Genomic DNA, 57671 nt, shown 5'->3' on the forward strand with positions numbered 1-57671 from the left:
GATTAGTATGAATCATAAGGGTTACCTTTTTACGATTTAGATTTCAGTGATTTCACCCTCTATCTAAATCGGTAACCCTTCCCTTTTTTGAAGAGGGAATTGTCAGATCAGATCTGAACTAATGCAGATAAAGCCTCACAGGTATGTGCAGTACAATGCATCCTGCCCTACGGTACGGGCCACCCTATTAACTTTCAACTATCCGGAGGGGACAAGCTCCATGTACAAGGCACCAATGGCTCCGGGAAATCCACTTTATTCAAAGCACTCCTTAATGAGGTTCAGCCTTTATCCGGTGAGTTAAGGATAAATAGACCTCTGTACTATCTGGATCAGCATTTCGGGGTAATGAATTCCGAGCTTTCCCTTCTTGATAATCTGCTGCAACAAAGCAATGGCTTATCAGAAACCGACGCACGCATCCTGCTGGCAGAGGTGGGCTTCAGAAAAGACAGAGTCTATTTAAAGGCAGGTCTAATCAGTGGAGGGGAACGCATGAAGTTGACCATGCTGATTGTCAGCCACCAACAGGAGCAGCCTCTGCTGTTACTGGATGAACCGGATAACCACCTGGACCTGGATTCCAAACTTAACCTGGCAGCAGCGCTTCGTAGCTATAAAGGAAGCTTTATGCTGGTGAGCCATGATATGGATTTTGTCGAACAATGCGGAGTTAATGACATACTGGCTTTATAACCCAAAACACCTCCCTTTTCCGCCCAGTGTGCAGTGCTGCTGGGCAGTTTGATGCTGATTACTTCAGCTCCGAAGGTGATTGTTGGGTAAAAACCCACGAAATATGATTGGATAATATCATCTTTTATATTCAATCAGTTTCCGGGCGATAGTGAAGCCTGGTGGCAGCTCCGGCAATGCGTCCCGGTGGAACCAGCCACCAAAACAAAGCTCTTTCTCTTCCAGCACAAGGTCGCCACTGAGGTACTCAGCGTGATAACCCAGCATCAGGGAATGAGGGAAAGGCCAGCTCTGGCTGAAACAATAATGCACAGCACCAAGACTCAGGCCTGTTTCTTCCTGAACTTCACGGTGTACCGCCGCTTCGGCACTTTCTCCAGGCTCCACAAACCCTGCCACCAGCGTGTGCATCCTGGAGTGTTGCCCATGTCGATGATGCCGGACCAGCAGCACCTCTTCGCCCCGGGTCACCATGACAATTACACAGGGAGATATTCTGGGATAAGTCGAATGACCACAACTTTGGCACACCATTGCCCACTCCCCCATTTTCGGGGTTTTGGGACTGCCACAACGGCCACAGAAACCATGATCCTTTCTGGAAGCAAGAATCTGCAGACTGTGGCTGATATGGGGGAACACCGATGATTCTGCTTCAAACAGCAGTTGCCTGACAGACACCGTCTCCAGGCCGGCAGGCAACTGATCAATCTCCACTACCCCAACAGCACGGGACCTTCCCTGAACCTGCAAATAGCCCGTTACCATTGAGGTCGCTGGCCCAAAAGCAGACAAAGGCTCAATATCCGCCCAGAGATAGGTGTGTTCACTGCCTGGAACCACCTGTCCCTGATGCACCACCAACCAGAGATCGGCGTTCAGAGCTGGATTCAAACCGGTACAGGGGGAATATTCGGTAATGACAGCCACCGACGACGCTTGCTCATTTCCAGGTTCAACAGGCAAAGCCCACTCCTTTGAATCTCAATAAAAAGCCCGACATAAAGAGGATATTACTCAGAACCCAGCCACAGGCACTGCCCTGAACGCCCCTGGATTTGTTCCAGCTTCTCCTGATGCTGCTGCAACTCATCCTCCGTAGGGTGAATCACCTTCAGTGGTGGCCGGTTCCCGGGAAGCCTGCGGATCAGACTGCCACCGGCAGCCCCTTCCCCCTCCTGACCATCACTGTCAGCCCCCAGGGACAGTGCGGTCTGACCACCGGTCATGGCCAGATAGACTTCGGCCAGGATTTCCGAGTCAAGCAAAGCGCCGTGCAGGGTACGGGATGAGTTATCGATAAAGTAGCGCTTACACAGAGCGTCCAGGTTATTCTTCTGCCCTGGGTGCTTCTTCCTGGCCATGACCAGGGTGTCAATCACGGAACAGTGATCTTCAACCCGGCCATGCCCGGCCCTGAGTAACGCAAACTCATGATCAATAAAACCCACATCAAACGGGGCGTTATGAATGATCAGCTCCGCTCCCTTGATAAAGTCGAGAAACTCATCGGCAATGGCCCGGAAAACCGGCTTGTCTTCCAGAAACTCATTGGTGATGCCATGGACTTCAATGGCTTCCTGTTCCACTACCCGGCAAGGATTGATGTACACATGGTAATGATTGCCCGTCAACTTACGCTCAATCATCTCAACGCACCCGATCTCAATGATCCGGTGCCCCTGCCTGGGGTCGATACCGGTGGTTTCGGTATCCAGAATAATCTGTCTCATAATCTCGTTCCGGCTCTATTCAGGCAGCAGCCAATACCACTGCCAGTGCCCAGCAAGAAAGTATCCAGTATAAAGAAAGTCAGCCTTTCATCTGCTCTTCGGCACCTTTACAGGCCAGCTGATCAGCCAGCTCATTTTCCCGGTGCCCGGCGTGCCCCTTGATCCAGCGCCAGTCAACGTCATGACGTTGATTCTGTTCATCCAGCAACTGCCACAGATCCTGGTTTTTCACCGGCTGACCGGCCGCCGTTTTCCAGTTTTTCCGTTTCCACCCCGGCAACCATTTGGTAATACCATCCCGAACATAGGTGGAATCGGTCGTCAGAACCACGCGACAGGGCCGCTTCAACGCTTTCAAGCCTTCAATGGCCGCCAGCAGTTCCATGCGGTTATTGGTGGTTTCCGGCTCACCACCGTACAACGGCTTCTCCACATCACCATAACGCAACAGAGCCCCCCAGCCTCCCGGCCCGGGATTGCCTTTGCAGGCACCATCAGTAAACAGCTCAACGGGCTTAGTCAAAAAATCTTCTCCAAAAAACAATCTCGATCCGGGCTGCAAACCGCGGTTACTGCCTGCCCCGGCCATAACGCCCGGCACTGGGCCGCGACAGGGGTTGCCCGACAAAGCGCCGGCGAACATCGGACCACACTCTTCTCACCGGGGTCAGCCCCGGGGTCTGACGAGTCGCAAGCATCATATAAAAGCCACCAAACGGCCATTGAAACTGCTCCAGCCGATGCTCCAGAATATCGCCCCTCAACCCTCTCATACACTGCCTGACCGGATGCAGATACCCCCCATAAACCACTCTCTCAACACTGAAATTCAACAGGGTCAGCCAGTCCCGGAGCCTGGAGGGGGCAATAAAATGAGCCCCGGAAAAGGCCCGTCTCTGGCCCGGTACCAGCCAGCGGGAACAACTGCCAATACTGTATGGGTTGAAGCCGATGATGATCAGTTTACCATCCGGAATGATGGTATTGGCCGCTTCGCTGAGCAGCCGGTGAGGTGAGTCCACAATCTCCAGCGTATGGTGCAATAGCACAAGATCCAGGTTTCCCGGCGCTACTGGCCAGCCAAGGGGGTCTGCCAGCAAAACCGGTTGGGGACTGTTATTCAGTACCACCGGACTGAGCATAAACTGGTTACGTACCGGGCTGGTCGCCAGAAGGTCTGCCTGACAGGACACCGAAAACTGCCCGGCGTGATAGCCAAATATGGTACTCAGTTCCGTTTCAAGCAGGGTCCTTTCATTACAGAGCAAAGCCTGGCCTGCGTCTGTGGAAAACCAGCGTTCCAGATGTCCCAGGCGCTCCCCAAGTGTCGTTCTGGCCTTTTTACTGAAGCATCGTATCATGCGAACCTGTTAAATCTTGCAGCCACTGAACCGGAGCCTCCAGAAGCCTGTCAGACTTATGCCTTCGAGCATAACATTCGACTCATTCTCTCTGAGAGACAGGCCGAAACTGTCCGAACCCGACAGCCCCCCTTTTTTTGCCCGGACAATTAGTAACACCATATTATCCTATCGCTTCAGGCTACCGCTACTGCTTTCCTTTCCCTTCACAGAAGCCTCAGCCGGTGAAACAACCGAAGATGTTCAAATAGCCCTGATTACCGAATTCATTTATCATCAGCGGAAAGCGTGAACGCCCATTGCCTTTAGCGCACAGAGAAACAGCGCTATTAATTGCAGCGCCCAGCAACAGGTACCCTGCCCCCATGGTCACCATTACTCCCATTCCTGCATTTAATGACAATTATATCTGGATGATAAGCCGGTCCGACTCAGGGCGGGCCTGGGTGGTTGACCCTGGCGATGCCAACGCCGTCCTGAAAACGCTGGATAACCAGCCGCTGAAGCTGGCAGGCATATTGATCACCCACCATCACTATGATCACACGGGAGGTATTGAGAAGCTGTGTGCCCGCTACCCGGTTCCGGTTTACGGACCCGATAACCCGGCCATCCAGGGCATTACCCACCCATTAAGGGATAAGGACAGCTTTGACCTTGAAGGAATCCCCTTCTCCGTCATCGCCACTCCGGGTCATACTCTGGATCATATTGCCTATTACACCAGAGAGACAGAGACCAGCCCTCCGGCTCTGTTCTGTGGCGACACCCTTTTTGCTGGCGGCTGTGGTCGTCTGTTTGAAGGAACTCCCGAACAGATGCATGCCTCGCTTTCAAAGTTGAGTCAGCTACCTGGGGATACCCGGGTATTCTGTGCCCATGAGTACACTCAGGCTAATCTGGAGTTTGCCATGGCCGTTGATCCTGACAACATTTTTTTACAACAACGCCTGAACGAAACCGCTATCCTGCGTAAACGACAGTCTCCAACCGTTCCCTCGACCCTTGACACCGAGCTGCAAACCAATCCCTTCCTCCGCTGCCATACACCGGCCATTATTCATGCTGCCGAGGAAAGAGGAGCTTCAAAATCAGACAGTTGCGCCGACATTCTAAGGGTAATCCGAGAATGGAAGGATAATTTTTGATAATGGTACAATTCGTCAACTGACCACTTTCAGACCCGGATCTATGACAAAAGCTCACAAAAAAAGCGGCCATCGTTGCATAAAGCAGGGTTCAACAGGCTCCAGCCGTCTGTTTGCCACGATTGCCCTTTCAGCGATTCTGACCGGTTGCCAGACCCTGGAAGCCCCCTCAGACGCGCCAGCAAAGGACACAGCGGCTGCGGAATCCGGCTCGAAAGCGGCCGCCAGTAATAAAGCGGCAATAGCAAAAACCAGCAACACATCCACCTCGACGCCGGCTAAAAAAGCCTTGCCACCGAGCCCGCCGAACGACCTCTGGGTCAGAATCCGGACTGGGCTGGCCATGGATCTGGACCAGGATCACCCCCGAATCAAGGCGGAACTCAACTGGTATAAGCGAAACAAATCCTACTTCAACCGGGTATCAGAGCGGGCAGAACCCTATCTCTACTTCATTGTCAAAGAGGCCGAAGCACGAAAAGTGCCCCTTGAACTGGCCCTGATGCCGATCGTAGAAAGCGCCTTTGATCCCTTCGCCTATTCCCATGCCGGCGCTTCAGGCTTATGGCAGTTCATGCCGGCCACCGGGCGCCACTATGGGCTGCAGCAAAACTGGTGGTACGACGGGCGTCGTGATGTTGTGGCTTCCACCCGCGCCGCCCTGGATTATATGAAAAGTCTCCACGCCATGTTTAATGACTGGGAACTGGCTCTGGCCGCCTTCAATTCAGGCCCGGGCCGGGTTCAGAACGCCGTTAATAAAAACCGGCGGGCAGGCAAGTCCACCCGTTTCTGGGCATTGGACCTGCCCAGTGAAACCACCGCCTACGTGCCAAAGCTGATCGCCCTGGGTAAAATCATTCGTAACCCGAAAAAGTACGGCGTCGAATTTGAGCCCATTCCCAATAAACCCCATTTCGCCAAAGTGAAAACCGGCGGCCAGCTGGATATGGCCAAGGCCGCAAAACTCTCCGGGGTTCCCCTGGATCAGCTTTACCGGCTGAATCCGGGCCTGAACCGCTGGTCAACCCCCCCGGAAGGCCCTCACCAGCTGATCGTCCCCGTTGCCAAGGCGGAAGCATTTAATAAAGAGCTGGCGGCACTGCCTGCGGAAAAACGGGTGAAATGGAACCGCTATGTGGTTCGTTCCGGCGACAGCCTCAATAAAATCGCCAAAAAATACCGGACCAGTGTCGACCTGATCACCGACATCAACAAACTGGACAGCTCGATTATCCGGGTTGGCCAGGCACTGATGATTCCCATGGCGGCCAAAGATGCCGATGCTTACACTCTGACGGCCAGCCAGCGTCTGGCGGCCAAGCAGAACCGTTCCATCAGTGGCCGCTACAAAGTGGAATACCGGGTAAAGCGCGGTGACAGTTTCTGGACCATTGCCCGAAAATACCAGGTCAGTGTCAACGAGCTGGCTCGCTGGAACAACCTGTCACCCAGGGAACCCCTGAAAATTGGCCAGAAACTGGCGGTCTGGAAAAAGTCCAGCAGTCAGAACAAAAACGCCATTGTCCGCAAGGTCAACTACAAGGTCAGATCCGGCGACTCCCTGGCCAAAATTGCCGATAAATTCAACGTCAAAGTCAATCAGATCCGGGACTGGAACAACGACCTGAGTGGAAAGTACATCCATCCAGGGCAGAAGGTCACCCTGTTTGTCAATGTAACCCGGGGCTACTGATCCCTTCCACCAGCTGCTATTCTGGGAGTCTGTCCGGGAATAGCGGCCGGTGGAGACTCTGATTGTTGATCACAAAACTGCCACTTTTTCTTGTTATCACCGGGGTGCTGCTATGGTTTCCCGGAGTGAAAGCGGAGCCCGAGGCATCCTGGCAACACGCCTTGAGTCTTTTCGACTCCCCAAAATACCCTGCCGACTTTCAAAGCCTGAACTACGTCAACCCGGATGCCCCAAAACAGGGTCACGTCCGCTTTGCCATCCATGGCACCTTTAACAATCTGAACCCCTATGCCCTGAAGGGAACCACACCTTCCCAGGCTCCCGGCGTTCTGTTCTATGGTGTCAGTGAGCTCAATGAACCCCTGATGGTGGGAACCGGTATTTATGCCCCCTCCATGGATGAGCTGTACACAGCTTACGGCCTGATTGCCAAGTCCGTCCGCCTGAGTTCGGATAGAACCCTGCTGGAATTCCGACTGCGTCCCGAAGCCTATTTTCACGATGGCCACCCGGTCACCAGCGCCGATGTCGTCTTTTCTTTCAACACCCTCGCGGCACTGCCCCATGGTCGCTTTTCCGGTTTAATGGATCAGGTTGAAAGGGTAGAAGCCCCCTCACCCCACCATGTGGTGTTTCATTTAAAAAAAACCGCCTCATTCACCCTGCCTCTGCATCTGTCGGAGTTACCCGTGCTGCCAGAACATTACTGGCGAGGAAAGCCTTTCAATAAAACCAGCCTTGACCCACCGTTGCTCAGCGGCCCCTACCGGATTACAAAAGTGGCTCAGGGGCATCAGCTGGAATTTGAAAGAGTGGATCATTACTGGGGAAAAGCACTGCCCATCAACCGGGGAAAATACAATTTTGACAAAGTGACCCTGGACTTTTACCGCGATCGGCATATGGCATTCCAGGCCTTCAAGGCAGGAAGAGCCGATGCTTTTCTGGAGGGGCAGGCCAAAAACTGGGCCGATGGCTACGACTTTGATGCTGTCTCCAGCGGCGATGTGATTCGCCAGGAAATCAGTCACAAAATGCCCTACGGCCGCCGCTTTTTTGTCTACAACATGAGACGCCCGGTACTTCAAAACCGCAACGTCCGGCAGGCCATTGCCCTGATGTTTGACTGGAACTGGACCCGTCGGGTGATTTTCCAGAACGCCTACCAGCGCACCAGAAGCTACTTCCCGGGGGATCCGGTTGCCAGCCAGCAACCTCCTTCAGAACAGGAAAAGGAGTGGTTAAAGCCTTTTGCCCGTCAACTCCCGCCGGAGCTGTTCACAACCCCCTTTCAGCTTCCGGAAACCCTGGGGGACGGCCATATCCAGCCCCAGAGACAGCAGGCGCTTTCTTTACTTCAGAAGGCCGGGTGGCACCTGAAAGAGAAAAAACTGGTTCATAAAGACACTGGGCGGCCAATGCAACTTCAGTTCATCCACTACTCGGGCACCCTGGACCGGGTGATTCTCCCCTTTGCCAGAAACCTCAAATCCATCGGTATTGAGCTTGAGTTCAAACGGCTCGATTTGAGCCAGTATTACCGGCGCCTTCAACAGCACGACTTTGACCTTACCCAGTATGTTTACCCACTGCACTATCTGCCCGGCGGGGAGCTGAAGGATTTTTATCACTCCAGCAAGGCCAGCTCCCAGGACAGCAGGAGCCTTATGGGCCTCAGGGACCCGGCGGTTGACGCCCTGGTGGAAAGCATCAGCAGCGCCACCAGCCCCCAGGGACTGGAAACCCTTACCCGGGCCCTGGATAGAGTCCTGCTCTGGCAACACTATGGCATTCCCAACTGGCATGGCCAGACGCACCGCCTGGCCTGGTGGCGGAAGCTGGCCAATACCGGACATTATCCTCCCTATGGGCTTCGTCTCAGTACCTGGTGGGTCGAAAAACCGGGCAACCCCGGCCGATAAGGGCTATACAATAAAAGCTTCATTATCTGGGCAACGGCTGGTTTATGGTCATACATGAGGATATTTTCTGAATGAAACTTCCCCAAACAATAAGAGAACTGCCGGGTATTGTTGACCTTGAAAAACATTTTGCTTCCTCATTTACGGGTGAGAGAGGGGCAAAATCTTTTTCTTTCGCTATAGGCATTTGCTTACTCTGCCTGTTTCAGGTGCCCTTGTTGTCAAACGCCTCCCAGAGTCATCCTCCCTCTGAAGAAAGAGCGCCCCTCCGCCACGCCATCAGCCTGTATGGCCAGCCCAAGTATCCAGCCGGTTTCCGGCACTTTGGCTATGCCAACCCCGATGCCCCCAAAGGGGGGGAGCTCCGTCAGGGAGTGATCGGCCATTTTGACAGCCTTACCCCCTACATTGACCGGGGAACCTCCGCCGCAGGCAGCCATCTGATGTACGACACTCTGCTGGCCCGCTCCTGGGATGAACCTCTGACCAAGTACGGCCTGATTGCCGAGAAAATTGAGCTGGGTCCCGACAACCACTGGGTGGCGTTTCATATTAATCCAGCCGCCCGTTTCCACGATGGCCACCCGGTCACCGCCGAAGATGTTAAATACAGCTTCGACCTGCTCAGGGAAAAAGGGTCCGCCTTCTACAAACACTTTTACCGGGATATCGAACGGGTCGATGTCACCAGCCGCCACCGGGCGCTGTTTCTGTTCAACAATAACCAGAACCGGGAGCTGCCACTGATTCTGGGTCAGATGCCAGTGCTGCCAAAGCACTACTGGGAAACAAGGGACTTTTCCTCTCCCGGCCTGGAAATCCCGGTAACCAGTGGCCCCTATAAGCCGGTAAAAATCGACCCAGGCCGATCCATCACCTTTGCCAGGGTAGAGAACTACTGGGGAAAAGGCCTTGCCGTTAACCGGGGACGCCATAACTTCGATCGCATGCAATACGAATACTACCGGAACAGCAATGTCATGGTTGAGGCGCTCCAGAAGGGGGAGTACGACTTCAAACTGGTTACCGACCCAAGGGTCTGGCACGACCAGATCAGCGATGATTCCCTGAAAGCCCACCAGCTGGTCCGGGAACAATTGCCCGACCATAACCCCCAGACCCTGACCATCACTTACAACACCCGTAAACCTCTGCTGCAGGATATCCGGGTCCGGAAAGCGCTGGGTTACGGGGTCGACTTTGACTGGATCAATCAGCACCAGTTCCATGGCATGTACAGCAGGGCTGCCAGTTTTTTTGCGGGCACCGAACTGGCTTCTTCCGGAATCCCCACCCAGATTGAAAGGGACCTGCTGGCTCCCTGGAAAAAAGAGCTGCCTCCTGAACTGTTCAAGCAGCCCTGGCAACCACCGGGAGGGGAACCCGGACTCACACGCCGTGAACGTAAAAGCAAAGCCCTGACATTACTGAAAGAAGCGGGATGGCGCATCCGCAACAACAAACAGGTCAATGCCCAGGGCAAACCCCTGGAACTGGAGGTCCTGCTCTCCAACCCGGAACAGGAGCGCATTCTGATCCCGGTACAGAAATCCCTGGAAACCATGGGCATCACACTCCACCTGAGAACCGTCGATGTCGCCCAGTACATCGAGCGGGTACGTAGCCAGGATTTCGACATCGTTCTGCACACCTTTCCCCATACCCCCTCCCCCGGGACGGAGCAGGCCAGCCTATGGGGTTCAGCCACCGTGGACCAGCACGGTACCCGCAACGTAGCCGGAGCCAGACTGCCCGTTATTGATCATCTGACCAGAGTGATCCCCGAAGCCCGTTCCCGTGAAGAGCTGATCGCCATGGTCAGGGCCATGGACCGGGTACTGCTCTGGCATCATTTCAGCCTGCCGCTGTGGTTTCAGCCCAGATGGTCGATGATTCATAAACAACAACTCACCCACCCGAAGCATCACGCCCCTTACGCCCTGGATTTAAGTACCTGGTGGTACCAACCCGGCCGGTAAGTACGCTGTTCAGAAGGTCAGGGATGGCCGGTGCAATTGCACAGAGCGTCAATAAGGAAGAAATTATGCAAAAACGGGCAGCCATATTCTCCTGGGGAGCCATGCTGGTACTGGTGGCCTGCAGCCTGAACGCGGAAAATAGAACCATCAGCCATGGGCTCAGCTTTCATGACACCCCGGCCTACCCCGAAGGCTTTTCACACTTCAATTATGCCAATCCCAACGCTCCCAAAGGCGGCACCCTGCGCAAGGGCGCCATAGGCACCTTTGATACCTTTAATACCTTTGCCCCCAAAGGGAACTGGGCTGAAGACAGCTACTTTCTTTATGACCCCTTGATGGTCAAGGCCGGGGATGAACCCTATACCGTTTATGGCCTTGTGGCGGAAAAGATTGAGTACCCGGATAATTTCCAGTGGGTGGCCTACCGGATTCATCCTGAAGCCCGCTTTCATGATGGGACACCAATAACGGCAGACGATGTGGTATACACCTTCGAGACCCTGAGAAAAAAAGGCCCACCCCATTACCGCCATCTCTACGCAGACATTACATCGGTTACAGCTACCAGCAGGAAAAGGGTTGTTTTTCAATTCAACCGGCCGCCAAGCAGGAGCCTTGTGCTTCGACTGTCCCAGCTACGGGTACTGCCGAGCCATTTCTGGCAACGGGAGGAAAATGACCTTGCCAGTGCCTCCCTCAGGCCTCCCCTGGCCAGCGGCCCTTACAAGATCAAAGACTTCTCAGCAGGTCATCATGTGACTTATCAGCGGGTCAGGGACTACTGGGCTGCCGAGCTGCCCGTCAATAAAGGGCGACATAACTTTGATGAAGTGCGCATTGATTATTTCCGGGATGACAGTGTGGCCATGGAGGCCTTTAAAAAGGGTGCTTTTGACCTGCGCATGGATGCCAATCCGAGAAACTGGTCCCAGGGCTATCAGCACTTGTCGCCCGGACAGGCTTCGCTCATTCAGGAAAAAATCCCCAACAAAACCCTGGGAATGCGGGCGTTTGTCTTTAACCTCAGAAAACCGGTTTTTCAAAGTCGAAAGGTCCGCCAGGCCATCTCTCTGGGCCTGGACTTCCAGTGGTTTAACCGTCAGCTGTTTTATGGCATGTATCATCAGGCCTACAGCCTGTTTTCCAATTCGGAGCTGGCCGCCACCGCACCTCCCTCAGCCCGGGAACAGGCCCTGCTCAAACCCTGGAGAGATGAACTGCCACCAGAGCTCTTCAGAGAAACCTGGAAACCCACACAAACCGATGGTAGCGGCAACTGGAGAAACAACAAAGTGGCGGCTCACCAGCTCCTGCTTGAGGCCGGCTGGCAACTGAAAGGCAACCGTCTGGTTCATGGCGCTACAGGAAGCCCAATGAGCTTTGAAATTCTGCTGTCACAACCGGAATTCGAACGCTTTGTGGTGCCTTTTGCCCGTAACCTGGCAGAGCTGGGCATCAAAGTGAACGTCAGCACGATCGACACTTCCCAGTACATTAACCGCCTCAGAAAGTTTGACTTCGATATGGTCATCCATGGCTTTTATCCCAGCATTACACCGGGCACGGAGTTGAAAAACTTCTGGGGCAGCGCCAGTGCCGACAGTGAGGCCGGACAGAACATCAGTGGCATCAAGCTCCCAGCCCTGGACAAGCTTATTGAAAAAGCCATCCATGCTTCCACCCGTTCAGAACTGACCCAAATCACCCGGGCCATTGACCGGGTCGTTCTCTAGCACTATGCGGTCATCCCCCAGTGGTACCTGCCCTACTGGCCAATGATCTACCGGCCAGGCCTGAAACATCCGGACATCGCCCCGCTCTATGAAAACGGACTGAGCACCTGGTGGTGGGACAGTGAAAGCCAAAAAAAACGGAGAAGAAGTCAGCAATGACTTCTTCTCAGGGCGTTTTTATCAATGACAGGAGTGGGAAGGACTTAGCCGATATTTGCAATATATTGACGAACCACCTTGATCACAAACGCCTGGCAGTCCTCTGCAGTGGTTGGATCGTACTGGCCGCCATTGGTGATATTGTTGGATAGAACCCGGATGCCCAGCATGGGAATCTTATAGGCTTCAGCCATCATTGCAGCGGATGCTCCCTCCATCTCTTCAACACTGGAACCAAGGTTACGGTTCAACCAGTTTATCCGGTCCACTTCACTGTTCCAGAAATTGGCAGAGGCAATGGTGCCCTCCACCACTTTGCCTCGCTGGTACTGACCCTTGACCTCATTCGCCGCTTTCAGCAATTCAGGGCTCCCTTCGTAATAACGAATTTTTTCAGCATCGGCATTTTCACCGGCGCTGCCTTCTGAAGCCATAATATCCATGGGGATCCAGCTCATGGGATCACTGCCTTGCCCTTTCTTCCTGACGGGGGTTTTAAGGTTGCCATGGTTGACTGTACGTTTACCCAGAACAATATCCCCAACATTCAGGGATGGGTCGTGACCACCTGATGTGCCCTGATTGATGATCGCCCTGGGCTTATATCGCTCAATAGCAATGGCGGTGGCGGCAGCAGTGTTTTCCAAGCCCTTGCCCGTTTTGGAAACAATCACCGGATAACCATCAAGCGTGCCAATGTAAAAGGTAAAATTACCGGTACTTTCTACCCGGACGTTGGAGAGTTTCCCAGCAAAATATTCCGCCTCAATAGGCATCGGGCCCTGAATTAGCACAGGCTGGTGCGGTGCCGAATGCCCGGAGACGGAAACACTTTTCATCGGGCTTGACCCGGCTGCCACTGCAGCCGAAAAAAGAAGCGAACACAGGGTCAGTACTATTTTCCTGGATAAAGAGATCATGAAACTTCAAGCAGCCAATAGAGTTGAGTTTAGTGAATTTGGACGAACGGCCGTTCATTTTTTCCGAATGCAAAACTACCACTCTTGTCCTACAAAGGTCATCCGTAACTTTACGACTATCCATCTTTGTCTCTGTGAAAAAACAAAAACGCCGACAGTTGACATGAACGACAAAGGACAAGTAAGTAAGGTTTACCCAGTTGATAACTCTGCTATGTAAACAAGATGAAAAGATACGACGACCGCTGGCGGCCGAGTTGCGGTTAGTACTTAACAGCAGGTACCCGTTGCGTCTATATTAGAGCTATTGTCTATAACCAGGATTCAGACAAGACTGTCTTGTACTAGCGGCCCCCTATGATGCGATCAGCCCACGGCACCCTGAAAACCTCCCTGCTTACCCTTGCTCTCAGCCTGTCCCTGAGCAGCCTCGCCAGGGCCAGTACCCCGCCTGATTCCGGGGAAAGCAGAATGGAAAGTGCCCTCTTGACCAGCATGACCCTGCATGGAACAGCTAAATATGGAACCCCTGGAAAGCCCTTCAGGCATTTTAATTACGTCAATCCGGATGCACCAAAGGGAGGCTTGCTAAGAATGGCGGGCAACGGAACCTTTGATACTCTGAACCCCTATACCAATAAAGGAACCCCTGTTGCCGGCATTGGACTTTTGTACGACACACTGATGACAAAAAGCCATGACGAGCCCTTTTCCATGTACCCCTTGGTAGCAAAGGCGGCACAAAGAGCACAAGACAACAGCAACATCACCTTCATCCTTAACGACCAGGCCCGATTCCATGACGGTATTCCCATCACCGCAGACGATGTGAAATACACCTTCCAATTACTGACCGAAAAAGGCCACCCTTTTTACCGGAGTTACTACTCCGATGTAGAGACCGTAGAGGTTCTCTCCCCGAAAAAAGTCCGGTTCAATTTCAAGCACACCGGCAACCCGGAGCTGCCCTTCATTCTTGCGGAACTTCCCGTGCTGCCAAAACACTTCTGGGAAAAACCGGAAAATGACTTTTCTTCTTCCAGCCTGGCCCCTCCCCTTGGAAGTGGCCCGTACCAGATTGAAAGTGTCGATAATGGCAAAAGCATTACCTATAGCCGGGTAACGAATTACTGGGCAAAAGATCTTCCGGTCAATGTCGGGCGCAATAACTTTGACTCCATTCGATATGACTATTACCGGGATGCCAATATTGCCCTGCAGGCATTGAAAGCGGGAGAGTATGATTTCCGGATGGAGTACATCGCAAAAAACTGGGCTACGGCCTATGATGTCCCCGCTGTGAAAGACGGCCGGCTCATTCTTGACACCATTCCCACCCGAAACCCGGCACCTATTCAGGGGTTTGCCTTTAATCTTCGCCGACCTGTTTTTCAGGACATCAACACCCGAAAAGCCCTTTCTTATGCCATGGACTTTGAGTGGTTGAACCGGAACCTGTTTTACAGCAGCTACATTCGATCCAAAAGCTATTTTGGCAATTCCGAAATGGAGGCCTCCGGCACTCCCCAGGGGGATGAACTGAAGCTGCTTGAACCCTGGCGTGAACAGCTGCCCCCCCAGCTTTTTAAAGAGCCTTATTCCATTCCAGAAACGGACGGTTCGGGCAGTTTCCGCTCCCAGATTCGCCAGGCTCTTCCTTTACTTAAGAAAGCGGGCTGGTCAATGGACCAGGGAAAGCTGGTCGACCAGAAAGGTCAACCTTTCAAGATCGAGTTATTACTGACTCAACCCTCTCTGGAGCGGGTCGCTCTGCCCTTCAAGAAAAACCTGGAACAACTGGGCATTGACCTGGATATCCGCACCGTTGACATGTCCCAGTACATCAACCGGATCCGCAGTTTTGATTACGACATGATTGTGGTGGGATATGGCCAGTCCGCCTCTCCCGGCAATGAGCAGCGGGGATTCTGGGGCAGCCAGGCGGCGGACACTCACGGGAGCCGCAATTACATGGGAATAAAAAACCCCGTGGTGGACGCAATGATCGACAATGTGGTTGATGCCGGAAGCCGCGAAGAACTGATCACGGCCGTCAAAGCCCTAGACCGGGTACTGCTCTGGGGAGAGTACCTGATTCCCCAGTGGTACTATCCCTATGAGCGCATTGTCCACTCCAGCAAACTGGTCAAGCCTCAAACAGAAGCGCTCTACGGTTCAGACCTGTACAGCTGGTGGATTGAAGATAAACCGGCTAAAGCGATAGCGTCTGATACGGATGAATCATCGGATAACCAGAAAGCCGTCAACCCATGGGTTTATCCAGCCCTGGCTCTGTTCCTGGTAGCACTGTTCTGGTGGATACGGCGGAAAAAGCAGCCTTGATTCACCCTTCATTTCATCCACCCGGGGGAAACACAATGAAACACAGGAAGCGTTCATGACCAGCTATATCCTGCGCCGACTGGCGCTGATGATTCCGACCCTGTTTGGCATCATGCTGGTCAACTTTCTGATTATCCAGGCTGCACCCGGCGGCCCCGTGGAACAGATGATTGCCAAGCTGGAGGGGTTTGAAGTCAACGCCATCAGCCGGATCGGGGGCTCCAGCAATGCCGAGGTGCAGCAGATGAGCCTGGACGAAACCGGTGAATACCGGGGACGCCGGGGCCTGGACCCGGAGCTGATCAAAGACATCGAAAAGCTGTACGGCTTCGATAAGCCAGCCCATGAACGCTTCTTTCAGATGATCGGCAATTATCTGACCTTCGATTTCGGGGACTCCTTTTTCCGGGATGCCAAAGTGGTGGACCTGATCAAGGAAAAACTGCCCGTCTCCATCTCCCTGGGGTTGTGGAGTACCCTGCTGATTTACCTGATCTCCATTCCCCTGGGCATCCGCAAAGCCATCGCCCATGGCAGCCGCCTGGATATCTGGTCCAGCGCCATCATCACCACCGGTTATGCCATTCCCAGCTTCCTGCTGGCGATCCTGCTGATTGTCTTGTTTGCCGGGGGCAGCTATTGGAATATTTTCCCTCTGCGGGGCCTGGTATCCGATAACTTTGATGAGCTTTCCACCCTGGGCAAATTGATGGATTATGCCTGGCACATGGTGCTGCCCATTATCTGCATGGTGATCAGCGGCTTTGCCACCCTCACCATGCTGACCAAGAATTCGTTTCTGGATGAAATTCACAAGCAATATGTCCAGACCGCCAGGGCCAAGGGGCTGGATGATAAGGGGGTGCTGTACGGACATGTTTTCCGCAACGCCATGCTGCTGGTTATATCCGGCTTCCCGGCGGCCCTGATCGGCATTCTGTTTACCAGCTCCCTGCTGATTGAGATCATATTCTCTCTCGATGGGCTGGGGCTGCTAGGATACGAAGCTGCCATCAACCGGGACTATCCGGTGGTGTTTGGCTCCCTTTATATTTTTACGCTGCTGGGCATGGGCATCAAGCTGATTGGTGACCTGACCTACGTAGCGGTGGACCCCCGTATTGATTTTGAGGCCAGGGACTGACGCTGAATGATCACCCTTAAGCTGAACCCTCTGAACCAGCGCCGCTGGCAAAACTTTAAGAGCAACCGGCGCGGGTATGTGTCGTTATGGATCTTTTCCATCCTGTTTACCATTACCCTGCTGGCGGAAGTGGTGGCCAATGACAAACCCCTGCTGGTTTACTACGACGGCGGCCTGTATTTTCCAGCCCTGGTGACCTACCCGGAAACCACCTTCGGCGGGGATTTTGAACTGGAGATGGATTACCGTCAGGACTTTGCAAAGGATCTGATTAATGCCAGAGGATGGATGCTCTGGCCTCCTATCCGTTACAGCTATGACACCATCAATTATGCCCGGATAGCCCCGGCGGCCCCCACCACTGAGAACCTTCTGGGCACCGATGACCAGGGCCGGGATGTGCTGGCACGGGTCATCTATGGGTTCCGGATTTCGGTGCTGTTCGGACTGGCCCTGACCTTTTTCAGCACCCTGATCGGTGTGGCAGTCGGGGCATTACAGGGTTTTTACGGTGGCAGAATCGATCTGTTCGGGCAACGGTTTATTGAAATCTGGTCCGGTATGCCCAGTCTCTACCTGCTGATCATCCTCTCCAGTTTTGTGGAACCGGGCTTCTGGTGGCTGCTGGGCATCATGCTGCTATTTCAGTGGATGACCCTGGTGGATGTGGTTAGGGCTGAATTTCTCCGGGGTCGGAATCTCGAATACGTCCGGGCCGCCAGAGCGCTGGGCATGGGCAATGGCCGGTTAATGTTTGTCCATATACTCCCCAATGCCATGGTGGCCACTATTACCTTTATGCCATTTATTCTCACCGGAGCCATCACCACCCTGACCTCCCTTGATTTTCTGGGCTTTGGGTTACCGGCGGGTTCCCCTTCACTGGGAGAACTCATCGCCCAGGGTAAAAACAACCTGCAGGCACCCTGGCTTGGAATCACTGCATTTATGGTGATGTCCATTATGCTGACCCTGCTGGTGTTTATCGGCGAAGCCTGCCGGGATGCCTTCGACCCCAGAAAATACTATTCCAGTTAGAGAGCCCTATTCATGGACAGATCCTTTTTGGAAAAGTCGTCGGAAACCTTTTCGGAAAAACTGCTGGACATCCGCCATCTGAACATCTGCTTTCAGCAGGGCGAGGAGCAGCAAGAGGCCGTGCGCGATGTCAGCTTTTCCCTGAACCGGGGGGAAACCCTGGGACTGGTGGGGGAATCCGGCTCCGGAAAATCCATCACCGCCCTGAGCATACTCCAGCTGCTGCCTGAAAATGCCCGGTGCACCGGGAGCATCCAGCTGGAAGATCAAGAACTTCTGGGGTTCTCCAAAGACCGGATGCGCACTATTCGTGGTCACAAAGTCAGCATGGTGTTTCAGGAACCCATGACCGCCCTCAACCCATTGCACACCATCGAAAAGCAAATCTGTGAAGTGCTGGGGATTCATAGGGGCATGCAGAATTCCGCCGCTTCAGCGCGCGCCCTTGAGCTGCTGGAACTGGTGGGTATCCGGGATGCCCGAAACCGGCTCAAGTCCTACCCCCATGAACTGTCAGGGGGGCAGCGGCAGCGGGCCATGATCGCCATGGCCCTGGCCTGTGAGCCGGATCTTCTGATCGCCGATGAGCCCACCACCGCACTGGATGTGACGGTTCAGAGACAGATTCTTGGGCTGCTGGGGGAACTTCAACAGAAACTGGGCATGGCCATTCTCTTTATCAGCCATGACCTTAACCTGATCCGCCATGTCTCTGACCGGATCTGCGTCATGAAAGACGGAACCCTGGTTGAGCAGGGGGTCACCGAAACCGTATTTGCCAACCCTCAGCACCCTTACACCATCGACCTTTTAAATGCCGAACCTGGCGGAGAGCCTCAGTCACTGCCTGATCAGGCTCCCTGTCTTCTGGAGGGTAAGGACATCCGGGTCTGGTTTCCGATCAAAAAAGGTTTTTTTAAAAAAACCGTGGGCCATATCAAGGCCGTCACCGACCTTTCCCTGACCATCCGCCAGGGGGAAACCCTCGGGATTGTGGGTGAATCCGGTTCCGGCAAAACCACTCTGGGCCTGGCCCTGCTGAAACTGCAGACCTGTAAAGGGTCTGTTCACTTTGACGGCCAGGCTGTAGATGGATTAAACCAACAGGAATTCAGACCTTACCGCCGGGAAATGCAGATTGTCTTCCAGGACCCTTATGGCAGCCTGAGCCCCAGAATGACGGTAGCGGAAATCATTGGCGAAGGGCTCGACATTCATAAGCTGGCCAGCAACCATGACCGGGAACAGCAAATACTCGAAGCGCTCAGGGACGTAGGGCTGGATCCGGACTCCCGACACCGGTATCCCCATGAATTCTCCGGCGGACAGCGACAGCGTATTTCCATCGCCCGGGCACTGGTCCTCAAACCCAGACTGATGATTCTCGATGAGCCCACTTCCGCCCTGGACAGAACCGTCCAGTCACAAATTATTGAGCTGCTCAGAACCCTCCAGAAGAAATACAACCTGAGCTATGTCTTTATCAGCCACGACCTGGCCGTGGTAAAAGCCATGAGTCACCGCATCCTGGTCATGCGCTCCGGGGAAATTGTCGAACAGGGGTCAACCGGGCAGATATTCCACCAGCCCAGAGAACCCTACACCCGGGAGCTACTGGAAGCGGCTTTTGAAGCATAAGCCGCTACTGCCTGGTTTTTTTTGCCCCAGGTCAGAAAAAACACGTTCAATAAAAAATAACTGTCGTCTATTGGTGCAAGTCAATATTTGCCCACCCTCCCTGTTGTAACGTCAACATCGCTGCAGCAAGCCCGCTGATCATCACCACTGATTTCGCTCTGCCAGAAGACGTCATTGTTGTTTTCACACCAATCTCTCCGACAGTTCAACAGCCAGCTATTCAGGGGCCGCAGCCAAATCGATCAGAATCGCCAAGGAGTTTTGCCGTGCAGGCCTCAAGCCCTCGTTTCCCTCTGACTGCCAGGGTACTTATCTTTCGTCAGTTACTTTGGGGAGCCGCTTATTATGGAACGTATGTTCTTCTCACCAAATATTTTCTTATTGAGCTTAATTACAGTGAAGCGGATACGATTATGATGCTGGGCGCCTTTGGCGCCGTAGGTCCGGTATTTTCGGCGGTGGGAGGCTTTGTTGCTGACCGCTATATTGGCTCCTTCCGGGCGGTTTATATCGGCTACTCCGTTTATACCCTTGGCTTTTTCCTGCTGGGTATCGGGGCATCCACCCTTAATATTCCCGTCAGTATTTTTTCCATAGCCCTGATTGGCTATGCCAGGGGACTTTCGGCCACCAGCCCCACCGTATTGCTGGGACAGTCTTTTCCTGATGACCAGCGCGGCGTGTTTCAACAGGCATTAACCATTAATTACTCCATCAATAACCTGGGTTCTTTTTCCGCCCGCTACCTCTTCCCCTTTATTGTTGTCTATGCGGGTTACCAGGGGAATTTCTTTATTTCCGGAACATTAATGGCCATTAATATGGTGCTTTTCTTTATTTTCAGAAAACAATTGGCCATTGTCGGTAACTCAATTGACCAGCGGCCTGTGAGCATCACCGTCTGGAGCCTGTTTCTTGTCGGATCGATCATGATGCTGGCTTTGGTTTACTGGGTCTTTGCCAATCTGGATGAAGGCAAATATCTGTTATACAGCCTGGGAGCTCTGGCCATCGGTTATTTCATCTTTGAAATCACCCGGGCCAGCGCTGCTTATAAATTCAAGATGTGCGGAGTGCTGATTGCCATCTTTATTCTGATTACTTTTTACTTTTACTATGGCCAGATGAATACTTCCATGAACATCTATGCCATCAACCTGATGAATGACCATATCTTTGGAGTCATTCCCTTCAAGCCGGAATCCAATTCCGCCTTTAACCCCCTCTGGTGTTTCCTGTTGGGTGGCCCGGTGATCTATGTCTATAGCTGGCTGGAAAAGCGGGGGATTTCCCCCTCCATCCCGACCAAGTTTGCCATTGCCTTTGTGTTTTCAGCCATTGCTTTTGCCCTTCTCGGAATGTCTACCTTGCATGTGGGGGAAAATGGCAAGATAGCTGCAGAATGGATTATCTCTGTCCACTTCTTCCAGGCCATTGCCGAGTTGATTGTAGGCGCCCTGGGAGCCGGCTTTATTTTTGAAATGGTGCCCAAACACCTTTCTGCCTTTGCCATGGGACTTCGTTCAGTGGCCCTGTCCCTGAGTGGTATTCTGGCAGCCGTGATCTCCACCCGGATAGCCCTGCCGAAAGATCAGGTACTGACCACTGAAATTATTGAAGGCGTCTACACCGGCTATTTCTTTAACCTGGCCATACTGGCCGTGGTGATGGCCGTCATCACACTGGCGCTGTCCAGGGTCATTGCCCGCCTGGTGGCCCGGGGAGAAGCACTGGAAAACAGTGAAGCAGGACGCAGCCCGGCTCCCGCCCTGTAACATGAGAGCCAGATAAGCGAAGCAAGCCCCTGCCTGATACTCACTGCCGTTGGATGGCGGTAGTGGGAATTCAGGACGGGTTCAATCGGATAACAGAAACCGGTTTGCGGACAAAAGCGTCACTACCGACGATTCAATAGTTACGCTTTTGTCGGGGCCGGGAATCCGACTGCTTTTCCCGAGCCTCGTTGACCCGGATCGGCCGTCCGGCCACTTCTTTTCCGTCCATCACCTTGGCCGCTTCCGACTCGGATTCTTTTTCAAAGGTAATAAAGGCAAAACCTCTTGAGCGTCCGGTTTCCCGGTCCCTCATCAGTTTTATATCCTCGATTTCACCAAAGGCCTCAAACGCCTGTTCAAGATCTTCTTCAACAGCGGTATAGGCAAGATTGCCTATGTACAAAGTCCTTTTTTGCATGGAAAGCTCTGACTGTTTTTCTGGTTTAGCGCGACTCCCTGCGCATGAAACGTGAATGTGCCAATACAGACAACAGGCACATACTATGACAGACTCTCATATCACTGAATTCTTGTCCATAGCGTTATCGGCAGCCCTCTGGCTTTTGAAAGCATTTTTCCCAACAGGGAAAAAAGAGCCAACTATTGATAAAAAACAATAAGGATCAAGCCAATTAACAGGAAAGAATTATTTAATATAAGCTTCCATTCACAAAGCTATTGACCAAACTGGCTTTCATGACCATAAGAAAATAATGAATGCAATAACAAGGAAGGCTTGGGAATTCATCAGGGCATTATGAGCATCAGGTATATTTCAATTTACTCAACTGGGGCAGCGACTTCCAACCGCTGCCCCCTGCTTATGTTATTGCACCGTTTCCTGCTCGGAAAACACACCTTCAAACAGTGCCGTTGACAGATAGCGCTCGCCGGAATCCGGAAGAATCGTAACAATGTTCTTATCTTGATTACCGGGCTGGGCAGCCACCCTGAGCGCTGCAGCCACGGCTGCACCACCGGAAATACCCGCCAGAATACCCTCTTCCTTCATCAGACGATGAGCCATTTCCATGGCCTCTTCATTACTCACCTGCTCCACCTGGTCCACCAGGCTCATATCCAGGTTAACCGGAATAAAACCGGCACCAATGCCCTGAATTTTGTGGGGGGCGGGTTTCACCTCTTGTCCGGCCAGGGTCTGGCTGATCACGGGCGAGGCACTGGGCTCAACCGCAACAGAACGGATTTTCCGACCCTGGATCTCTTTGATGTACCGGGAAACACCGGAGATAGTGCCGCCGGTTCCAACCCCCGCCACAAACACATCCACCGCCCCTTCCAGGGCATTCCAGATTTCCGGCCCAGTGGTTTCTTCATGAATACGGGGGTTGGCAGGATTTTCGAATTGCTGCAGCAGCACATATTTATCGGGATTTTCTTCTGCCAGTTCCTTTGCCCTGGCGATGGCGCCGGGCATGCCTTTGGCGGGTTCAGTCAATATCAGGCTGGCTCCCAGAGCTTTCATCACCTTGCGTCGTTCCAGGCTCATGGAAGCTGGCATGGTCAGAGTCAGGGGAATACCCCGAGAAGCCGCCACAAAGGCCAGGGCAATACCGGTATTGCCACTGGTGGGCTCAATCAACTCCATGCCAGACTTCAGTTTTCCTGAACGCTCCGCATCCCAGACCATACTGGCACCGATACGACACTTGACGCTGTTGGCCGGGTTCCGTGACTCCATTTTCACATAGACATGACGGCCATTTGCCAGCCGGTTCAGCTTGATCAGCGGGGTATTCCCTATGGATTGAGAGTTATCCTGAAAAACCTGTGACGTATGTGACATATCCAAGATCGTCGCCTCGACTTTATTGCTCATAATACGGACTATATATCAGACTGATATTCGGTAAAGTAATTTAAAATTATATTTATCTTTAAAAATGACATATAGCTGTCCAGGCCCCCTCAGGGCTTGTCTGCGGAACCGTCTACTGATAAAAAGAACGCCATACCTCCGATAACAATAAGATTCAATGATTCATGCTTATGCAATTTGACAGTACTGACCAGTACATCGCCACCGATGACCTTAAAATGGCCGTGAATGCCGCCATCGCACTGGAGCGCCCCCTGCTGATCAAAGGTGAACCCGGTACCGGAAAAACCATGCTGGCCGAGCAGGTGGCCCGATCCCTGGGAAAACCCCTGCTGCAGTGGCACATCAAATCCACCACCAGGGCTCAGCAGGGATTGTACGAATACGATGCGGTTTCCCGGTTAAGAGACTCCCAGCTGGGGGATGAGCGAGTACACGACATTGGCAACTACATCGTCAAAGGTCGGCTCTGGGAAGCGTTTGACGCCCAGGAGCAGGTGGTGCTTCTCATTGATGAAATCGATAAGGCCGATATTGAGTTCCCCAATGACCTGCTCCAGGAACTGGATAAAATGGAATTCCACGTTTACGAGACCCATCAGCAGGTCAGGGCCAGGCAGCGCCCCATTGTCATCATTACCAGCAACAATGAGAAAGAGCTGCCCGATGCCTTTCTGCGCCGCTGCTTTTTCCACTATATCCGCTTCCCTGACGCCGACACCCTTCGGAAGATCGTTCAGGTCCACTTTCCCGACCTCCAGAAAAAACTTGTTGATGAAGCGCTCCAGGTCTTTTTTGAGCTTCGGGAGATCCCCGGGCTTCGAAAGAAACCCTCAACCTCTGAATTAATTGACTGGCTCAAGCTGCTGAATTCCGATGATATTCCCGTGGACATTCTCCAGAACCGGAATACCCGCAATGCCATCCCGCCCCTGCACGGAGCCCTGGTCAAAAATGAGCAGGACGTGCAACTGCTGGAGCGGCTTGCCTTTATGAACCGTCGGAGCTGAGGGCGGATCATGCTGACCCGTTTTTTTGATACTGTTCGCGCTTTCGGCGTACCTGCCAGCACCCGGGAGTATCTGGACCTGCTGGCCGCCATGGATGCCCGTCTGGTGTACGCCGACCAGGAGGCGTTCTATCAACTGGCCCGGGCCATCCTGGTCAAGGATGAGCGGCATTATGACAAATTCGATAAAGCCTGCCAGGTCTTCTTTAACGGCATCGATTCCATGGAAGAGGCCCTGGAAGGACTGATTCCCGAAGAATGGCTGCGAAAAGCGTTGACCCGGGAACTTTCAGAGGAAGATAAAGCCCGTGTGAAGGCCATGGAAAACCTCCAGGAACTGATGGACACCTTCCGCAAACGGATGGAAGAGCAGAAAAGCCGGCACCAGGGGGGCAGCAAATGGATTGGTACCGGTGGCACCTCCCCTTTTGGCGCCTATGGCTACAACCCGTCCGGAGTCCGTATTGGCCAGGAGACCTCAAGGCATCGCCATGCCGCCAAAGTCTGGGATAAACGGGAATTCAAAAACCTGGACGACAATGAGCAACTGGGCACCCGGAACATGAAAATGGCCCTTCGCCGGCTCAGACGTTTCGCCCGGGAGGGAGCCACCGAAGAGCTGGACCTGGATAACACCATTCGCTCCACCGCCAGCCGGGGAATCCTGGATATAAAAATGGTCCCTGAACGCCACAATGCCGTCAAAGTGCTTTTATTCATGGATATTGGCGGCTCCATGGACGATCACGTTCTGCGATGCGAAGAACTGTTTGCCTGCTGTAAAACCGAATTCCGGCACCTGGCCTTTTTCTATTTTCATAACTATCTCTATGAAAACGTCTGGCAAGACAACCGACGCCGACATCAGGAGTCCACCCCCGTCTGGGACATCATTCACCGTTATGGCAGTGATTACCGGGTGATTTTCGTGGGTGATGCCGCCATGTCTCCCTTCGAGATCAGCTCCCCCGGGGGAAGTGTCGAACATTTTAATGAAGAGCCCGGGAGCACCTGGATGTCACGTCTGAAGCAGCACTTCACTAAGGTGGTCTGGCTGAACCCGACCCCGCACCATGCCTGGCAATACACTCAGTCAACCCGGATGATCCAGGAACAGATGGAGGAACAGATGTACCCCTTGACAATCAACGGGCTGGAGCAGGCCATGGGTTATCTGGTCAGCTAACCCCCAACTGGTTTGAAAATTTCGCAGTTGTGCGAAACAACCGCGGGGCACCATTGCCCGCTTTTTGATCCACATTGATGGCGATGTCTTGGGCAGAGGTACCCACCTGGGTCAAAACTGCGGACCATCTCGAGTAGTATCTAATGGATAATGGCGAACGCCCCGTAGCAGGGGCGGTAAACTGGTCGACGCAGGGTGTTGTTATGCTTGATGTGTTTTTCTAGAATTCAGGCTTTTACCACCCGTTTTCTTTGTGCTTCCTGAATCCCACCATTTGGGCTTTTCATCAGGTTGTAATTTTGTCACGTCTTTAATGATCGAGACCAAATCATGAGATACTAAGCCATCAATATGTTCATTCAGGCTCATGTCAATATTGTTTCTTAGAGGGTCAAGAATAAAATCAATCCCATGTTTTCTTGCCATTTTAGCAGCCGGAACAAAGTCACTATCCCCAGCTATCAGAATGATTTTATCGACCAGTTTTTCATAGGAGAGTGAAGCAATATCAATCCCAAGTTTGATATCAACTCCTTTCTGCCTGACTTCAAAGTTAAAGTCTCTGTTGGTCATCTCAGAAAATTGTTTCTCCCCCTTAATAAGGGCTTTAGTGGCAAACGAAGTTAATCGCCACCCATTGGACTTGTCATGTTTTGTACTGCCCAGTCTCAGCGCCAGCTTCCTCTGCTGTTTCAATTGTTCGAGAATTTCACCTCTCAATAGGCTGGAAGGCTCATTTTTATAGTTTTTTACCCGTGGGTTTGTTTCTCCCGCTTCACATAGCGGATAGTGAATTTTCATATCCAGGGGAGGGGCATCATAATAATAAATTCGATAGAGATGGTGGGGGGTGTCTGGCTTGATATTTTCATAAGCATTTTTTGACTGCCTCTTAGAGCCCTTTGTGTTTCCCCCTGCCCCATAAACAAGGTGCTTGATAACCGATTTACTCAGTATCTCAACTATCTGCTTTGCAGTGAGGTCAGGTGCAGATTTAAAGTACCTTCTCTTGTATGTATCAATCCTTTTTATAAAGAATGAACCATCGACAAGCACTGCAGTCTTGATATCCATTGACGACCCATTGATTTTTAGACATAAAAAAACCCGAGGGTCTGGCATAGTCACTAAAGGTTAAACTATGCGTCGCCACGGGTGCTTGGAATCAATGCTAGTAAAGCAGTTTTGGCATGTCAATTAAAATATACCCTCAAGATCAAAGACTAAACCACGCTAAAACCCAGTTCGATAATCATGTTGATTCCGACTTGGCGCAGTTTAGCGCTTTAACAGCGGCATACCCGATAAAGCCCGCCGGAAACCAGAAGCACCAGAACCGGCACAGGCCATGACTCTGGCATGGCCAGCCCCATAAGGGCCGCTACCAACACCACCCACCAGGCGGAAAGGTTCCAGCCATAACGGTACCAGTAAGGGTTTCGCTCCCCCTGCAGAGAGGCTCCGGCATAAAGCCCCGGCACCCGTATACGCCAGCCTCGACCGGTATAGTCCACCAGAAGAATTCCGACAATGGCCGCAAATACAATGCCCGCCATTTCCGCGGCCTCAAGATAACGATCAATGACTCCCGGAAAACAGGACAGGGCTATACCGAGAATACTGACCAATAATGTGCACCTGAACCGGCTGAATGATTCCAGGGTATGACAAAGGGAGATGCCCCCGCTGTACAGATTGATCACATTGATGGTCCAGTTATCCAGTACCATAAGCACCAGCAGCAGAGTGGCGGTCAGATTCCCCGGCAATCGATTCAACAGATCCAGGAACAACCGGTCAACGGAACCACCGGTCACTGCCATGGCAAATGCCCCCAATGCCGCAGCACTGAGCAACCCCAGTACACTCCCGCAAAGGGCTCCTCCCCAGAGCGCCCGGCGACCACCGATATACCGGGTGAAATCAGCGGCATCGGTCACCAGGGTCAACATTCCTCCAAAAACCGCGTTAAACCACAGCATCACCTGCAACCACTCTTTCTGAATCACCGGCAGTCGCGCCCACCCAGACAACGGCTCATCCATGGAAGCCCCCAGCAGCCAGCCCAGGGCAACCAGGCTGACCATTTTCAAAAGAAAGGCCCAGCGGAACAACCACTGCAATGAACGATACCCAACCAGAGAAACCAGAACCTGTAAGCCCGCCAGAACCAGGGCTATACGCCACAAAGACCACTCAATGCCAAAGCATTGCTGGAGAACAGCGGAAATCGCCAGACTGCCCGCCTGGGTCTGAAAGGCAAACCAGTAAACGGAACAGAGAACCCGCAGAGGCGATGTCACAAACCGACCTCCCTGCACTCCAAAAGCAGCTCGACAGGCCATCTGCCCGGTTAGCCCGTAATCCACCCCGATTCGCGCCATGACCAGAAACACCACCATGGCCAGTAGCACTCCCAGGAGCTGCACCATAAGGACCGTCAGAACAGAGAGGCCGGAAGCCACTCCCATGGCGGCTGTCAGAACCGTGGCCGGATTGACATAGAAGTTCACCATGGTCAGGAAAGGGGCAGCAAAGCCATCCATTCTTTCCTGCCTGGGAACCGCATCAATACCATAGGTTTCTATGGAGTTTGCCATCCGGAAGTCTTGTTCAGTTTTTCTCTGAGCGGACTAATATAGACAATGACATTTTTAGTGAATGACATTCAAAGACCTGACAGACCCTGGAACTATGAAAAAATACCGCCTTATTTTTCAGGTACTCTGGCTGCCAATGCTGGCGCTCTCCCCTGCCATCCATGCTTATGAGTTGATTCACCCCGTCTGTATGGAGCGTCTGCTGGGCAGCCTGGAAGAACCTTCAAACGCCTCAGACCCGGTCAGTATCGACTTGAAGGAATGCCAGAAAAAATATCAATCGTACCCGTTTAAAAAGCTCAACTCCTTCAGTGCCGAGTTTCGCCGCCCATTGCAGGATAACAACAACAGCATTCCCGCTTTTGTCCGTTATGCCATTGTGGGTGAACTGGCAAATCAGCAGCTTCTGGTGAGCATAACCACCAGTTATGGTGGCTCCATGACCCAGAGCAGTGGACTGGTGGTCAAAGGCCTGCAAACGCCATCATCGGGCAAAAACAGACACCTGCTCACCCGAACCTATGAAATTCTGGGGGGAGACCGGTGCTTTGGCGCTGTAAAAAGCCTGTCGATTCTGGCCCCTGACCAGATTGAAATACACCGAAAAATAACCACTGCAGACCTGTTAAGCCTTAACAAGGCCGACAGCAAACCCACTGAAGGCACTGCCAGCTGCGCAGTCTGCTGTATTGGTGAAATAACCGAACATCTGACCATCGGCCAGCCTGCCAGCCTCCGCTATGTGGAAATCAACCAGCTTCTGTCTGCTAATGATTACGCTTATCGTCAGGGGTGCTTCAACAAACTGACCGGCAATGTATCGTCCCAGCGTCCTCTGCGGATGAACAAAAAACAGCTGGGGGAATTTCAGAAAGCGTTTGTCAGCCGGTGTATTCAACCAGAGATGAAAAGAAACGCTCAACCACCTCAGTAGCCGGCCCGTAATGCTGTTCGTCATAGAGGGAAGCATTGGCCCCCGGTTCCAGATTCAACTCCACGGTTCGAGCCCCAGAGGAGCGTGCCTCCTCTGAAAAACCCGCCGCGGGATAGACATTGCCGGAAGTTCCAATGGCTACAAACAGATCACACCGGGCCAGGGCATCGTAGATCACATCCATGGCCAGAGGCATTTCACCAAACCAGACGATATGAGGCCGGAAGTTCCCGGAAATACCGCAACAGGAACATTCAGTTTCAACGGTAACGTCCTGATTCCAGGGAAATATCCTGCCACTGTCCTGACAGCGCACCTTCAGCAGCTCCCCGTGCATATGAATCAGGTTCCGGCTCCCGGAACGCTCATGGAGGTCATCCACGTTCTGGGTAATCAGCAGGAAGTCACCGGTAAAATCCTGTTCAAATTCCGACAAAACACGATGGGCCCGGTTGGGCTTCACCTCTGCCAGCTGCCGACGACGGGCGTTATAGAAATTCTGAACCAGGGAGGGGTTCCGGGCATAACCTTCCGGCGTCGCCACTGCTTCCACGGGATGGTTTTCCCAGAGTCCGTCAGAAGCCCTGAAGGTTCTGATGCCTGATTCCGCAGAGACCCCAGCCCCGGTTAATACGACAATTGAAGAGTACATGATCCGTTACCCTGGAAAACCATTATTGTCAGATACAACAACTCTATCAACGGCTGTACACCGCGCTGTACCCAATCTTCCTGTGGCTCCCCGCAGGGACCGTCACCCTGATGACCCCGGGGGCTTCCTTCTCGGCATTGACCAGATTGGAAATCTTCAGAAGGTTCCGGTCACGGTCGGCCAGCAACAGAGTCACGGGCTCTTTCTGGTCGTTATGGACCGTTGCCTGCCACTGAACCAGAAGTTCATTGTCCGGCTTCTGCTGAGTATCCACCCGAGAGCGGTCAACCCTTACCGCAAGGGCCTCTCCCATATTCAACCGGGCCATATCGCCCGCTGTAGTTTTCGGAAGCCAGCCATGGCCGCTGATGACCGCAACACCATCAGGCCCTTCTTCGTACAGATTCACCGACCCACCGGGCAAATCCACCTCGGTCTTGAATCGATACGTCAGTTTTGGGCGCTCCATATTGGCGCCACGGGAGCCTGTGGAACGCCCATAGACCGTGAGAACATAGCGCTTTTCCAATGCCAGGTTTTCCCGGTGATGGAGGGACACAGAATGGCTGCTCTGAGGGGTCAGCAACAATGGGTCAGGGAGGTTGGTTACCAGCACTTCCCCTACCCGACGCCCCACAGAATTCTGCGATTTCGGTGCTGCGGCTTCCATCATGGCGGTATTACGCAACACGCCAGGTGAACCGGCTGCGTTTCCCGATACCAGTCGCACTTTGGCGTTGCTGTAGTCTGCATCGGTATGGTTGCTGATAATCGCCCGAAGTTCCAGCCGGGCGCGCTGGTCAGGCTCAATGGTTAAGCGGTAATCGCTGGAAAAGCGAATAGAGTGGGTGAGGTATGAGAGCTTAAGAGTGCCCTTGACCTCCTGCTGACCAAAGTCAGCCATTAAAAAAGGGAGGTAATCCTGGCGACTCAGGGATGAATCCCTGGAGACCATCCTGAACCCCTGGGGGTCCTGAAAATCCACCAGATATTGTCGGCCATTACTGCCCTGGACCAGCCCCATTCCCCGGTCATACGTCATCAACACTCCCTGAACCGCCACATTCAGGCCCCCACCGATCACTTCCACAGTTTTGCCAACCAGCCGCCGGTAGAGCAGGTCCCGGTCCAGACCTGCCTTTGGCCACCAGACCCTTTCCGGTACCTGGCGACGGTCGCCATCCCGGTAGTCCAACTCCAGACTGCCTTCTTGCCAATCATCAGGCATCCCTTCCACTTCCAGCAGGCCATTGGCACCGGGAAGCGTCTTGAACGCCTGGTTGATAAGGGCCTTGTCTTGATAAACCGTCAATACTGTGGAATCCGCACTGGGGATATTGACCCGGCCCTCCTTTGTTTCTCCAAAGGCCAGCCCTGAAGACAGCACTCCAGATGCAACTAATCCTGAAAGCATGACCGCCAGTAACGATGGTTTATACATATCAACCCCCTGCTTGAAATATGTCAGGCTGCTAGTCAAGCACTTCCTGAACCCACAGCATGGCTGCTCATGGGCCTGTAATCAAGCACCCTCAAAAATCCCAGAACGGATTTTCCAGGTCCAGGCTGACGGCCTGCCCATAACCGGGAACCTTTATCTGGTGAGCATCAAACTCCAGGTCATCGCCATCCAGGACATTCTGGCCAAAGTGATAGACAGGAAGAGATTCCCCGGCCAGGGATTTCTTCTCATAAGCTTCCTGGCTTTCCAGTACCGACTCCTGCTGCTGCTGCCAAGCCATCATCGCCTTCTCGCCATGACGCGCTTTCAACATCCGCCCGGTCAGTTCAGGGCTGAGCAACACAGCCGTGGCATTATTACCACCAAACCCCTTGGCATTCACCAGGGCCATATCCATGGATTCGGCCCCCACCGGCAGGTGATCGGTCAGTACTTTCAGGTGGCTGCTGTGAACATCTTCTGCCAAACCGGAAATGGTCTTGATGCCAGGGATCACACCATGCTTCCAGACCCCCAGAGTGGCCATAATCTGGTCTCCTCCGGCCGCACCAATGGAATGACCCACATAACTTTTCACTGCCGCCACGGGCCAGTCAGAAATACCAAAGGTTCTGGCGGTGTCATTGAGTATCAGGGATTCCGTTACCCGGTTCTGGGGAGTACCGGTGCCATGTGCCTGAACAAAGCTGCGATGACGCAATGCCTCTTCCCCGCCAATAGCCCTTGCCAGGGCTGCAGCCCTGGCAACGGTCAAATGATTACCGGCGCCCGGTGCAGAGATAGACTTCTTGTACCCATCGGCATTGATAAAGACATCAGCGACTGCCCCCAGAATATCGGCACCGCATTCAAGGGCCAGCTCATCGTCCATCAGAATCAGGTACTGGCTGGATTCCGCAATGGTGAAGCCGGCGTTATCCCCGAACGGACGGCAGGCACGGCGCCAGTCCGGAGCCTCAGAAACATCGAGGCCATCCAGGTTTCTCAAGGCAGCATCGGTGGTGAGCGCCCCCATGGTGGAGTAACCTTCCATGACTTCGGGAGTGACAGGGGCTTCGCTGTTGCCAACCACCACCAGTCTCCGGCGGCCACTGCGGATTTCAGCCGCTGCCTGTTCCAGGTTGTAGAGCATGGTGGCACAGGCGCCCATACCGGTTCCGGTACCGCCAAGAGACCCAAGAACATAGGCATTGATAAAATCCGCCGACATTTCAGCAAAGCCCAGAGGGCACTGTTTCGAAGTAACCCGCTTGCCCAGCAGCCTCGCCTGGAGCATCCCCCCGTTACCGTTGTAATCCAGCTGGCTCATGGCACTGCCGGAATACACCGCCATCTGCTCCGGACTCAAGTGCTGCTTGATCCGGCTCCAGTCCATACCGGAAGAAAACAGGGCGTCGGAAGCGCCGAAAACCGTCATGGCCAATGACCGGGGATGGTGCCGTGACTGGTACAGCTTTTCCGGTGCAAACCCCGTTGGCAACTGGCCAGCGGCATTCACTGGAGAGGTTCTGGTGGCGGGCACCATCAATTTCTGCCCTGAACCCACCCTGACTTTAACCCGACCATCCTCCAGCTTTTCCAGCTGCCAGTTGGCAGGCAGGGGTGCCGGTAACCGGCGGCCGCTGAGGATCATTTCAGAACCCTCTTGCGCCTCTACCGGGTGGTGATAGTAAATGGACTGACTGTCAAACAGGCTGGTTTCCAGACGACGGATCAGGGTACCGGAAAGAATGTCCGCCTCTGGAGTGTCCCCGGGCAGGTTTCGAAGAGCACAGAGTGAAGCCAGCGTCTGCTTCTGATACTGCTGCTCAAGTGCATCCAGCACCAGTCGGCGGTAGCCATGAAAACCAGAGGTTCTTCCCGCCGGGCTGACCCCCCCCTGAGCAACAATAACGGGTAATCTGGACAATGCCTTACTCCTGTGAACGTAGTTTGCCCGTTAAGGGGTGATCTGATCACCTCAAAGCATCCGTTAACGGGCATTCAGCCAACTGTGTGTTTTAGGGCAAAAAAGCGGCTATCGGCATTCAGCTTTCGGAATAAGCCGGACTGTCCGCTCATGGTTGCCGGCTCCGTTCATGACGGTTTGAACCCCTGCCAGAAACGGTGAAAAGCCAAAAGAAAGTGAACATAGTTTAATAACTTCAGGGCAAACACTTCTGGACAAATGAGTCATAAAACCAGATATTAAGGTCACATCCACCGGTTTTGTAAAAGATATGTCAGTACGATCGTACCACTTAACCATCGGCCGGGTTCTGGTGCCCATGGTGAACCACATGATTGCCACCAGCATCACGCTTCCCCTGGAAATGCTCGAAGCAGGACAGACCTATCAACGCCTTGCCTCCGGCACCGCCTCCATAGACATCCGTCTCTGCGCCCGCGATAACTCACCGCTGATCACCACTGGCGGGCTGAAACTGACTCCTGAGTATACCTTTGATCAATCTGGCACCGGTGACCTGGTTCTGGTACCCGCCCTCTGGCGCAACCCATTGCCGGTGATCCGGAAGAATCCGGACATCATTCAGTGGCTCCAGAAGCAGTATGAAAGCGGAGCGATCTTTGTTGTGGCCGGTACCGGGGTCGCTTTTATGGCCCAGGCGGGTTTGCTGGACCAGAAGCCTGCTGCAACCCACTGGTTTTATGTGGAGAAACTGCAACGGTATTTTCCCCGGGTGGATTTCAAACCCAACCACCTGATTACCCGCTCCGGACGGATCTATTGTGCCGGTAGTGTCAACTCGGTAGCGGATCTCATGGTGCACCTGCTTTCAATGTCCCTGGGGGAATCCGTTGCTCTCAAGGTGGAACAGCAGTTTTCCCATGAAATCCGGCGCCCTTTCAAGGACACCCATTTTTCCGATGACCACACCACCACCCATCAGGATGAGGTGATCGTCCACCTGCAGGCCTGGATTCATGAACATTACGCCACTGACATCCAGCTTGAACTGCTCTGCCAGAAGACGGGGTTGAACAGCCGGACACTGAACCGTCGCTTCCGTCAGGCCACCGGTTCCCCGCCCATGACGTATCTGAAGCAAATCAGGCTTGATCAGGCCAGGGATCTGTTAAAAAATACCAACCTTGGTGTCGCTGAGATTGCCCTTCAGGTGGGTTATTCAGATCCGGATTACTTTTCCAGGCTGTTCAGGCGTCAATATCAACTCAGTCCATCGGATTTCAGGCGAAGTGTCAGGGGCAAGCTCTTCTATCTGAATGAGTGAAAGCCCGGTGCTAAACCGGCCCCCTGTCGTTGAACTGGCTGGGCAAAACACAATTTATAACGTCCACTTCAGGGGTATTGGAACCACTGAAGAACGGGAGAAAACCTTCATGCGTTCACACTTTTTCAAGGCCTCACTTGGCCTTGTTGCTGCACTTCTTTCCACTGCAGCACTTGCCGCCACCCCGGTGGGCACCTGGAAAACCATTGATGACAGCAGCGGTAAGGCCAAGAGCCATGTCACCATCTACCAGCAGGATGGCAAGCTATCCGGCAAGGTCACCAAAATCCTGGATCCGGCCAAACAGAACAGCACCTGCAAAAAGTGCAAGGGTGAGTTGAAAGACCAAAAAATCGAGGGAATGACCATTCTCTGGGGCATGGAAAAAGACGGCAATAAATACGACAACGGGAAAATCGTCGACCCGGAATCCGGAAAAATCTACAGCGCCAATATGAAACTGCTGGATGACGGCCAGAAACTGGAAGTCCGTGGATATATCGGCTTTTCCCTGCTGGGTCGCTCCCAGACCTGGGAACGACTCCAGTAAAGGCCTTTTCCCTGTTGATTATTGAGCCTTGTTAATCACTGGCGGCTGTATGCCCGGTAGACAAAACGCCGGGTTACAACTGCCCTGGGTCATCTTCGTGTTTATCCCCGGGATGATTTCTGCCTTGATGACCTTTTTTCCACTTATCTTTCTTACCCTTCTCTTTTTTCCTCAGGGATCCCTCTCTGCTACTGAGTTTGGAAGGCTCCAGGGGTATCACCTGAGAGGGCACCCTTACTCCAGAATCCATCAACGCAGGCTGGCCACTCATGGCCGGGGTTAATTGGGGTGTAGAAGCACTGGAGGCCTGCTGCGGGGCGAGTTTGTCCCCAGAAGCAGAGCTGAAAGGCTGGCCGCTGTCACTTCTCAAGGGCAACCCGGACTTTCCTGCCTGTGGCTGGGAGCCACCGTGATCACCAGAAACAGGTGAAGCACTTGTAGTCAGCTGCAGCATGCTCTTACAGAGGGCAATGCCCCTGTTCACCAGACTGGCCAGCTCGTTGGAAGTGGGCAGTTGTCTTGATAATGCATTACTCAGTTGTTCAGAAGGTCCCTGCTTGCTGTCCGAAGACGAGGTTCCCGGTTGCCGGGCCTGCTGATCGCCCTCCACAATCTCACCAATACGACCTTCTATGGAACAATCGGTGGTGCCGGTTTGACGAGCATCCTCTTTCCCAATAGAAGGGTCCGATCCTTTATCATGTAACCTTTCTGAACGCTCAGCGCCCTCATCACTACAGAAATTCTCTTCTATCCAGTGCGGGTCATCTGACAACTCTAATGAGCAGTCCCCGCTCCCCTTCTCCCCGGAATTCCCGGGAGACTCCGGACCGTCAGGCGCTACCGGGTTAGAGGAAGAATCAGGGCGTTTCTCTTTTCCATCAGGGCCTTCAAGGGAGGCTGGTATCCTTTCATCCAGACGAAGCAAAGGCTGAGCAATATGAACCGTCACCACCCGAAAGGTGATCAGCACTGCCTGATAGTCCCTTCCAGTGGAAACAGGCAAATGAAACTGCAGAACGGTTGTGGTCACTGCCCCGGTTTTCATACCAGCGAACTGCCCGAAAGCCTGCGCATTCTGACCTGCATCTGCGTTTCTGGCCGACAGAACGGCGGATGATTGAGTCGATAACCCCGCTTCATTCATGACTATATATCCCACCTGCTTCTGAATAGAGAGTGTTTTCTTAATCAGGCCCTTGAAAAACGACCATTATCCCATCCCGGTCAGTCAACACCATTAGACCTTAGGGGCAGCCAAAGTTTCCCAGCAAAACAATCATTTTTCAGTCCCGCCTGATAAAAAGAAAATATGAATCAAATCAACATCTTTCCACCATATATATGAGAGAATACCTGAACTAAAATGAATGCACGGACCTGTCAGTGAACAACTTCTCCTTCCACAACCCCACCCGCATCCACTTTGGCCGGGGGCAGATTGCCCGCCTCACCCAGGAAATCCCCCGGGACGCCAGAGTACTGATCACCTATGGCGGTGGCAGCATAAAAAACAATGGTGTTCTTGACCAGGTGCATGCCGCACTGACAGATCACAGGGTGCTGGAGTTTGGTGGTATAGAACCCAACCCTTCCTATGAAACCCTGATGGAAGCGGTCAAGCTGGCAAAGGCTGAAAACGTCGATTTTCTTCTGGCCGTGGGTGGCGGATCCGTGGTGGATGGCACCAAATTTATCGCTGCAGCCATGGGTTTTGAGGGGGATCCCTGGGCCATTCTCAGTGAAAAGGCTTCTATTGACACCGCCACTCCTTTCGGGTGTGTCCTCACCCTGCCCGCCACCGGGTCCGAAAGCAACCCGAACGCCGTGATTTCCAGAAAGTCCACCCAGGACAAATTGTCCTTCGGCCACCCACTGGTTTACCCGGTGTTTGCCATCATGGACCCTGAAACCACCTTCACTCTGCCACCAAGGCAAACCGCCAACGGCATTGTCGATGCCTGGATTCATATCACCGAACAGTATTTAACCTGCCGCGACAGTTCCAGAATTCAGGACCGGTACGCTGAAGGACTGCTCATCACCCTGGTGGAAAGCGGGACCGAAGTGATGGAACAGCCCGATAACTACGACGCCCGCGCTACGGTTATGTGGGCTGCCAACCAGGCCCTCTATGGTCTGGTGGGCGTCGGCATTCCCCATGACTGGACCAGCCATGCCATCGGCCATGAAATCACGGCATTGTATGGTCTTGATCATGCCCAGACACTGGCGGTGGTGCACCCGGCCCTGCTTCATGTCATGGCTGACCAGAAAGGGCCTAAATTGCTGCAGTATGCGGAACGCGTCTGGGGAATTCGTGAAGGGAGTGACAGTGAACGCATTGCCCAGGCCATTGAGAAAACCCGCGGGTTCTTCGAGTCACTGGGCGTTCAATCGAGATTATCGGATTACGGCATTGATGAAGAGGCTATCACCACGGTCACTGACCAGCTCAAGCGTCATGGGCGACTGACCCTGGGTGAGCAGGGCAATATAACTCCGGAGGTGGTGGCCACTATTCTCCGGCAGGCACTGTAAGACCAATAGACCAGCAGCGGCCAGCAATAAGCCGCTGCTGAGCGACAAGTACTAACTCAACCGGACCACCTGCCCAGTTTTCAGGGATTGATAGCAAGCATCGGCCAACGTCAGCGCCCTGACACCATCATCAATGGTCACGGAAGGCTCTACCCCGTCCACCAGGGCGTCCACAAATTCCTGCAACTCACTTCGGTAAGCCGGCATATAGCGCTCCAGGAAAAACAGCAGGGGCTTCTCAGTGATTTCCCCCTCTTCCCCCACATAGCGCACTTCATTTTCCCGATGGTTTCCGGCCTGGAGCATGCCTTTTTCCCCCAGCGCTTCAATACGCTGATCGTAACCATAGGCAGCACGCCGGCTGTTATTGATGTGACAGAGTTTGCCACTGGCGGTTTTCAGGGTAACCAGTGCGGAATCAATATCCCCGGCCTCGGCGATCTCACTGTCCACCAGGCAGCTGCCGGTAGCAAACACCTCCACGGGCTCTTCACCCAGTATCCAGCGGGCAATGTCCAGATCGTGAATCATCATATCCCGGAACAGCCCTCCGGACACTTTGATGTAATTGACCGGCGGTGGGGCAGGATCACGGCTCGTGATCACCAGCTGTTCGAGCTTTCCGATACGGCCCTGACGCATTTGCCCGTGTAATGCCCTGAAGGTTGGATCAAACCGCCGGTTAAAGCCCAGAAAGCAGGTGACCCCGGTCTCCCGGACAATCTCAGCCACATCCCTCGCTCTGGCGATATCCAGATCAATGGGTTTTTCACAGAAAATGGCTTTGCCCGAACGGGCGGCTTTTTCAATCAGATCCGCGTGGGTGTCCGTTGAACTGCAGATCAGTACCGCATTGATCGACGGGTCCCCAAACACCGCCTCAGCTTCAGCCACTTGAGCATCAAACTGACGGGCAACTTCTTCAGCCGCGGCCTGGACCGGGTCCACAATGTATTTCAGCGAGACTCCGGGGTGCTCTGTCAGGGTCTGCCCATGAACTCTGGCAATACGACCGGCGCCGAACATGGCAAATGTGATCATGTTTTGTTCGTTCCCTGGTGAGGTTGTACAGGATTGCTATCGGTTGCAATCATGCAGCAAATCCCTCTGACAAAACCTGATCGAAATCAAACAGTAGTGCACATTTGCATCTTTGGAGTATTGTGAGTCAAGCGCTGGTACGAGCCACCAGCTTTCCTTTCAGAACCTCTGCGCTTTTTCGGGTTCGGTCTCGCTGCCAGAACTGTATCATCTCAACTGCCGTATCAATCATAGGGTCCAGGGGTTGCTCGAAAGTAGTGATGTCGTAGGCGTGACTTTGGGAGAGCGGAATATTATCAAACCCCACAACGGCTATCTCATCAGGCACCGGGATATTCATTTTGTACCTGAGGCGATCCATAACCCCCACCGCAAGAATATCGTTTTCACAAAACAGGGCGTCCGGCCTTTCCCCCTCTGCCCTCTCTGACAGATAACCTTCAATAAGCTGACCCGCCAGCTCATGATCGTAGGAGGGGCATTTCAACTCAGGAACGCTTTTTCCCAGCAGTACCTGCATCCGTGCATTAAAACCCTGATAACGGTTCAGAATGGTGTACTGACAACCAGGGCCAGACAGATAGAGTGGACGACGGCAACCCCTCTCATAGAGACGATCGGCAATCTCCCGGCCTGCCGCTCCGTTATCGCAGGAAATCCCCAGCACCCTGGGGTCCCTGCTCTCCCTCCCCAGAAGCACCAGCAGCGTTTCCGGGTTCACCTCCTGGAGTAATTGTTCATCAAAGAGAGAGCCGATCAGAATAATGGCATCCGCCTGATACTGTTTGGCCGTGTCCAGCAGCGGACGGTAATTATCACTGGCGATGTTCACCAGAATGCACTGCATACCAATAGCCTGCAAAGCCGCCGTGGTTCTCTGCAGCATCACTAATGCATGGGGATTGGCAAACTCATCGAGCACCAGCACCGCCAGAGTGGAGCGTTTCTTCGACAGAGCACGGGCCAGCAGACTTGGCTGGTAACCCAGTTGCCGGGCAACCTCCAGCACTCTCTGGCGCTTGTGTTCGGCCACAGAAGCGCCGGGAGTAAAACTTCGGGAGGCAATCCATTTGGAAACCCCGGCCCGCAGAGCCACATCATCAAGGGTGACTCTCTTGGTGGAAACATCGGAAGGTCTGGCCACGGAGCTGATAACTTCTTATGCTGTTGAAGGTAAATCCGGGCTCAGGATAACAGTTGAATGGCAGGGACAACAGTTGCAGCCTATGTTCTATTACTGGTGATGGCTCTGGCTGCCGGCTCGATCCTGTTCTGGAGCATCCGTCTGGGGATTGGGCCTACGCCCACTTCCCGAAGAGTGAGCCGGGCCCTCAAGAAGGCACTGCCCGGGCAAATCAGTGGAGATATTGTGGAGCTGGGCTGTGGCTGGGGAACCCTGCTTCCCATTCTGAAACAGCAATACCCCCGGAACCGGATCATAGCCTTTGAGCGGTCGCCCATTCCGGCGCTCTGGGCCACCCTCACCACCAGGATCCCCATCACCAGAAACGATTTTTTCACCGCAGACCTGGGCAATTCCGGCCTGATTGTCTGTTACCTGTTTCCCGGAGCCATGAAGCGGCTGGAAAAGGAAGTGATCCCGGGGCTACCGGAAGGTTGCTGGATTCTCACCCATACCTTCCGGCTGCCAGGGTGGCTGCCGGTCAAAACGCTGTATGGGGATGATTTATATAAAACGCCGGTTTATCTCTACCAGGTGCCCATACAGGCACCTATAGAAAAGTAGATGGATCAATGAACCGTACACAACGGAATCTGCTGTTCACTCCCCTGCCAGCGGTATATCTCAAGCTGCTCCGGCTCACAGGATACACATCCTTTATTACAGGATGTGGCACACCCGGGGCGTTCACAAACTACCCGCCCCTTTCTCTGCCAGTGGGACAACATTCCCCGCATGGCTTCCGGAGACGTCCTGAACTTTGTACTCAACTCTGAAAGGGAGCAGACACCCTGCCCCTTCAGAAAATCACGGATTTCGATCAGCATGAGCAACTCTTACCATGGGAAGTGCTGTTGCAGGACTGGCCTATGGTCGCGGGAGCAAGCGCTACAGACTGCACAGCGGTAGCCCCCACCCGTCTCATCAGCGCAAAGACGATGAACATGACCAGGGCAATACTCACCGCCCAGAGCAGAGTCACGCCCGGCTGAACGGCAATTAATGAGAACTGGTAGTAAAGTGTGGCAACGGCATACCCCAGCAGGAACGTCCAGCCTGCCACAAACATCGTCCAGGCCATATTGGTTTCCCGGTAGATGGCACCCAGCGCCGCCACACAGGGGGTATAGAGCAGGATCATCAGCAGATAGGCGATGACCGCCGCATTACTTGGGAACAGCCTGGACATGACCGCAAAGGTATCCATAGTCACTTCCTGCTCTTCGGCAACGGTTTCCAGGTCGTTCAAGTCACCCACTTCAAGGCCCAGGGGGTCTGCCATCTGGCCGGTCAGGCCCGCAAGGTTGGCAGGGATGGAGGCCAGGGCTTCGGAAATACCGGCCATCAGGTCAAAGGGCTCATCACCGGCTTTCACATCATTTTCTGAAGCGGCAATGGCGCTGTACATGGAATCCAGGGTACCCACCACGGCTTCCTTGGCCAGGATACCGGTGAAGATGCCAACCGCTGCAGGCCAGTTATCTTCCGTCATACCCATGGGGGCAAATACAGGCGTAATGGTCTGGCCGATTTTGCTGAGCATGGATTCTTGCGTATCTTCGTGTCCGAAGGTTCCGTCGGTACCCACTGAGTTCAGCGTATTCAGGACCACCACAACGATCACAATCGCTTTACCTGCCCGGAGCATGAAAGCCTTGAGGCGATCCCAGGTTCTCAGCATTACCTGCTTCACAGAGGGCAAATGGTAGTTGGGCAACTCCATGATGAAAGGAGAGCTGTCGCCTCCCAGAAGGCTGCGCTTCATGACCAGACCGGTGAAAATCGCCGCCAGGATACCGGTAATATAGAGCGCAAAGACAACGTTCTGACCGGACTGGGGGAAAAACGCTGCAGCAAACAGCGCATATACCGGCAGGCGGGCACCACAGGACATGAAGGGCGCCATGGAAATGGTCAGCAGGCGGTCTTTCTCATTGTCCAGGGTTCTTGCCGCCATGATCGCCGGAACGTTACAGCCGAAGCCCACCAGCATGGGCACGAATGCCTTGCCTGGCAGCCCCAGGAAGCGCATCAGCCGGTCAACCACAAACGCGGCCCGGGCCATATAACCGGAGTCTTCCAGCAGGGAAAGGAACAGGAACAGGAAGGCGATCACCGGAATAAAGGTGGATACCGTCTGAATACCACCACCCACACCATTGGCCAGCAAGGTGACCAGCCAGGCCGGAGCCCCCAGGCCATCCAGCCAGTGACCAAAACCGTCCACCAGCAAAGTGCCGGTAAAAATATCAAAGAAATCAATAAAGGCACTGCCAATATTAATGGAGAACATGAACATCAGGTACATGACCCCAAAGAAAATAGGCAGACCCAGTACCCGGTTCAGCACCAGGTTGTCGATTTTCTCGGTGAGCCGGTGATTCACCTCCCCTTTCTGGCGAAGGATCACCTTCATAATCTCACCCACAGCCCGGTAACGACCGCTGGCCATCAGAATATCCAGATCTTCATTCTGGGTGCTTTCCAGCAGGTGCCGTTGCTGTTCAGCCGTTCCCAGCACATCCGCCGGCAACTGGAGTTCAGCCACCCCCTCTCCCTCAAGGCACTTCAACGCATGCCAGCGGACAGAGGTCTGATCCTTGAGGAGCCCCTCCAACTGCGGTTGAATAATGGCAACGGCCTGCTCAATGTCAGCTCCCAGAGATACCGGCCTGGCCTGTGGCAGCGAGCTTTGCAGATACTCATCCAGCTGTTTCTGCAGTGCTTTGATTCCCTCGGACTTGCTGGCCACCAGGGGCAATACCGGACAGCCCAGCTGGGCTGACAGAGCAGCTTCGTCAATCTCAACGCCCTTATCCCTGGCCACGTCCATCATATTCAGCACAATCACCACCGGAACACCCATATCCAGCAGCTGGGTGGTCAGATAGAGATTCCGCTCAATATTGGATGCATCAATAATATTGATGACCAGCTCTGCATCCCGTTGCAGAATATAATCCCGTGCAATCCGCTCATCCATGGAGACATCACTGTCCACCACGTCCAGGCAGTAAGTTCCCGGCAGGTCAACCACTTCAATCGTCTTGTCACCCAGCCGATAATGCCCGCTTCTCTTTTCAACGGTCACTCCCGGCCAGTTACCCACTCTCTGGCGGGCACCAGTGAGTGCGTTAAACAAAGTGGTCTTTCCGCAGTTGGGGTTACCAACAATGGCTACAACATGTTCTGTCATACTTTTGAAACCTCAACAGCTGCCGCTTCATCCCGACGCACAGAGAGCTGAAAACCCCGGACCTGTAACTGAATGGGATCCCCCAGAGGAGCCACCCGGCTGACGGTAAACCGGGTGCCGGGAGTCAACCCCATGGCCAGCAGCTTCCTCCGATAGGCACTGCCCTCATCCAGGAAAGCGGCTACCTGACCGCTTTCCCCTGTTTTCAGTTCACCCAGGGTTGTTTTCATAGAGAACGCTCCATCAGCCTGTCTCTGCCTGAACCGGACATCCGATGCCCTGAAGATCGGACAGTGTCTGGATAGCAATGATGTAAAAACGATAGAAAGATGTGATCGCCCAGCCCAGGCTGAAGAGTGAGAGCGCTGTAGCTCATGACTTCAAAGGAAGGCCGGACAGATGAGTCATTGCATAGGAATATATACGCAAATGAGAATGGTTACAATTTAAGGGATCACTTAATGACCCGGTTATTGACACGGGTCAATAGCTGTAGCGCGCCGCACGGTTTGAGACTTTATGCCTATCCGTTTGAGGGCTGCCCTTACCCCTATTTGAGTGGTCTGCACCACCGTGAAACTCCGTAAGCAGGAATTCAGTCTTAGCATCCATTCTCAGGTACCATGGCAATAAAGTCCTACAGGAGAAAGCCGGTAATGTGGCAGCGTGCAGTGGTGATCGGTGGAAGTGTGACCGGTTTGATGGCAGCCAAAACGCTGTCCCCCTTTTTTAGAGAAGTGATCGTACTGGAAAAAGACACTCTTGATCCTCACTGCGGCCTTCATAAAGGAGTTGGCCAGGGTCCACACTCTCACGTTATTCTGCCCAGCGGTATCAAGTTGCTGGAGCCACTCCTTGGCAATACAGAACTCAACCTCAGAGCGTTCGGAATTGCCTCTTCCGATGCCGCCGGGGCTCTCAGGTGGTTTCAATTCGGCGTCTGGAAAAAACGATTCCATTCAGGAGTCAATATGGGATGGTGCAACCGGTCACGATTTGAATGGAAGCTTCGCCAGGCCATTCAGTCCGTTGATGCTATTCAGCTGCTCTCCGAGTCCAGGGTCACAGGGGTCATTGTTTCTGAAGACGGCTTCAGAATAAAAGGCGTACGCTATCAATGCTCTGCCAATAGCGAACCACCCCAGGCCATTAAAGCAGACCTGGTGGTTGATGCCTCAGGCCGTGGAACACAAACCCCGAAATGGCTCAGAGCAAACGATATTACTGAGATCAGAGAAGACGAGGTCCGATCACAGGTTGCCTACACCACCCGCCACTTTCATCTGCCAGAAAGCCTGACCGGCTCATTGGACTGGAAGGTGCTGGCCATTTACCCAGAGCCCCCTGATGTGAAGCGCGGAGGCATGATCTACAGCCTGGGAAACGATAAATGGATAGTGACGCTGGTAGGGTTTAATGGCGAAGTCGCTCCAAAGGATATAACAGGGTTTATGGCTTATGTGCGCTCACTGCCACAACCGGATCTTTATAACATTCTGAAGCAGGCCACGCCAATTGATGAGCCAGTGAGTTATCGCATTCCCGGCAGTCTATGGCGGCGCTACGACAGAGCAAAGCGGTGGCCAGGAAACTTCCTGGTGGTCGGGGATGCAGTCTGCAGTTTTAACCCCATCTATGGTCAGGGTATCACCATGGCCATAAAAGACCTGATTAAGCTCAAAACACTTCTGGAACAACAGGAAACCCGTTTTACTCCTGAAACCATGGCCTGCCTCCAGAAACAGATCGGCCGTGGAAAACGGATCCCCTGGTTAATGGCGGCCAGCCCTGACTTTATGTTCAGGGAAACAAAAGGACGGCAACCAGTGGGTACCTCCTTTTTGAACCGCTATATCAAAGCCATTATGAAAATGGCCGGCGAAGACCAGGAGGTTCACCACCGATTCATAGAAGCGTTTACCCTGTTGAAAAGCCCTGCGGTTTTGGTAACACCGATGATTATCTGGAAAGTCGTGATGCAGATTTTGACAACCAGAGGCAACAAAAAAGCCAGTTGACAGCAATCAACTGGCTTTAACTCTCTGGAACAATCAGGGTACGGAAGGATGCATCACCCCGGACATATACTGCAGAATCCGATTTACCTGGCAGCTGTAACCAAACTCATTGTCGTACCACACATACAATACGCAACGGTTACCTTCCACAATGGTTGCCTGCCCATCCACCACCCCTGCCCTGCGACTGCCTACAAAGTCACTGGATACCGCTTCCACGGAAGTGACGTAGTCAATCTGCTTGTGGAGGCCAGAATACAGGGAGGCATCCCGCAGAAACTCATTGAGAGCTTCCCGAGTCGTCGCCCTGGCCAGATTCAGGTTAAGAATCGCCAGAGACACATTGGGTGTCGGTACCCGGATCGCATTCCCCGTCAGCTTGCCCTGAAGCTCTGGTAGCGCCTTGGCCACCGCCTTGGCAGCACCGGTTTCCGTCAATACCATATTCAGGGCCGCACTGCGCCCGCGTCGCTCACCCTTGTGGTAATTGTCAATCAGGTTCTGGTCATTGGTGTAAGAGTGAACCGTTTCCACATGACCGTTCTCAACACCAAACGCCTCATGAATGGCTTTCAATACCGGTGTGATGGCGTTGGTGGTGCAGGAGGCCGCAGACAGAACCCGGTCTTCCCCGTTGATGTCCTGATGGTTGACCCCATACACAATGTTCTTGATCTCCCCTTTACCCGGGGCAGTCAATAGAACGCGGGAAACCCCTTTTGACTGGAGATGAAGCCCAAGACCTTCTTCATCCCGCCATTTACCGGTGTTATCCACCACCACGGCATTGGCAATGCCATAACGGGTGTAGTCAATAGTATCCGGCGCATTGGAGTAGATCACCTGAATCGCTACACCATTGGCGTAAATCACTTTATTCTCTTCGTCCACCGAAATGGTGCCCTGGAAAGAGCCGTGAACAGAGTCCCGCCTCAGCAGGCTGGCCCGCTTCTGCAGGTCATTATCCGCACTGCCCGGTCGCACCACAACCGCCCGAAGGTTCAAGCCAGAACCACCGCCGGCGCGCTCAACCAGGATTCGAGCCATCAGGCGGCCAATGCGCCCAAAACCATAAAGCACCACATCCTGACCGGGGCCCAGCTGAACTTTATCGCCGTTGGTAACAGGCTTCACCTTTTGACGGACATAGTCCTCAAGAGAGAGCCCCTCAGCTTCAGTCCGGTATCCTGCAGCCAGTTTGCCGATATCAATTCGGGATGGCCCCAGGTCCATAGAAGTAAGCAACTCCAGTATTGGGTAGGTCTCATGAACAGATAACCCCTGCTCCTCAATCTGGCGGACAAATTTGTGCGCCTTGAGTATATTAATGACGGAGCGGTTAATGATGGAGCGCCCGAATATGGAAGTAACAATGTTATGGTTTCGATAGAGACGGCCGATCATGGGGATCATTGATTCGGCCAGAGCTTCACGTTCTTTCCAGTCCTGAAAACGGTCTTCTACCACAATTTTTTCCCGTTTTATGTCCATTTATCGTTGGCATTTTGCCGGCTTTGAGGGCCAGGGACCTGACCGGAAACGTCGATCAACTACCCGGAACCTGAACTCACGTGTATTATCCTCAGATCACCATCAGATATCAACATACACGCACAAACATTAACACCTAGCTTTGTTAATCCTTCCCCCCACTGTGAGAATGCCATCGCAGCCGCTACAATGCTCCGTCAAACAGCCATAAGCGGATCGACGGCCGTGAATAAAACACACCGTTCACCCTGAACCATTTAAAGTGGCTGCGGAGCCCAAAACAGCGACATTTTCACCATGAGAATGGCCCGCCAACCCCAGAAGTTGGCTCTGCCGTATCAGCAAAGGATATTTCATAACTCTCATGACGCAGCAAACCATCCCTTTACCCTTGCAGGCAGGCGATCAACTTCACTGGGGTAACCTGGCCAAGGCAGGTCCGGCTTATACCATTGCCTCTGCCGCGCGCCAGGACAGCTCCCCCCTGGTGGTCATTACACACGACAGTGCTACCGCCATCCGGCTGGAAGAAGAGCTGGACTTCTTCCTGGGAGAAGACTCAACCGTTCACGTACAACAGATGCCGGACTGGGAAATCCTCCCTTATGACACCTTTTCCCCCCATCAGGACATCATTTCCCAGCGTCTGGCCACCCTCTACCGCCTACCCCAGGCGGGCAACACCATTCTGATCGTACCGGTCAGCACCCTGTTGCACCGCCTCTGCCCCCAGAGCTTCCTGCTGGGCAACTGCCTGTCCCTGCGCCCCGGTGAGCGCTTTATCATTGAAGAACGCCGGACACAGCTTCAACAGGCGGGTTATCGCTGTGTCGATTCGGTTCTGGAGCATGGGGAGTTCGCCATCCGGGGCGCCATCGTCGATATATTCCCCATGGGCACCGACCAGCCTTACCGGATAGATCTGTTTGACGATGAAATAGAGACCCTGCGCACCTTTGATCCGGAAACCCAGTTGTCAACGGCCACCGTTGACAGCATTCAGCTGCTGCCCGGCCATGAGTTCCCCATGGACAAACCGGCCATCGAGCAGTTCCGGGCCCGCTTTCGGGATGCCTTCGATGTCAATCACCGGGACTGCCCGATCTACCAGGACATTGGGCAGGGCATCGCCAGCCCGGGCATTGAGTATTATCTGCCCCTGTTTTTTGAGGCCACCGCCACCCTGTTTGACTACCTGCCTGAGCAAACCCGCATCATTGCCTGGGAAGGATTGACTGCAGCGGTTGAACACTGCATGACCGACCTCCACAGCCGTTACGAAAACCGTCGGGTCGATCCAACCCATCCCCTGCTCCCTCCCGCAGCGGTGATGATGCCCACGGAAGAGTTTTTCAGTCGCCTGAAATCGTTTCCAAAGGTCACACTGCACGAATCCCTCCTCAGTGACAAAACCGGACGGATTAACCTGATCCGTCAGGATCTGCCGGAACTGACTCTCAATGCCCGGCTTGAAGAGCCCCTGTCGGCACTTCAGCAATTCATTGATAAAGTGGATCATGTGCTGCTGGTTGCGGAGAGCGCTGGCCGCCGGGAGGTTCTGCTGGAACTGCTTGGCCAGAACGGCATTACTCCGCCCCACTGCCAGGGCTGGCCGGAATTCATCGCTGAACAACCCCCACTGGCCATCAGTGTCGGATCCCTTGAACACGGCCTGCACCTTCCGGACTTGAATCTGGCGGTGATCCCGGAAGCCCTGCTGCTGGGCCAGAGAGTCGTGCAACGCCGTCGCCGTAAAGGGGAAGATCAGCAAAGTGCAGACCAGGTCATTCGCAATCTCACCGAACTGCGCGCTGGCGCCCCGGTGGTCCATATTGACCACGGGGTTGGCCGATACCGGGGGCTGCAGACGCTGGATGTGGATGGCCAGACCACCGAGTTCCTTACGTTGGAGTATGCCAATGAAGCCAAACTCTATGTACCGGTGGCTTCGCTACACCTGATCTCACGGTATACCGGTGCGGACGATGAACTGGCTCCCCTGCATCGGCTGGGCAGTGAGCAGTGGACCAAAGCCCGACGCAAAGCCGCAGAAAAAGCCCGGGATGTGGCGGCAGAACTGCTGGACATTTACGCCCGCAGAGAAGCCCGAAAAGGCTTCCCCTTCGAGCAACCGGAGCAGAACTACCTGGCCTTTGCCGCCGCCTTTCCCTTCGAGGAAACCCCGGATCAGCAACAAACCATAGAGGCCGTCATCCAGGATATGTGCGCCCCCAAACCCATGGACCGCCTAGTCTGTGGCGATGTGGGCTTTGGCAAGACAGAAGTGGCCATGCGGGCTGCCTTCCTGGCGGTACAAAGTGGCAAGCAGGTGGCCATTCTGGTACCAACCACCCTGCTGGCCCAGCAGCACTACGAGAGCTTCCGGGATCGCTTTGCCGACTGGCCCGTGGAAATCGATGTAGTTTCCCGCTTTCGCTCCCAGAAAACCGTGGACCAGTTGAAAGAGAAACTGGGTAAGGGTCAGCTGGACATCCTGATCGGCACCCACAAAATTCTTCAGGGGGACCTTCGGTTCAAGAACCTGGGGCTGCTGATCATTGACGAAGAGCATCGCTTCGGGGTCCGTCACAAGGAAAAGCTGAAATCCCTGCGCTCCGAGGTGGATATCCTGACCCTGACCGCCACCCCTATTCCCAGAACCCTGAACATGGCCATGTCCGGCATCCGGGACCTGTCCATTATCGCCACCCCTCCCGCCCGGAGGCTGTCCGTTAAAACCTTCGTGCGCCAACACGACAAGCCACTGGTCAAAGAGGCCATTCTCAGGGAGCTGCTCAGGGGCGGACAGGTGTATTACCTGCATAATGAAGTGGAATCCATTGAAAGGGTCAGCAGTGAACTTCAGGAACTGATACCGGAAGCCAGGGTCACCAGCGGCCATGGCCAGATGAGGGAACGTCAGCTGGAGCAGGTGATGTCGGACTTCTACCACAAGCGGTTCAATGTTCTGGTATGCACCACCATTATTGAAACCGGAATTGATGTTCCCAACGCCAACACGATCATTATCAACCGGGCGGACAAGTTTGGTCTGGCTCAGCTTCACCAGCTGCGGGGACGGGTTGGCCGTTCCCATCACCAGGCTTATGCCTACCTGCTGACACCACCGGCAAAGGCCATGACCGCTGATGCCAGTAAACGGCTGGATGCCATCAGTGAAGCCCAGGACCTTGGCGCCGGATTTATGCTGGCTTCCAATGACCTGGAAATACGAGGCGCCGGTGAGCTGCTTGGGGAAGGTCAGAGCGGGCAGATCCAGAATGTCGGTTTCTCACTCTATACCGAAATGCTGGAGCAGGCGGTGGAATCCATTCGCAATGGGGATACCCCCAACCCGGACCAGCCTCTCCAGTACGGAACCGAACTGAACCTGCGCCTGCCTGCCCTGCTGCCGGAGGATTACATTCATGACGTCCACAGCCGGCTCATTCTCTACAAGCGCATCGCCGCAGCGGCCAATGACCAGGAGCTGAAAAACCTCCAGGTGGAATTGATTGACCGCTTCGGCCTGCTTCCGGAACCGGCGAAAAACCTTTTCCGGCAGATGCGCCTGAAACTGAACGCCCAGGCACTGGGTATCCGCAAGCTGGATGCCGGTCACGGAGAAGGACGTGTGGAATTTGAGGAGCAGCCAAAAGTCGACCCCATGACCATTATCCAGCTGATTCAATCCAGCCCTCGGCAATTCAGGCTGGAAGGAGGCAACATCTTGAAGTACATTGAGCCAATGGAAACGCCGGAAAAGCGCTTTCAGGCCACAGAAAGGCTGCTTGAGAGACTGGCAGGCGAATAAAGGCCAGCAGAGCAATATGGCCATCACCAGATGGCCCGCTTTTCAAGCACTGGATTTTTCCGGACAGAACAGACTCAGGAACCGGTAATGAAGAAACCCCTGCTGATCGCTCTGGCGCTGCAGTTCGCAGGAAGCGCAATGGCCGCTCCTGTTGATCCATCCTCAGAAGACCAGTGGTATCAGGCCGATATTGTTGTTTTTCGTTACTTATACGACAGCAGTGGAGAAGCCTGGCCACCGGTCAGTAAACACAGTACTGGAAACAGTATTTCGTTAACCCCCATGCCGGGGGCCAACACCAGTGACGAGCTGTTCAGCCTTGAGCCCGACAGGGAAAAAGCCCTGCCTGTGGATCCTGTCAGGGACCCCTACATTGCCCTGCCCGCCAGCGAAAGCCACCTGAACCAGCAAGTGGCCAGCCTGAGCCGGGGAGGACGTCATCAGGTCCTCATGCAGAAAAGCTGGCGGATGCCCGTGGGCCCTGAACACAGCAAACAGGCCATCAAACTGAGAGCGGCCAGCAGCGAAACGGTCAGCTATCTACTGGAGGGAACGGTCAGTATCAGTGAAGAGCGTTTTCTTCATGTGGATGTGGATCTGTGGCTGAACAAGCTCAGTCCCGAGGCACTCTATTCCAGAATCTCTGACGCCCCCCTCTCCGGCAGCCAATTCGGCAATGAACCTGGCGGGATGCCGGAAAAAAGGTTTACAGGTTATACCTCCGAGGAGCTTCTGCAGGCCAATCGCAAGTCAGACCATCTGGTTCGCCTTGAGGCCGGAGGGCCACCGCTGCGGGTAACGGACAATTTCCAGCTGAAACAGCGGCGTCGCATTCGCCATACCAGTGAGGTTCAGTATCTCGACAGCCCGGTCATCGGTGTACTGTTCAAGCTGACCCCATACGACCGCCCCGCCACCCTGATTGAAACCCGGCCTGAACCGGTGACTGAGTCATAATACCAGCCCTTGAAGGGGCACTCTCAGCGGTGCTTACGCTCCCACGCTGGAACCCGGAGGGCCTAAAAGCATGGGAGCAAGAAGCTGCAGCTTTTGCCACGCCCTCTCCAGCTTGGGAACGAGCTAGTGCAGTGACTGGCCTATGAACCCCGTTACACTTGCACTTTACCGAGCCTCCACCCTTTCATACGGTGTTGCTTGATAAAATCCCCCAGCAGGTCGGAACAAAAAAAATGGTATTTACTCGTTTGTTCAGTCCCCCGCCAGAAGTGTCGGTTAGCCGCCAGGTTCTGATGCATAACGATAGGCCAGCGTTCACCGTCATTGTCTCGAAATGAAAAGCCGCCTGCTTTCCCTGCATCCAGGCCAAAGCCGCTTAAAAAACGGGTGCGGTCATAATCCAGGGTATCCGCAAAATGGTGCACGCAATGGTAGTAATAGCATCCGTGGTGATTGCCCCTCTGATCAAGAACATCCACAGGGATAAAACTGTGGAGTTCCGGCTCCAGTGCCTCAATTCGATTTTTCAAGGCATCATTGATCAATGCTTCACCGGGATTGCCCATCATATCCGGTGGGCTCAACTGGCCCCGCTCCAGTACCACTGCCGCCGTTTTGGGAAACCGGCGAACCATGGCTTCCGGCAACGGTTCAGGGGAAGCGATATAATGCACAAGTTGTTCCATGCGCCAGGGTGGGTCGAATGTCACCTCTACGACTTCCTCTGAACGGATGGACGCAGAAACATAATAGGGCATGGTTTTCTCCTTATAATGCAACATGCCGGATAAAAGGGGCTGGCAAACGCCATTTTTTCTCTGCTCTAGAGAGTCAAGGCCAGCAGAGCCGCGGCCAATGGCAGGCTAAGGAAGGTTTTGCAGGACATTCCATTACTGGAACCCTACGCTTCAATGGATCTGTGCAGCCAGATTTATTTGTGATTTTGAGTGACAGCTACCGCTTACACATAAGACCGAGTTATTAAATACGAGGAGATAGACAAGTACAAGAGATCTGGATCACACAATAACATGGCAGAAAAGATATCAGATCAGAACCGGAAGTCACACAATGAGACCAGATGACCTGCTGCTGGCGATGGGTTGTCACTCAGGCAGGTTAATCCTCATCAATGCCTCAACTGCTTGGTCATCACAAAACTGTTTTTTCCCTGAACCTGGTGATACTCAATATGGTCCATCAGGTTCTGGACAATATGCAACCCACGCCCACTGCAGATCCAGGCTTCAGGATTATCCGGGTCTATGGGCTGCTCTTCTTTTGAAAGGATTTCAAGGGGCATGGACTTGCCCCAGTCACTGACAGTCACCGTCAGGGTGGTTTTCAGCAGCTCAACCACCACCTCTACACTGTGCCCCTTTTCATTGCTGTAGGCATGCTCAATGGCATTATTGACGATTTCCACCAGACAGAGTTCAAGCCGGTTGATTTCCAGGGGAGACATCGTAGTGATCGCACAGAGGCCACGAACCGCCATGGCCACCAGCGTGGTGTTAGCAAGCTCGCTGTCAATGGCCAGTCGGAGTGTTTGCCCCCGGTCAGAATCATTATGACCGGCCTTTTCATCCGGCTTTCCATCAGCCATCGCTACTGACCCTCAACCGCCTCAGCCACTGAAGGCGCAATAGTGAACAGGCGATCCATTGATGTCAGGCTGAACAGATCCACCACCGCAGGCTGGGCACCGGCCAGTTTCAGGGAGCCCTGCCCCGTCAGTTTTTTCAGGGCGGCCACCAGGGAGCCAAGACCACTGCTGTCCATAAACCGCACCAGAGAAAGGTCTATCACCATGGACGTAGCCCCCCCCTCTATCTGCTCAAACAGGTAGGTTTTAAAGGACTCCGCTATTGAGGCATCCAGCCGGGTTTCATCCACCTCAACAATGGTGTATCCGGACTCCGTCTTTGATTCAAAGGGCATCTCGCTCTCCTTGCTTGATTATTCGACCGGTCTTCAGCAGGCTTTTAAGGCTGCCACTCCAGTATCAGATAAGTGACATCGTCATCAAAACCGTCGCCGCCATTCCACTTTACTATCTCTGTTTCGACACGATCCACCAATGTCTTCAATTCATCTTTGCAGCCCGCCTCAAGCAGAGACATCAAACGCTGCTCACCAAACTGCTCTCCCTCCTCGTTTTCACATTCCGTGATCCCGTCAGAATACAAAAACAGCCGATCCCCGGGCTGAAACTGCAGGGTGACGGATTCATAGGACATATCCGGCATCATGCCCACCGGCACGCCACCTCCCGGCACCTGTTCCACCTGGCGATCAGAACACTTGAGCCAGAGAGGAGGTGGGTGCCCGGCCTGGGACAGGGTAATTGAGCCGGTTCGACTGTTAATCACACCGTAAGCAATGGTGAAATAGAGCATTGCCTCAGGGCTGGCCTGAAAGCGCTGATTCAGGCTGGCCAGCACTTCGTTCGGCTGGCGGATCCGGTAAAAAGGCGCCTCTTTGAGCTCTTCCCGGACCAGAGAGGCACCACCACGATCCTCAGACAACACATTGTTGAGCGTAAAAGAAAACAGAGCCGACGGTATACCGTGCCCGGCCACATCCAATTGATAAAAACTGAGGGTTTCGCCATCCACAGCGTGGTAGCCAAACATATCCCCTCCCAGAAACCGGCTTGGCCTGAAAAACCAGTTGAAATCCACATGCTGGATTTTTTCCGGCTTGCACAACAGGCTGGCCTGGGTCGCTGCGGCAGACTCCAGATCCTTTTCAATGATATGAATTTTCTGTTCGAGCTTTTTTTTCAGTTCGATGATGCGAATACCGGCCCTTAACCGGGCATCCAGCTCATCAAAATTAACGGGTTTGTTGAGAAAGTCATCGGCACCCCGGTTAATGCCCTCAACAACGGCTTCATGTTCCGTTTTACCGGTTAAAAGAATCAAATAGACATAATGACCGATATCACTCTGGCGAATGGCTTCGCACAACCCAATGCCATCAAGGTTAGGCATCATCCAGTCACTGATCACCACGCGGGTTTCCGGGTGTTCCTTCAAAACTTTCAGGGCTTCCAGGCCATCTTCGGCTTCCAGAACCTGGTGCCCTTTTTTCCTCAGAACCACAGAAAGCATCATTCTCTGGTCCCGGGCATCTTCCACAATCAAAATATTCATTGACGTTGTCTGCTTTTTATAAAGGCCGTTCCATCAACCGGGACAACAGGAATCAATATCATCCATCCAGCGGGTTTATTACCCTCTCAGTGTTTCTTTTACCTGGATATTTGGGTAAGAGACTATTTCATTCACTATAGCGGTTTTAACCCGGGGTCATCGTTAATCACCCGTCGTACGGGATAAGCAAAATCAGCACCCTGTTCCTCCACGGCCCTGGCAATGGCCAGCAGAACACTTTGCTGTACCTCGAGAAAACCAAGTCGATCTATTTTTTTGATATGCACCCGAACCTGACACAACAGTGAGGACTCGTCGTATTTTATAAACCGGGCATAATGGGGCTCATGGCAGTCTATATCAGGATTAGCTTCAACAAGCTCCATTATCCTGCTGAGAACTATGGATAATTTATCAACATCTTCATACCTTAATGCGAAGTTCTCCACCATTCTCCGGTTTCTCATACGAGTCGCATTCTCTACCACAATGCCATTAAACAGGGAGTTGGGCACGTAAATCGGGCGTCGGTCAAAGGTGCGGATACGAGTCAACCGCCAGCCAATCTGTTCCACATGGCCTTCAATATTTCGATCGGGAGACCGGATCCAGTCCCCCTCTGCAAAGGGGCGGTCCAGCATCAGCATCAACCCGCCAAAAAAATTAGCCAGCCACTCCCTGGCCGCCAGGCCGATAATAATACCGCCAATACCACCAAAGGCCATCAGGGCCGAAAGGCTGTAACCCAATACCTGGGCAATGCTGAGCAGCGTAATGATTACCACCACCAGCTGAAGGGTTCTGGCCACCACTGAGTCCGACACCTTTCTGGACCACCCCCGTCCCATAGACTCCAGCAGCGGCTTGATCTCGAGACTGATCAGCCAGATGGCCCAGGCCGGATAGATAATCACCAGAAGCTTTTCAGCCACCAGCAGTGAATCATGCCATTCATGGGCATCATAACCGGGCATAAAATGTGCCGTGAATAGCAGGAAAAACAACCAGGGCATCACCAGCAAAGGCGTTCGAATGGCAGAAATAACCACCCCCCGGGTCGGTGCTGAGGGGTCTTTCTGCCATCGGGTCGACAGCCACTTCAATCCAAAATAAAACAGAAGGGACAGAACCAGAGCCAGGGAGGTTTGATAAATAAAAGTGAACGCATTGTCGGCAAGGGGCATGAGCTGACCTCATTCAGATAGCCATTATCTGAATTGTAGCCAGCTCCGTTTACTACAAACTGTCAGGCTTTAACGGGTTCAGCCGTATCCATGGCTCCGGCCTTATGACCACCAACAGGAAGAAGCTCCTGGTCAACAGGAAAATCGAGGGTACGTGTGGGAAAGGCAATATCCGCCCCATGCCGGTGAATAATCCCAACAATGTCCAGAAGCACCTGTTCCTTAACCGTATGGAACGTCGCCCAATCGGTGGTTCGGGTAAAGCAGTAAATAAAACAGTCCAGGCTGGAAGGGCCAAAGCAGGTGAAATTCACCATAATGATTTTGTCCTGGGCAATCGCTTCATTACTCTGGAGATATTGCCGGATTTCAGCCAGCACAGCGCTCACCTTGCTGCTGTCCGCATACCTTAAGCCCACCGTCTCCTTGATCCGCCGGTTTTCCATCCGGGAAGGATTTTCCACGGAAATGTTCATAAAGGTGGCATTGGGCACGTAAAGGGGTCGCCTGGCAAAGGTAAGGATACGGGTCTGGCGCCAGCCAATGTATTGAACAGTGCCTTCAATCTGGCGATCCGGGGAGCAGATCCAGTCACCGACCCTGAAAGGCTTATCCAGGTAAATCATCAGTCCACCGAACAGGTTAGCCAGCATATCCTTGGCCGCAAAGCCCACTGCAATGCCTCCCACACCACCAAATGCCAGCACCCCGGACAGGCTATAGCCAAGAGTCTGCAGGACCACCAGGCAGCCAATGATAATGATCATGATGCGCAGCAGGCGGCCTCCGGCCACCAGTGTCGTCGGATCAATTTTCTTTTCCGACTCATCGTGCCGGGCCAGATAGCCTCTCTCAATGGCTTTGATAAACCGGATCATGGCCCAGCTGATCAAAGCAATAACCAGCACATCCCTGAAACTGGCAAAGCGGGTAAACAGAGGATTACCGGTACTCTGCCAGATGACATCCGCCACCCATCCCAGTCCCAGCACCCAGATAATCAGCTTGACGGGCTTTCGGCCGGAGCCAACAAAGGCATCATCCCAGAGGGTTTTCGTTTTTATGGCCCCAGCAGAGAGCCGGTCAAACACCTTGCCCACCACAAAACTGAAAATAGCCGTCAGCAGTAACGCTACCAACACCTCCGCCAGCCAGTGCGGCAGGCTTACCCCGTGAATGCCTGTTAATTCCATGGTCTTTCCAGTCAATCGCTGTGTTGAAAAAGAAGATTCGGTGAGAAAAAGAATGAAGCCCGTCAGTCAATTGCCACGTAAACTGTTCAGTTTATTCTTTCGCTGTGGACTCTATTCACTGCAGACTTCGGGACCCGCTCTCAGCCCAGTGCCTCAAGCAGACTGACAGTCTGGCGATGACGGGATGACTGAACCAACCCCTTCCAGTCTGGCCGGTTCACCGTCAGCAGTCGGTTAGGGCCTACACCCCTGAGTGGACTTTCCTGTGCTTCTTCCAGCACATCCCTGACCCCCTGGCGATTGCTGACAATCAACAGGTCACAGCCCGCCTCCAGGCCTTTCCAGACCCGGCCGGGATAGCCTCCTGCCGAAGCCGCCCCCTCCATGGAAAGACAGTCGCTGACGATCAGCCCGCCAAACCCAAGCTGCCCCCTGAGAATCTGCTCCTGCCAGACCCTGGAAAAACCCGCAGGCTGTTCATCAATGGCGGGAAAAACGATATGGGCTGGCATAACCGCCTCAACCCCTGCGTGAATCAGTGCCTTGAAAGGTACCAGGTCCTGCCGTTCAATCTCTTCAAGCGTGCGACTATCCACCGGCTGACATTCATGAGAGTCACCATCAACACTGCCATGACCTGGAAAGTGCTTGATGACCACAGACATCCCGGCCTCATGAACCCCTTCGACCCAGGCCGTGGCCAGTGCAGTCACATCATCAGAGTTACTGGAAAAGGCCCGGTCACCCACAATGTTGGTACGGCCATGGTCAATATCCAATACCGGCCCCAAGCTAAGATCCACGCCGCAGGAAAGCAACTCAGAAGCCATGAGCCAGCCCGCTTCATGAGCCAGCTGGAGTCCCTGTTCCCTGTTGTTTTGCAGCAGCTGACCATAAGCCTTTACAGGAGGCAGACGGGTAAACCCTTTTTTTAAGCGCTGTACCCGACCTCCTTCCTGGTCTACACAGATGAGAAGGTCCTCTCTCAGGGCCCGGATAGAGTTCACCAGCTGACAAAGTTGCGGACGATCCTGAAAATTGCGGGCGAAAAAAAGAACACCAGCCACCGCCGGGTGACAGAGAATCTCACTCTCTTCCGGTGAAAGCTCTGTACCCTCCAGATCAATCAACAGCACGCCTG

The 57671-nt window shown here is 53.5% G+C and carries 48 protein-coding genes (1 of these 48 running past the window's edge); 21 read left to right on the top strand and 27 right to left on the bottom strand.

Annotated features, from left to right (window positions below; genetic code table 11):
• Positions 1-186 precede the first annotated feature (186 nt).
• Positions 187-696 carry an ATP-binding cassette domain-containing protein gene (locus ACNRUY_RS06700; RefSeq protein WP_488110936.1) on the top strand — a complete coding sequence of 170 codons (510 nt, stop codon included), beginning with the start codon at positions 187-189 and terminating at the stop codon, positions 694-696.
• Positions 697-813: 117 nt separating this feature from the next.
• On the opposite strand, the gene nudC is transcribed toward ACNRUY_RS06700, so the two are convergent.
• The 5 genes from nudC to ACNRUY_RS06725 form a co-directional block, all read right to left on the bottom strand.
• Positions 814-1662 carry an NAD(+) diphosphatase gene (gene nudC, locus ACNRUY_RS06705; protein WP_488110874.1) on the bottom strand — a complete coding sequence of 283 codons (849 nt, stop codon included), beginning with the start codon at positions 1660-1662 and terminating at the stop codon, positions 814-816.
• A gap of 47 nt (positions 1663-1709) precedes the next feature.
• Positions 1710-2429: a DNA polymerase III subunit epsilon gene (gene dnaQ / locus ACNRUY_RS06710; protein WP_488110875.1), complete on the bottom strand. Its 720-nt coding sequence runs from the start codon at positions 2427-2429 to the stop codon at positions 1710-1712.
• A 79-nt stretch (positions 2430-2508) separates the two neighbouring features.
• A complete protein-coding gene (rnhA, locus tag ACNRUY_RS06715) occupies positions 2509-2952 on the bottom strand; it encodes a ribonuclease HI (RefSeq protein ID WP_488110876.1) in 444 nt (147 codons plus the stop codon).
• Between the two features lie 46 nt (positions 2953-2998).
• The gene (locus tag ACNRUY_RS06720) at positions 2999-3790 is read right to left on the bottom strand and encodes a methyltransferase domain-containing protein (protein ID WP_488110877.1); all 792 of its coding nucleotides are present in this window, start codon (positions 3788-3790) and stop codon (positions 2999-3001) included.
• Between the two features lie 217 nt (positions 3791-4007).
• Complete coding sequence (locus ACNRUY_RS06725) at positions 4008-4166, bottom strand: hypothetical protein (RefSeq protein ID WP_488110878.1); 159 nt, start codon at positions 4164-4166, stop codon at positions 4008-4010.
• Here ACNRUY_RS06725 and gloB point away from each other — a divergent pair.
• From gloB to ACNRUY_RS06750, 5 genes are all read left to right on the top strand, one after another.
• On the top strand, positions 4156-4938 hold the full coding sequence (gloB, locus tag ACNRUY_RS06730) for a hydroxyacylglutathione hydrolase (protein ID WP_488110879.1): 783 nt from the start codon (positions 4156-4158) through the stop codon (positions 4936-4938). The two genes, ACNRUY_RS06725 and gloB, sit on opposite strands and share 11 nt — an antisense overlap.
• A gap of 43 nt (positions 4939-4981) precedes the next feature.
• Positions 4982-6634 (top strand): LysM peptidoglycan-binding domain-containing protein, encoded by a 1653-nt coding sequence (locus ACNRUY_RS06735; protein ID WP_488110880.1) that lies wholly within the window; start codon positions 4982-4984, stop codon positions 6632-6634.
• Between the two features lie 62 nt (positions 6635-6696).
• Positions 6697-8556, top strand: a complete 1860-nt coding sequence (locus tag ACNRUY_RS06740; protein WP_488110881.1) for an extracellular solute-binding protein — start codon at positions 6697-6699, stop codon at positions 8554-8556.
• Positions 8557-8774: 218 nt separating this feature from the next.
• Positions 8775-10535, top strand: coding sequence for an extracellular solute-binding protein (locus ACNRUY_RS06745; RefSeq protein ID WP_488110882.1), 1761 nt, complete (start codon positions 8775-8777; stop codon positions 10533-10535).
• Positions 10536-10558: 23 nt separating this feature from the next.
• Positions 10559-12271, top strand: coding sequence for an extracellular solute-binding protein (locus ACNRUY_RS06750; RefSeq protein WP_488110883.1), 1713 nt, complete (start codon positions 10559-10561; stop codon positions 12269-12271).
• A 203-nt stretch (positions 12272-12474) separates the two neighbouring features.
• Here ACNRUY_RS06750 and ACNRUY_RS06755 read toward each other — a convergent pair whose 3' ends face one another.
• Positions 12475-13269, bottom strand: a complete 795-nt coding sequence (locus ACNRUY_RS06755; protein ID WP_488110884.1) for a 5'-methylthioadenosine/S-adenosylhomocysteine nucleosidase — start codon at positions 13267-13269, stop codon at positions 12475-12477.
• Positions 13270-13707: 438 nt separating this feature from the next.
• Here ACNRUY_RS06755 and ACNRUY_RS06760 point away from each other — a divergent pair, with 438 nt between their 5' ends.
• The 5 genes from ACNRUY_RS06760 (at position 13708) to ACNRUY_RS06780 (ending at position 21288) form a co-directional block, all read left to right on the top strand.
• The gene (locus ACNRUY_RS06760; protein WP_488110885.1) at positions 13708-15693 is read left to right on the top strand and encodes an extracellular solute-binding protein; all 1986 of its coding nucleotides are present in this window, start codon (positions 13708-13710) and stop codon (positions 15691-15693) included.
• A gap of 55 nt (positions 15694-15748) precedes the next feature.
• Positions 15749-16837: a microcin C ABC transporter permease YejB gene (locus tag ACNRUY_RS06765; RefSeq protein ID WP_488110886.1), complete on the top strand. Its 1089-nt coding sequence runs from the start codon at positions 15749-15751 to the stop codon at positions 16835-16837.
• A gap of 6 nt (positions 16838-16843) precedes the next feature.
• Entirely contained in the window at positions 16844-17875 is a 1032-nt protein-coding gene (locus ACNRUY_RS06770) for an ABC transporter permease (protein ID WP_488110887.1), read from the top strand.
• Between the two features lie 12 nt (positions 17876-17887).
• The gene (locus tag ACNRUY_RS06775; RefSeq protein ID WP_488110888.1) at positions 17888-19513 is read left to right on the top strand and encodes an ABC transporter ATP-binding protein; all 1626 of its coding nucleotides are present in this window, start codon (positions 17888-17890) and stop codon (positions 19511-19513) included.
• 191 nt (positions 19514-19704) lie between these two features.
• Positions 19705-21288 carry a peptide MFS transporter gene (locus ACNRUY_RS06780; protein ID WP_488110937.1) on the top strand — a complete coding sequence of 528 codons (1584 nt, stop codon included), beginning with the start codon at positions 19705-19707 and terminating at the stop codon, positions 21286-21288.
• Positions 21289-21421: 133 nt separating this feature from the next.
• Here ACNRUY_RS06780 and ACNRUY_RS06785 read toward each other — a convergent pair whose 3' ends face one another.
• Positions 21422-21706, bottom strand: a complete 285-nt coding sequence (locus ACNRUY_RS06785; protein ID WP_488110889.1) for an RNA recognition motif domain-containing protein — start codon at positions 21704-21706, stop codon at positions 21422-21424.
• 408 nt (positions 21707-22114) lie between these two features.
• Positions 22115-23095 carry a cysteine synthase A gene (gene cysK, locus ACNRUY_RS06790; protein WP_488110890.1) on the bottom strand — a complete coding sequence of 327 codons (981 nt, stop codon included), beginning with the start codon at positions 23093-23095 and terminating at the stop codon, positions 22115-22117.
• 203 nt (positions 23096-23298) lie between these two features.
• Between cysK and ACNRUY_RS06795 the strand changes: the two genes are divergently transcribed.
• Positions 23299-24138 (top strand): AAA family ATPase, encoded by an 840-nt coding sequence (locus ACNRUY_RS06795; RefSeq protein ID WP_488110938.1) that lies wholly within the window; start codon positions 23299-23301, stop codon positions 24136-24138.
• 9 nt (positions 24139-24147) lie between these two features.
• Positions 24148-25323: a vWA domain-containing protein gene (locus ACNRUY_RS06800; RefSeq protein ID WP_488110891.1), complete on the top strand. Its 1176-nt coding sequence runs from the start codon at positions 24148-24150 to the stop codon at positions 25321-25323.
• A 201-nt stretch (positions 25324-25524) separates the two neighbouring features.
• On the opposite strand, the gene ACNRUY_RS06805 is transcribed toward ACNRUY_RS06800, so the two are convergent.
• The gene (locus tag ACNRUY_RS06805) at positions 25525-26397 is read right to left on the bottom strand and encodes an NYN domain-containing protein (RefSeq protein ID WP_488110892.1); all 873 of its coding nucleotides are present in this window, start codon (positions 26395-26397) and stop codon (positions 25525-25527) included.
• A 212-nt stretch (positions 26398-26609) separates the two neighbouring features.
• The gene (locus tag ACNRUY_RS06810) at positions 26610-27923 is read right to left on the bottom strand and encodes a purine-cytosine permease family protein (protein WP_488110893.1); all 1314 of its coding nucleotides are present in this window, start codon (positions 27921-27923) and stop codon (positions 26610-26612) included.
• 94 nt (positions 27924-28017) lie between these two features.
• Here ACNRUY_RS06810 and ACNRUY_RS06815 point away from each other — a divergent pair, with 94 nt between their 5' ends.
• Positions 28018-28857 (top strand): hypothetical protein, encoded by an 840-nt coding sequence (locus ACNRUY_RS06815; RefSeq protein ID WP_488110894.1) that lies wholly within the window; start codon positions 28018-28020, stop codon positions 28855-28857.
• Here the strand turns inward: ACNRUY_RS06815 and cobB are convergent.
• The 3 genes from cobB to ACNRUY_RS06830 all read right to left on the bottom strand — a co-directional run bounded on the left by cobB (position 28805) and on the right by ACNRUY_RS06830 (position 32880).
• Positions 28805-29509 (bottom strand): Sir2 family NAD+-dependent deacetylase, encoded by a 705-nt coding sequence (gene cobB, locus ACNRUY_RS06820; RefSeq protein ID WP_488110895.1) that lies wholly within the window; start codon positions 29507-29509, stop codon positions 28805-28807. The two genes, ACNRUY_RS06815 and cobB, sit on opposite strands and share 53 nt — an antisense overlap.
• A 46-nt stretch (positions 29510-29555) precedes the next feature.
• Positions 29556-30950 carry a hypothetical protein gene (locus ACNRUY_RS06825; RefSeq protein ID WP_488110896.1) on the bottom strand — a complete coding sequence of 465 codons (1395 nt, stop codon included), beginning with the start codon at positions 30948-30950 and terminating at the stop codon, positions 29556-29558.
• Between the two features lie 91 nt (positions 30951-31041).
• The gene (locus ACNRUY_RS06830) at positions 31042-32880 is read right to left on the bottom strand and encodes a beta-ketoacyl synthase (RefSeq protein WP_488110897.1); all 1839 of its coding nucleotides are present in this window, start codon (positions 32878-32880) and stop codon (positions 31042-31044) included.
• Between the two features lie 310 nt (positions 32881-33190).
• Between ACNRUY_RS06830 and ACNRUY_RS06835 the strand changes: the two genes are divergently transcribed.
• Both ACNRUY_RS06835 and ACNRUY_RS06840 read left to right on the top strand, forming a co-directional pair.
• Positions 33191-34204, top strand: a complete 1014-nt coding sequence (locus tag ACNRUY_RS06835) for a GlxA family transcriptional regulator (protein ID WP_488110898.1) — start codon at positions 33191-33193, stop codon at positions 34202-34204.
• A gap of 109 nt (positions 34205-34313) precedes the next feature.
• Positions 34314-34754, top strand: a complete 441-nt coding sequence (locus tag ACNRUY_RS06840; RefSeq protein WP_488110899.1) for a DUF2147 domain-containing protein — start codon at positions 34314-34316, stop codon at positions 34752-34754.
• Between the two features lie 73 nt (positions 34755-34827).
• Here ACNRUY_RS06840 and ACNRUY_RS06845 read toward each other — a convergent pair whose 3' ends face one another.
• A complete protein-coding gene (locus tag ACNRUY_RS06845) occupies positions 34828-35901 on the bottom strand; it encodes a hypothetical protein (protein ID WP_488110900.1) in 1074 nt (357 codons plus the stop codon).
• 239 nt (positions 35902-36140) lie between these two features.
• On the opposite strand from ACNRUY_RS06845, the gene ACNRUY_RS06850 reads away from it, so the two are divergent.
• Positions 36141-37295 (top strand): iron-containing alcohol dehydrogenase, encoded by a 1155-nt coding sequence (locus ACNRUY_RS06850; RefSeq protein ID WP_488110901.1) that lies wholly within the window; start codon positions 36141-36143, stop codon positions 37293-37295.
• 51 nt (positions 37296-37346) lie between these two features.
• On the opposite strand, the gene iolG is transcribed toward ACNRUY_RS06850, so the two are convergent.
• Together iolG and ACNRUY_RS06860 are read right to left on the bottom strand one after the other, a co-directional pair.
• Positions 37347-38336 (bottom strand): inositol 2-dehydrogenase, encoded by a 990-nt coding sequence (gene iolG, locus ACNRUY_RS06855; protein WP_488110902.1) that lies wholly within the window; start codon positions 38334-38336, stop codon positions 37347-37349.
• A 127-nt stretch (positions 38337-38463) separates the two neighbouring features.
• Positions 38464-39480: a LacI family DNA-binding transcriptional regulator gene (locus ACNRUY_RS06860; RefSeq protein ID WP_488110903.1), complete on the bottom strand. Its 1017-nt coding sequence runs from the start codon at positions 39478-39480 to the stop codon at positions 38464-38466.
• Between the two features lie 57 nt (positions 39481-39537).
• Between ACNRUY_RS06860 and ACNRUY_RS06865 the strand changes: the two genes are divergently transcribed.
• Positions 39538-40083: a hypothetical protein gene (locus tag ACNRUY_RS06865; RefSeq protein WP_488110904.1), complete on the top strand. Its 546-nt coding sequence runs from the start codon at positions 39538-39540 to the stop codon at positions 40081-40083.
• 5 nt (positions 40084-40088) lie between these two features.
• Here the strand turns inward: ACNRUY_RS06865 and ACNRUY_RS06870 are convergent, their stop codons facing one another.
• Genes ACNRUY_RS06870 through ACNRUY_RS06880 form a run of 3 tightly spaced genes read right to left on the bottom strand, consistent with a single transcriptional unit; the run spans position 40089 to position 42945 of the window.
• Entirely contained in the window at positions 40089-40346 is a 258-nt protein-coding gene (locus ACNRUY_RS06870) for a FeoC-like transcriptional regulator (RefSeq protein ID WP_488110905.1), read from the bottom strand.
• Complete coding sequence (gene feoB / locus ACNRUY_RS06875; protein WP_488110906.1) at positions 40340-42715, bottom strand: Fe(2+) transporter permease subunit FeoB; 2376 nt, start codon at positions 42713-42715, stop codon at positions 40340-40342. Before feoB ends, ACNRUY_RS06870 begins: the two co-directional genes overlap by 7 nt.
• The gene (locus tag ACNRUY_RS06880) at positions 42712-42945 is read right to left on the bottom strand and encodes a FeoA family protein (RefSeq protein WP_488110907.1); all 234 of its coding nucleotides are present in this window, start codon (positions 42943-42945) and stop codon (positions 42712-42714) included. Before ACNRUY_RS06880 ends, feoB begins: the two co-directional genes overlap by 4 nt.
• Before the next feature lie 426 nt (positions 42946-43371).
• Between ACNRUY_RS06880 and ACNRUY_RS06885 the strand changes: the two genes are divergently transcribed.
• A complete protein-coding gene (locus ACNRUY_RS06885) occupies positions 43372-44733 on the top strand; it encodes an NAD(P)/FAD-dependent oxidoreductase (RefSeq protein WP_488110908.1) in 1362 nt (453 codons plus the stop codon).
• 33 nt (positions 44734-44766) lie between these two features.
• Here the strand turns inward: ACNRUY_RS06885 and ACNRUY_RS06890 are convergent, their stop codons facing one another.
• Positions 44767-46224: a glyceraldehyde-3-phosphate dehydrogenase gene (locus ACNRUY_RS06890; RefSeq protein ID WP_488110909.1), complete on the bottom strand. Its 1458-nt coding sequence runs from the start codon at positions 46222-46224 to the stop codon at positions 44767-44769.
• 364 nt (positions 46225-46588) lie between these two features.
• On the opposite strand from ACNRUY_RS06890, the gene mfd reads away from it, so the two are divergent.
• Entirely contained in the window at positions 46589-50038 is a 3450-nt protein-coding gene (gene mfd / locus ACNRUY_RS06895; protein WP_488110910.1) for a transcription-repair coupling factor, read from the top strand.
• A gap of 87 nt (positions 50039-50125) precedes the next feature.
• Complete coding sequence (locus ACNRUY_RS06900) at positions 50126-50995, top strand: CsiV family protein (RefSeq protein WP_488110911.1); 870 nt, start codon at positions 50126-50128, stop codon at positions 50993-50995.
• Between the two features lie 152 nt (positions 50996-51147).
• On the opposite strand, the gene ACNRUY_RS06905 is transcribed toward ACNRUY_RS06900, so the two are convergent.
• The 7 genes from ACNRUY_RS06905 to nagZ all read right to left on the bottom strand — a co-directional run.
• Positions 51148-51753 carry an imm11 family protein gene (locus tag ACNRUY_RS06905; protein ID WP_488110912.1) on the bottom strand — a complete coding sequence of 202 codons (606 nt, stop codon included), beginning with the start codon at positions 51751-51753 and terminating at the stop codon, positions 51148-51150.
• 371 nt (positions 51754-52124) lie between these two features.
• Positions 52125-52601 (bottom strand): ATP-binding protein, encoded by a 477-nt coding sequence (locus tag ACNRUY_RS06910; RefSeq protein WP_488110913.1) that lies wholly within the window; start codon positions 52599-52601, stop codon positions 52125-52127.
• 2 nt (positions 52602-52603) lie between these two features.
• On the bottom strand, positions 52604-52936 hold the full coding sequence (locus ACNRUY_RS06915) for an STAS domain-containing protein (protein WP_488110914.1): 333 nt from the start codon (positions 52934-52936) through the stop codon (positions 52604-52606).
• A 44-nt stretch (positions 52937-52980) separates the two neighbouring features.
• Positions 52981-54153: a PP2C family protein-serine/threonine phosphatase gene (locus tag ACNRUY_RS06920; RefSeq protein ID WP_488110915.1), complete on the bottom strand. Its 1173-nt coding sequence runs from the start codon at positions 54151-54153 to the stop codon at positions 52981-52983.
• Positions 54154-54287: 134 nt separating this feature from the next.
• Positions 54288-55337, bottom strand: coding sequence for a mechanosensitive ion channel family protein (locus ACNRUY_RS06925; protein ID WP_488110916.1), 1050 nt, complete (start codon positions 55335-55337; stop codon positions 54288-54290).
• Between the two features lie 62 nt (positions 55338-55399).
• Positions 55400-56530, bottom strand: coding sequence for a mechanosensitive ion channel family protein (locus tag ACNRUY_RS06930; RefSeq protein ID WP_488110917.1), 1131 nt, complete (start codon positions 56528-56530; stop codon positions 55400-55402).
• A 140-nt stretch (positions 56531-56670) separates the two neighbouring features.
• Positions 56671-57671: the 3' portion of a beta-N-acetylhexosaminidase gene (gene nagZ / locus ACNRUY_RS06935; RefSeq protein ID WP_488110918.1), read on the bottom strand. Its footprint extends 7 nt past the window's final position; the window shows 1001 of its 1008 coding nt (coding positions 8-1008); its start codon lies off the right edge, out of view — the gene reads right to left on this strand; its stop codon occupies positions 56671-56673.

The organism is Endozoicomonas sp. Z74 (genome assembly GCF_057680865.1).

Excerpts from the sequence above, each read along its gene's own strand:
- ACNRUY_RS06765 (WP_488110886.1), top strand. The coding sequence starts at position 15,749 with ATGACCAGCTATATCCTGCGCCGACTGGCGCTGATGATTCCGACCCTG.
- ACNRUY_RS06760 (WP_488110885.1), top strand. The coding sequence starts at position 13,708 with ATGATGCGATCAGCCCACGGCACCCTGAAAACCTCCCTGCTTACCCTT.
- ACNRUY_RS06920 (WP_488110915.1), bottom strand. The coding sequence starts at position 54,153 with ATGAATATTTTGATTGTGGAAGATGCCCGGGACCAGAGAATGATGCTT.
- ACNRUY_RS06930 (WP_488110917.1), bottom strand. The coding sequence starts at position 56,530 with ATGGAATTAACAGGCATTCACGGGGTAAGCCTGCCGCACTGGCTGGCG.
- cobB (WP_488110895.1), bottom strand. The coding sequence starts at position 29,509 with ATGTACTCTTCAATTGTCGTATTAACCGGGGCTGGGGTCTCTGCGGAA.
- gloB (WP_488110879.1), top strand. The coding sequence starts at position 4,156 with ATGGTCACCATTACTCCCATTCCTGCATTTAATGACAATTATATCTGG.
- ACNRUY_RS06750 (WP_488110883.1), top strand. The coding sequence starts at position 10,559 with ATGGCCGGTGCAATTGCACAGAGCGTCAATAAGGAAGAAATTATGCAA.
- ACNRUY_RS06810 (WP_488110893.1), bottom strand. The coding sequence starts at position 27,923 with ATGGCAAACTCCATAGAAACCTATGGTATTGATGCGGTTCCCAGGCAG.
- iolG (WP_488110902.1), bottom strand. The coding sequence starts at position 38,336 with ATGATCACATTTGCCATGTTCGGCGCCGGTCGTATTGCCAGAGTTCAT.
- ACNRUY_RS06725 (WP_488110878.1), bottom strand. The coding sequence starts at position 4,166 with ATGGTGACCATGGGGGCAGGGTACCTGTTGCTGGGCGCTGCAATTAAT.
- ACNRUY_RS06845 (WP_488110900.1), bottom strand. The coding sequence starts at position 35,901 with ATGAATGAAGCGGGGTTATCGACTCAATCATCCGCCGTTCTGTCGGCC.
- ACNRUY_RS06890 (WP_488110909.1), bottom strand. The coding sequence starts at position 46,224 with ATGGACATAAAACGGGAAAAAATTGTGGTAGAAGACCGTTTTCAGGAC.
- ACNRUY_RS06815 (WP_488110894.1), top strand. The coding sequence starts at position 28,018 with ATGAAAAAATACCGCCTTATTTTTCAGGTACTCTGGCTGCCAATGCTG.
- ACNRUY_RS06795 (WP_488110938.1), top strand. The coding sequence starts at position 23,299 with ATGCAATTTGACAGTACTGACCAGTACATCGCCACCGATGACCTTAAA.
- ACNRUY_RS06925 (WP_488110916.1), bottom strand. The coding sequence starts at position 55,337 with ATGCCCCTTGCCGACAATGCGTTCACTTTTATTTATCAAACCTCCCTG.
- ACNRUY_RS06720 (WP_488110877.1), bottom strand. The coding sequence starts at position 3,790 with ATGATACGATGCTTCAGTAAAAAGGCCAGAACGACACTTGGGGAGCGC.
- dnaQ (WP_488110875.1), bottom strand. The coding sequence starts at position 2,429 with ATGAGACAGATTATTCTGGATACCGAAACCACCGGTATCGACCCCAGG.
- ACNRUY_RS06770 (WP_488110887.1), top strand. The coding sequence starts at position 16,844 with ATGATCACCCTTAAGCTGAACCCTCTGAACCAGCGCCGCTGGCAAAAC.
- ACNRUY_RS06880 (WP_488110907.1), bottom strand. The coding sequence starts at position 42,945 with ATGAAAACAACCCTGGGTGAACTGAAAACAGGGGAAAGCGGTCAGGTA.
- ACNRUY_RS06905 (WP_488110912.1), bottom strand. The coding sequence starts at position 51,753 with ATGCCCTATTATGTTTCTGCGTCCATCCGTTCAGAGGAAGTCGTAGAG.
- ACNRUY_RS06865 (WP_488110904.1), top strand. The coding sequence starts at position 39,538 with ATGGCAGGGACAACAGTTGCAGCCTATGTTCTATTACTGGTGATGGCT.
- ACNRUY_RS06835 (WP_488110898.1), top strand. The coding sequence starts at position 33,191 with ATGTCAGTACGATCGTACCACTTAACCATCGGCCGGGTTCTGGTGCCC.
- ACNRUY_RS06900 (WP_488110911.1), top strand. The coding sequence starts at position 50,126 with ATGAAGAAACCCCTGCTGATCGCTCTGGCGCTGCAGTTCGCAGGAAGC.
- ACNRUY_RS06825 (WP_488110896.1), bottom strand. The coding sequence starts at position 30,950 with ATGTATAAACCATCGTTACTGGCGGTCATGCTTTCAGGATTAGTTGCA.
- ACNRUY_RS06785 (WP_488110889.1), bottom strand. The coding sequence starts at position 21,706 with ATGCAAAAAAGGACTTTGTACATAGGCAATCTTGCCTATACCGCTGTT.
- ACNRUY_RS06885 (WP_488110908.1), top strand. The coding sequence starts at position 43,372 with ATGTGGCAGCGTGCAGTGGTGATCGGTGGAAGTGTGACCGGTTTGATG.
- ACNRUY_RS06870 (WP_488110905.1), bottom strand. The coding sequence starts at position 40,346 with ATGCTGATCGAAATCCGTGATTTTCTGAAGGGGCAGGGTGTCTGCTCC.
- ACNRUY_RS06800 (WP_488110891.1), top strand. The coding sequence starts at position 24,148 with ATGCTGACCCGTTTTTTTGATACTGTTCGCGCTTTCGGCGTACCTGCC.
- cysK (WP_488110890.1), bottom strand. The coding sequence starts at position 23,095 with ATGTCACATACGTCACAGGTTTTTCAGGATAACTCTCAATCCATAGGG.
- ACNRUY_RS06915 (WP_488110914.1), bottom strand. The coding sequence starts at position 52,936 with ATGCCCTTTGAATCAAAGACGGAGTCCGGATACACCATTGTTGAGGTG.
- feoB (WP_488110906.1), bottom strand. The coding sequence starts at position 42,715 with ATGACAGAACATGTTGTAGCCATTGTTGGTAACCCCAACTGCGGAAAG.
- mfd (WP_488110910.1), top strand. The coding sequence starts at position 46,589 with ATGACGCAGCAAACCATCCCTTTACCCTTGCAGGCAGGCGATCAACTT.
- ACNRUY_RS06840 (WP_488110899.1), top strand. The coding sequence starts at position 34,314 with ATGCGTTCACACTTTTTCAAGGCCTCACTTGGCCTTGTTGCTGCACTT.
- ACNRUY_RS06910 (WP_488110913.1), bottom strand. The coding sequence starts at position 52,601 with ATGGCTGATGGAAAGCCGGATGAAAAGGCCGGTCATAATGATTCTGAC.
- ACNRUY_RS06805 (WP_488110892.1), bottom strand. The coding sequence starts at position 26,397 with ATGGATATCAAGACTGCAGTGCTTGTCGATGGTTCATTCTTTATAAAA.
- ACNRUY_RS06755 (WP_488110884.1), bottom strand. The coding sequence starts at position 13,269 with ATGAAAAGTGTTTCCGTCTCCGGGCATTCGGCACCGCACCAGCCTGTG.
- ACNRUY_RS06735 (WP_488110880.1), top strand. The coding sequence starts at position 4,982 with ATGACAAAAGCTCACAAAAAAAGCGGCCATCGTTGCATAAAGCAGGGT.
- ACNRUY_RS06775 (WP_488110888.1), top strand. The coding sequence starts at position 17,888 with ATGGACAGATCCTTTTTGGAAAAGTCGTCGGAAACCTTTTCGGAAAAA.